This window comes from Bradyrhizobium sp. Leo78 (assembly GCF_059512425.1).
In genome coordinates this window covers 57,672-105,733 of record NZ_JCAMOT010000029.1, presented here as the reverse complement: position 1 = coordinate 105,733, position 48,062 = coordinate 57,672, and the positions used below count along the sequence as shown (strand labels likewise).

General features: G+C 60.8%; 45 protein-coding genes and 4 pseudogenes (1 of these 49 only partly in view). 34 read left to right on the top strand and 15 right to left on the bottom strand.

Features of this window, described 5'->3' with window-relative positions; translation table 11 throughout:
- From AC5ZG1_RS30100 to AC5ZG1_RS30090, 3 genes are all read left to right on the top strand, one after another.
- Positions 1-411, top strand: a 411-nt coding sequence (locus tag AC5ZG1_RS30100; RefSeq protein WP_496134966.1) for an integrase core domain-containing protein, incomplete at its 5' end; no start/stop codon positions are given.
- A gap of 114 nt (positions 412-525) precedes the next feature.
- The gene (locus tag AC5ZG1_RS30095; protein ID WP_080686878.1) at positions 526-726 is read left to right on the top strand and encodes a hypothetical protein; all 201 of its coding nucleotides are present in this window, start codon (positions 526-528) and stop codon (positions 724-726) included.
- 324 nt (positions 727-1,050) lie between these two features.
- Complete coding sequence (locus AC5ZG1_RS30090; protein ID WP_496134965.1) at positions 1,051-1,206, top strand: hypothetical protein; 156 nt, start codon at positions 1,051-1,053, stop codon at positions 1,204-1,206.
- Positions 1,207-1,802: 596 nt separating this feature from the next.
- Here AC5ZG1_RS30090 and repC read toward each other — a convergent pair.
- The 3 genes from repC to repA form a co-directional block, all read right to left on the bottom strand.
- Complete coding sequence (gene repC / locus AC5ZG1_RS30085) at positions 1,803-3,035, bottom strand: plasmid replication protein RepC (RefSeq protein WP_496134964.1); 1,233 nt, start codon at positions 3,033-3,035, stop codon at positions 1,803-1,805.
- 197 nt (positions 3,036-3,232) lie between these two features.
- Positions 3,233-4,252: a plasmid partitioning protein RepB gene (repB, locus tag AC5ZG1_RS30080; protein ID WP_496134963.1), complete on the bottom strand. Its 1,020-nt coding sequence runs from the start codon at positions 4,250-4,252 to the stop codon at positions 3,233-3,235.
- Positions 4,249-5,463, bottom strand: a complete 1,215-nt coding sequence (repA, locus tag AC5ZG1_RS30075; RefSeq protein WP_496134962.1) for a plasmid partitioning protein RepA — start codon at positions 5,461-5,463, stop codon at positions 4,249-4,251. The genes repB and repA overlap by 4 nt, the downstream gene beginning before the upstream one ends.
- Before the next feature lie 1,804 nt (positions 5,464-7,267).
- On the opposite strand from repA, the gene AC5ZG1_RS30070 reads away from it, so the two are divergent.
- The 5 genes from AC5ZG1_RS30070 (at position 7,268) to AC5ZG1_RS30050 (ending at position 10,716) form a co-directional block, all read left to right on the top strand.
- On the top strand, positions 7,268-7,513 hold the full coding sequence (locus AC5ZG1_RS30070) for a type II toxin-antitoxin system VapB family antitoxin (RefSeq protein WP_061880551.1): 246 nt from the start codon (positions 7,268-7,270) through the stop codon (positions 7,511-7,513).
- On the top strand, positions 7,513-7,908 hold the full coding sequence (locus AC5ZG1_RS30065; RefSeq protein ID WP_455997451.1) for a type II toxin-antitoxin system VapC family toxin: 396 nt from the start codon (positions 7,513-7,515) through the stop codon (positions 7,906-7,908). The genes AC5ZG1_RS30070 and AC5ZG1_RS30065 overlap by 1 nt, the downstream gene beginning before the upstream one ends.
- Before the next feature lie 300 nt (positions 7,909-8,208).
- Positions 8,209-9,408 carry an RHE_PE00001 family protein gene (locus AC5ZG1_RS30060; RefSeq protein ID WP_496134961.1) on the top strand — a complete coding sequence of 400 codons (1,200 nt, stop codon included), beginning with the start codon at positions 8,209-8,211 and terminating at the stop codon, positions 9,406-9,408.
- A 443-nt stretch (positions 9,409-9,851) separates the two neighbouring features.
- Positions 9,852-10,349, top strand: coding sequence for an AbiEi antitoxin N-terminal domain-containing protein (locus AC5ZG1_RS30055; protein ID WP_496134960.1), 498 nt, complete (start codon positions 9,852-9,854; stop codon positions 10,347-10,349).
- Positions 10,350-10,395: 46 nt separating this feature from the next.
- Complete coding sequence (locus AC5ZG1_RS30050) at positions 10,396-10,716, top strand: hypothetical protein (RefSeq protein WP_496134959.1); 321 nt, start codon at positions 10,396-10,398, stop codon at positions 10,714-10,716.
- A gap of 18 nt (positions 10,717-10,734) precedes the next feature.
- Here the strand turns inward: AC5ZG1_RS30050 and AC5ZG1_RS30045 are convergent.
- The 3 genes and pseudogenes from AC5ZG1_RS30045 to AC5ZG1_RS30035 form a co-directional block, all read right to left on the bottom strand.
- A pseudogene (locus AC5ZG1_RS30045) lies at positions 10,735-10,975 on the bottom strand (type II toxin-antitoxin system RelE/ParE family toxin).
- A gap of 53 nt (positions 10,976-11,028) precedes the next feature.
- Positions 11,029-11,337, bottom strand: a complete 309-nt coding sequence (locus AC5ZG1_RS30040; protein WP_496134958.1) for a type II toxin-antitoxin system RelB/DinJ family antitoxin — start codon at positions 11,335-11,337, stop codon at positions 11,029-11,031.
- A 134-nt stretch (positions 11,338-11,471) separates the two neighbouring features.
- A pseudogene (locus tag AC5ZG1_RS30035) lies at positions 11,472-11,785 on the bottom strand (DUF736 domain-containing protein).
- Positions 11,786-11,897: 112 nt separating this feature from the next.
- Here AC5ZG1_RS30035 and AC5ZG1_RS30030 point away from each other — a divergent pair.
- From AC5ZG1_RS30030 to AC5ZG1_RS30010, 5 genes are all read left to right on the top strand, one after another.
- Positions 11,898-12,179 (top strand): hypothetical protein, encoded by a 282-nt coding sequence (locus tag AC5ZG1_RS30030; RefSeq protein ID WP_496134957.1) that lies wholly within the window; start codon positions 11,898-11,900, stop codon positions 12,177-12,179.
- 599 nt (positions 12,180-12,778) lie between these two features.
- A complete protein-coding gene (locus tag AC5ZG1_RS30025; RefSeq protein WP_496134956.1) occupies positions 12,779-13,303 on the top strand; it encodes a hypothetical protein in 525 nt (174 codons plus the stop codon).
- Positions 13,304-13,311: 8 nt separating this feature from the next.
- Positions 13,312-14,829: a PD-(D/E)XK nuclease family protein gene (locus AC5ZG1_RS30020; RefSeq protein WP_496134955.1), complete on the top strand. Its 1,518-nt coding sequence runs from the start codon at positions 13,312-13,314 to the stop codon at positions 14,827-14,829.
- Positions 14,711-15,541: a PD-(D/E)XK nuclease family protein gene (locus tag AC5ZG1_RS30015; RefSeq protein ID WP_496134954.1), complete on the top strand. Its 831-nt coding sequence runs from the start codon at positions 14,711-14,713 to the stop codon at positions 15,539-15,541. Before AC5ZG1_RS30020 ends, AC5ZG1_RS30015 begins: the two co-directional genes overlap by 119 nt.
- A complete protein-coding gene (locus AC5ZG1_RS30010) occupies positions 15,538-18,819 on the top strand; it encodes a UvrD-helicase domain-containing protein (protein ID WP_496134953.1) in 3,282 nt (1,093 codons plus the stop codon). The genes AC5ZG1_RS30015 and AC5ZG1_RS30010 overlap by 4 nt, the downstream gene beginning before the upstream one ends.
- Before the next feature lie 7 nt (positions 18,820-18,826).
- Here the strand turns inward: AC5ZG1_RS30010 and AC5ZG1_RS30005 are convergent, their stop codons facing one another.
- On the bottom strand, positions 18,827-20,245 hold the full coding sequence (locus tag AC5ZG1_RS30005; RefSeq protein WP_496134952.1) for a UvrD-helicase domain-containing protein: 1,419 nt from the start codon (positions 20,243-20,245) through the stop codon (positions 18,827-18,829).
- Entirely contained in the window at positions 20,232-21,950 is a 1,719-nt protein-coding gene (locus AC5ZG1_RS30000) for an ATP-dependent nuclease (RefSeq protein ID WP_496134951.1), read from the bottom strand. The genes AC5ZG1_RS30005 and AC5ZG1_RS30000 overlap by 14 nt, the downstream gene beginning before the upstream one ends.
- Positions 21,951-22,111: 161 nt before the next feature.
- Between AC5ZG1_RS30000 and AC5ZG1_RS29995 the strand changes: the two genes are divergently transcribed.
- The 3 genes from AC5ZG1_RS29995 (at position 22,112) to AC5ZG1_RS29985 (ending at position 24,977) form a co-directional block, all read left to right on the top strand.
- Entirely contained in the window at positions 22,112-22,453 is a 342-nt protein-coding gene (locus AC5ZG1_RS29995; RefSeq protein ID WP_496134950.1) for a type II toxin-antitoxin system PrlF family antitoxin, read from the top strand.
- Entirely contained in the window at positions 22,450-22,956 is a 507-nt protein-coding gene (locus AC5ZG1_RS29990; protein ID WP_496134949.1) for a type II toxin-antitoxin system YhaV family toxin, read from the top strand. Before AC5ZG1_RS29995 ends, AC5ZG1_RS29990 begins: the two co-directional genes overlap by 4 nt.
- A 92-nt stretch (positions 22,957-23,048) precedes the next feature.
- Complete coding sequence (locus AC5ZG1_RS29985; RefSeq protein WP_496134948.1) at positions 23,049-24,977, top strand: hypothetical protein; 1,929 nt, start codon at positions 23,049-23,051, stop codon at positions 24,975-24,977.
- Positions 24,978-25,034: 57 nt separating this feature from the next.
- On the opposite strand, the gene AC5ZG1_RS29980 is transcribed toward AC5ZG1_RS29985, so the two are convergent.
- Positions 25,035-26,219 carry a hypothetical protein gene (locus AC5ZG1_RS29980; protein ID WP_496134947.1) on the bottom strand — a complete coding sequence of 395 codons (1,185 nt, stop codon included), beginning with the start codon at positions 26,217-26,219 and terminating at the stop codon, positions 25,035-25,037.
- A gap of 160 nt (positions 26,220-26,379) precedes the next feature.
- Here AC5ZG1_RS29980 and AC5ZG1_RS29975 point away from each other — a divergent pair, with 160 nt between their 5' ends.
- The gene (locus AC5ZG1_RS29975; RefSeq protein ID WP_496134946.1) at positions 26,380-27,426 is read left to right on the top strand and encodes a nuclease-related domain-containing protein; all 1,047 of its coding nucleotides are present in this window, start codon (positions 26,380-26,382) and stop codon (positions 27,424-27,426) included.
- On the opposite strand, the gene AC5ZG1_RS29970 is transcribed toward AC5ZG1_RS29975, so the two are convergent.
- A protein-coding gene (locus AC5ZG1_RS29970) for an IS5 family transposase (protein WP_496134945.1) occupies positions 27,378-28,140 on the bottom strand; the annotation gives its coding sequence in 2 pieces (ribosomal slippage) (positions 27,378-27,803 and positions 27,805-28,140; 762 coding nt in all). The genes AC5ZG1_RS29975 and AC5ZG1_RS29970 overlap by 49 nt on opposite strands.
- Before the next feature lie 155 nt (positions 28,141-28,295).
- Here AC5ZG1_RS29970 and trbG point away from each other — a divergent pair.
- Genes trbG through AC5ZG1_RS29955 form a run of 3 tightly spaced genes read left to right on the top strand, consistent with a single transcriptional unit; the run spans position 28,296 to position 30,763 of the window.
- A complete protein-coding gene (trbG, locus tag AC5ZG1_RS29965; protein WP_496134968.1) occupies positions 28,296-29,306 on the top strand; it encodes a P-type conjugative transfer protein TrbG in 1,011 nt (336 codons plus the stop codon).
- Positions 29,303-30,514: a TraB/TrbI/VirB10 family type IV secretion system protein gene (locus AC5ZG1_RS29960; protein WP_496134944.1), complete on the top strand. Its 1,212-nt coding sequence runs from the start codon at positions 29,303-29,305 to the stop codon at positions 30,512-30,514. Before trbG ends, AC5ZG1_RS29960 begins: the two co-directional genes overlap by 4 nt.
- A 3-nt stretch (positions 30,515-30,517) precedes the next feature.
- The gene (locus AC5ZG1_RS29955) at positions 30,518-30,763 is read left to right on the top strand and encodes a DUF2274 domain-containing protein (protein WP_496134943.1); all 246 of its coding nucleotides are present in this window, start codon (positions 30,518-30,520) and stop codon (positions 30,761-30,763) included.
- On the opposite strand, the gene AC5ZG1_RS29950 is transcribed toward AC5ZG1_RS29955, so the two are convergent.
- From AC5ZG1_RS29950 to AC5ZG1_RS29935, 4 genes are all read right to left on the bottom strand, one after another.
- Entirely contained in the window at positions 30,730-31,689 is a 960-nt protein-coding gene (locus AC5ZG1_RS29950; protein WP_496134942.1) for a LysR family transcriptional regulator, read from the bottom strand. The two genes, AC5ZG1_RS29955 and AC5ZG1_RS29950, sit on opposite strands and share 34 nt — an antisense overlap.
- Before the next feature lie 88 nt (positions 31,690-31,777).
- Complete coding sequence (locus AC5ZG1_RS29945) at positions 31,778-32,410, bottom strand: acyl-homoserine-lactone synthase (RefSeq protein ID WP_282526690.1); 633 nt, start codon at positions 32,408-32,410, stop codon at positions 31,778-31,780.
- Between the two features lie 83 nt (positions 32,411-32,493).
- Entirely contained in the window at positions 32,494-33,222 is a 729-nt protein-coding gene (locus AC5ZG1_RS29940) for a LuxR family transcriptional regulator (protein WP_496134941.1), read from the bottom strand.
- 292 nt (positions 33,223-33,514) lie between these two features.
- The gene (locus AC5ZG1_RS29935) at positions 33,515-34,057 is read right to left on the bottom strand and encodes a TetR/AcrR family transcriptional regulator (RefSeq protein WP_282526692.1); all 543 of its coding nucleotides are present in this window, start codon (positions 34,055-34,057) and stop codon (positions 33,515-33,517) included.
- A 387-nt stretch (positions 34,058-34,444) separates the two neighbouring features.
- Here AC5ZG1_RS29935 and AC5ZG1_RS29930 point away from each other — a divergent pair, with 387 nt between their 5' ends.
- The 6 genes from AC5ZG1_RS29930 (at position 34,445) to AC5ZG1_RS29905 (ending at position 41,958) form a co-directional block, all read left to right on the top strand.
- Positions 34,445-35,659, top strand: a complete 1,215-nt coding sequence (locus AC5ZG1_RS29930; protein ID WP_496134940.1) for an LLM class flavin-dependent oxidoreductase — start codon at positions 34,445-34,447, stop codon at positions 35,657-35,659.
- 51 nt (positions 35,660-35,710) lie between these two features.
- Positions 35,711-38,482 carry an AMP-binding protein gene (locus AC5ZG1_RS29925; RefSeq protein ID WP_496134939.1) on the top strand — a complete coding sequence of 924 codons (2,772 nt, stop codon included), beginning with the start codon at positions 35,711-35,713 and terminating at the stop codon, positions 38,480-38,482.
- A 13-nt stretch (positions 38,483-38,495) separates the two neighbouring features.
- Entirely contained in the window at positions 38,496-39,272 is a 777-nt protein-coding gene (locus AC5ZG1_RS29920) for a creatininase family protein (RefSeq protein ID WP_496134938.1), read from the top strand.
- Between the two features lie 14 nt (positions 39,273-39,286).
- Positions 39,287-39,790, top strand: coding sequence for a flavin reductase family protein (locus tag AC5ZG1_RS29915; protein WP_282526697.1), 504 nt, complete (start codon positions 39,287-39,289; stop codon positions 39,788-39,790).
- A gap of 91 nt (positions 39,791-39,881) precedes the next feature.
- The gene (locus AC5ZG1_RS29910; RefSeq protein ID WP_282526698.1) at positions 39,882-40,661 is read left to right on the top strand and encodes an enoyl-CoA hydratase/isomerase family protein; all 780 of its coding nucleotides are present in this window, start codon (positions 39,882-39,884) and stop codon (positions 40,659-40,661) included.
- 70 nt (positions 40,662-40,731) lie between these two features.
- Positions 40,732-41,958 carry an ABC transporter substrate-binding protein gene (locus AC5ZG1_RS29905; protein ID WP_496134937.1) on the top strand — a complete coding sequence of 409 codons (1,227 nt, stop codon included), beginning with the start codon at positions 40,732-40,734 and terminating at the stop codon, positions 41,956-41,958.
- A gap of 60 nt (positions 41,959-42,018) precedes the next feature.
- Here the strand turns inward: AC5ZG1_RS29905 and AC5ZG1_RS29900 are convergent.
- Positions 42,019-42,183, bottom strand: a pseudogene (locus AC5ZG1_RS29900) (DUF1330 domain-containing protein); the annotation flags it as partial.
- A 234-nt stretch (positions 42,184-42,417) separates the two neighbouring features.
- Between AC5ZG1_RS29900 and AC5ZG1_RS29895 the strand changes: the two are divergent.
- From AC5ZG1_RS29895 to AC5ZG1_RS29860, 8 genes and pseudogenes are all read left to right on the top strand, one after another.
- The gene (locus tag AC5ZG1_RS29895; RefSeq protein WP_496134936.1) at positions 42,418-43,221 is read left to right on the top strand and encodes an ABC transporter transmembrane domain-containing protein; all 804 of its coding nucleotides are present in this window, start codon (positions 42,418-42,420) and stop codon (positions 43,219-43,221) included.
- The gene (locus tag AC5ZG1_RS29890; RefSeq protein WP_496134935.1) at positions 43,221-43,463 is read left to right on the top strand and encodes a hypothetical protein; all 243 of its coding nucleotides are present in this window, start codon (positions 43,221-43,223) and stop codon (positions 43,461-43,463) included. The genes AC5ZG1_RS29895 and AC5ZG1_RS29890 overlap by 1 nt, the downstream gene beginning before the upstream one ends.
- Positions 43,464-43,557: 94 nt before the next feature.
- Positions 43,558-43,917, top strand: a complete 360-nt coding sequence (locus AC5ZG1_RS29885) for a hypothetical protein (protein WP_496134934.1) — start codon at positions 43,558-43,560, stop codon at positions 43,915-43,917.
- A gap of 641 nt (positions 43,918-44,558) precedes the next feature.
- Positions 44,559-45,164 carry a TetR/AcrR family transcriptional regulator gene (locus AC5ZG1_RS29880; RefSeq protein ID WP_496134933.1) on the top strand — a complete coding sequence of 202 codons (606 nt, stop codon included), beginning with the start codon at positions 44,559-44,561 and terminating at the stop codon, positions 45,162-45,164.
- A pseudogene (locus AC5ZG1_RS29875) lies at positions 45,143-45,686 on the top strand (ATP-binding protein); the annotation flags it as partial. The gene AC5ZG1_RS29880 and the pseudogene AC5ZG1_RS29875, both read left to right, overlap by 22 nt.
- Before the next feature lie 355 nt (positions 45,687-46,041).
- Positions 46,042-47,199 (top strand): thiolase family protein, encoded by a 1,158-nt coding sequence (locus AC5ZG1_RS29870; protein ID WP_496134932.1) that lies wholly within the window; start codon positions 46,042-46,044, stop codon positions 47,197-47,199.
- A 2-nt stretch (positions 47,200-47,201) separates the two neighbouring features.
- A complete protein-coding gene (locus AC5ZG1_RS29865; protein ID WP_496134931.1) occupies positions 47,202-47,627 on the top strand; it encodes a Zn-ribbon domain-containing OB-fold protein in 426 nt (141 codons plus the stop codon).
- Between the two features lie 2 nt (positions 47,628-47,629).
- Positions 47,630-48,062, top strand: the 5' end (the start) of a protein-coding gene (locus tag AC5ZG1_RS29860) for a class I adenylate-forming enzyme family protein (protein ID WP_496134930.1). 1,097 nt of this gene lie beyond the right edge of the window; only the first 433 of its 1,530 coding nucleotides appear in the window; the start codon lies at positions 47,630-47,632; its stop codon lies beyond the right edge, outside the window.

Genomic DNA, 48,062 nt, shown 5'->3' with positions numbered 1-48,062 from the left:
AATCCGACGGCGGAATGGGTTGCACGTCAAATCACGGAGGCATTTCCTTGGGATGAGGCTCCGCACTACCTCATCCGTGATCGCGACCGGATCTATGGCAGCGTCGTCACGCGCCGATTGCGCGCCATGGGCGTCCGGGACAAGCCTACCGCACCAGCCTCGCCTTGGCAGAATGGCTTTGCCGAACGGCTGATCGGATCGATCCGGCGTGAGTGTTTGGACCACGTCATTGTTTTGGGCGAGGCGCATCTGCGTCGAGTCCTGCAATTCTACGCCGACTATTACAATAACGTCAGAACGCATCGATCCTTGAACAAGGACGCGCCGATTTCTCGCCCGGTTCAGCGAACCGGTGCGATCAGTTCACGCCCCATCCTGGACGGACTTCATCACCACTACGCCCGAGCTTAAGTTTTCGGTACACACAGGTAAGTGCCGAAATCTGTCCGAATGCGTCCCGCTCGCTTGACGCGCAGGGCGTCAAGATTGAAATTATCCCTTCAGTGAAGTTGCGCGGGTAGCGTCGTGGAAGATTTCTACAGGGGCTTCGCGCAGCGGGCGCGCGATTTGGCCGAAAATGCGGACCCGTTCACCAGGCGGCGGCTGCTCGACCTGGCCCAACGATACGACCTGAAGAGCAGACCAGGATCCGGAGGCGGTCGGTCCATCCCGCCCCCGCGTGCGACGCCGCCCACCGTCCTGTTTTCCGGCTCCGGCGAAGCTTGACCAATCCATCCCGGTAACTTGGTCCGATCGCGGCCCGCGTCGGTTTTCCGTGTCTTCCAGCGACCGAGTCGACTGTTCACCGACTGTCTTAGTCGGTCCAGAGGCCACCTCACCGCCCACGCTTTGCATTCTATTGGGATGCTGATGTGACGCGTCCGGATCCGGGTCGCCGACCTGCCACTCGGCGGCACGAAGGTGGCACAGCGAGCAGGCTTCCGCGCGAATGGTGGCTCGAAAATCGAGCTGGCATTGAGACCCAGTTCACACGGGTCCGCGTCCCGTTCCTCTATGCTTTTGTCTCGCGTTCTTCAAAGGAGACAGATGATGGCCACCTTGGCGGGGGCGCTCTCGCGCGTCACCCGCGCGGAAACCGACGTCGAGGACCTGAAGGCCGTCGCAATCTTCTGCGGCACCGGTCTGCTGCTGTCCCTTGTAGTGGCCATGGCCTTCGGCCTCGCGCTTGGGCCCGAGCTGTTCTGAAGGAAAGCAGCCAGACGGACTTGCGGCCTCCTCGGGCATTCGATGCAGACGCTTCCTCACGCGTCACCCTATGCTTCCGCCAGCGGGCTTCCTGAGCCTGAGCGCATCCAGCACGCGCCATTTCGATCTCCTCCACTTTCTCGTCGTGCTCCCGCTTCGCCTCGAGGGCTACCTCCGCTTACCCTCTGTCGCGACCTGCACGCCTGTTCGTCCGTGAGCCTCCTGACGTCGCTCGGCCTCCCGCCGAGCGTTGTTCCTTCCGGTCGCGCCTTGCCCGCGAGCCTTCTCATCGACCTTGCTCAGCCCGTTCGCAGCGTCAGCCTGACGTTTCTTGAGGCGCCGCAGCCATCTCCGCGAGTCCCGGTCGGTCGGCAGACCGGCGCGCTCGGTAAAACAACCTCGCGATCCGACCCGCCGCCGGCGCATGACCCCGGGTGCGCAATCGCCGCACGGACGATCTCGGGGGCGCCGGTCTCCTGCGCGGCGCCTGATGGGGATTTGACGTCGCAGCGAAGGCCCCATTCGACCTCAACCGCAAGCTCAGACCACGACGCGTCAGTCCGAGCCGGTGGCGCAAAGAGACGCTTACCCATCCGTCAGGCCCTTCGTTTTTCATGGAGCCGGGAGTTAATCTGCGACATCAGGATCGGCCCAAGAGAAAACTCTCCAACTTCCGCTTTCCGCGTCAGCCCGCGCAAGTAGCCGCCGGCTGACCTAATCGCGGTCCCGCGCTGCAGGATACAGGCGACGACGACCGCCGCTTGCATTTCACCCAGGACGGTTTGCGCCTCCTCCCAGGCGCTAGGACTGATCCCAAGCATGGATCGAACGACCGCCGCCGTCGCCAAGAAATCGCGCCAGTTCGAAATCCCACCCTTGGCATAGTCGACGATGTCCGGGCACGCACTCAAGACCATTCCTAACGGATACGCCGCTTCCCCGACTCGCGATGGTTGAGGTTTTGGCTCAGCTCCCGCCGCCCTGCCTTCTGGAAGGCTAGGTTCAAGATCAATAGGTGAGTCTGGATTTGAATTCTGTATGTGGCGCTCAGAATGGGACTCATTGGCGCCCGGATTCCTGGATTTGACATGTGCTTCCAGAAGATTGAGGACGTCGTCAGCTAGTTGCGACAACTCGTCAGCGATCGGCTCGAGCTCTTGGCGGGTCGCAGTGCGCGGAATCTGAGCGACCATTGCGCGGAAGGCGGCATGCACTTCCTGCCAATCGGCCGGCCCCTGCCCTGCCCTTCGCGTTGGAACGCCTTCCTCGATGCCGGTTGCAATCATCTTCGCGATGTCGCGCCGGCACAGCGTGATCCGTTCCCGCACCAGCTTGAGTGCACGGGCCTCGGCTTCGATATCAGCCGCCAGGCTCTCGAATTCTTCCGAGCGCACGACGAGCGGTGACAGATCGAAGCCGAAGGCGAGCTCGATTTCGCCAGCATCGTCCTTCCGCGCATAGCGCTTGCCATTTGGACTGTCGCGCCGAACGATCAGCCCCGCATCGACCAGCACAGCGAGGTGGCGTCGCAGTGTCGATGCCGGCATGCCGTGCGCCCGCCGACTGAGCTGATGGTTCGACGGGAAGACGATCAGATCATCCTCTCCTGTGAGCGCAGTCTCAGGATGGAAGGTCAGGAGCGCGTTCAATACCGAGAGGGAGCGCTCCGACACGCCTAGGCGCGGCCGTGCCGTGCAGATGGCGTGGAAGACCTTCCATTTGTGCACGATCTTTTCGGGACGGCGTTCTGTTGCGACCATTTGGCTTGCCACATGGGCAAGCGTCAACGATCGCCGCCCGAAGGGCGTCGTTGGAGAATGTGACTGCATGTCTTTGCCTCAGCTGGGCAAAGGAAACCTGCTCGCCGAAACGACGATAAAATCGCGTAGAAACTCTTGACTGCGATTCGCGAAAGTGATTCTCTGTCAGTCGCCAAACTTGAAGAGAAGGGCTTCCGGAACTCCGTTTCGGGGGCCTTTTTCTTTTGCCTTGTCTGCTCCTAGTTGGTGTTTACGGGACGAGGCCGTCAAGCCTCGGTAGTTTCCTGACCGCCGCTCGTTTTGGAAAAGGCGTCGAACAGCGCCGGGAGTTGGTCGACAAGAAATGCTGCAAATGTCGCCGAGACATTCTTGTCGAGGGTAAGCTTCAATTCGCGCTCGGCCTGACGCACGTGCGCAATCTTATCGCCGGATGCGGAAAAGACCGGCTTCTCTTCCGAACCCTTCGATGTCCCCGCAGAAGATGGACGGCTTGCCGCTGTGAATGCTGCAAGAAATCGGGCGTCGGTTTCTCGCTCCGCAAATTTCGGTTCAGCGATCGCCGCTCTGACACGTTTGAGCGCCGCGGCATCCTTGATCAATTCAGCGAATGACTGCCACCGGCCGCGGCCAACTTTCGGAGCCTTGCCGATTGCTTGAACAACTTCGGCTGGAACCGATCGAGCGACAGCAAGGAGTTTTGAGGCCTCTGCCCGATCAATCGACAACGCATCCTGCGCGATTGCTCGGCTATGCCCGGCATCTTCGATATGCATCGCGAAGGTGGCGCGCTCAATGAAGCTCAGATCTTCGCGTTGTGCGTTCTCGAGTCCTTGCGCCACGACCAGCGCTTCATCTGACAACGCGCGCAGGATCGCTTTGACCGGAATGCCCAGTTCGCGTGTGGCGCGGACGCGGCGATGACCATACGCACTCTGGTAGCGCCCTTTTGCTTCAGGATGCTCCCGAACGAGAATGGGTACCTCTTGACCACGCTGTGCGATCGACTGCTTAAGTGACTCGAACGAGCTATCATCCTGGTCGCGAAACCGGTCGGCTAGCGGCGACGGATCGATAAGCGAGGGGTCGATTTCAAGGATCACAGCCCCGGATGCAATTTTGTCGCGCAGCTCCTCGTTCTCTTTTTCGACTTCGGAAAAAGAGTCTTTCAACGAGCGGACCGAGCCGGACGAGACCCGCGGCAGGGCACCGGGCATGTTGTCAGCTGACAACGCAGTTGATTGCGGGGCCGTGAAAAGGCTCTTGATAGTGTCAGTACGTTTGCTCATCGCCCCCACACCTTCTTGAGAAGTTGCGCGATTTCGGCATTGACCGCGTCGACCGATTCCAACGCCCGGTCGTAGGCGCCCCGCCCTACGGCACCGCGCTCCAGCTCATAAAGTGACTGCTTGGTGAGACCAGCATTGGCGATCGCGGTCGATTTCCACACCGTGGCCTGGAGCACATCCGATCCAAAAAGGGTCCGGAGGAGCGCCACAATTTGAGCTTCGGGCACGTCATTGGGATCGTGACGCGTGATGACATACCGGATGAAATCGTGATCGAGTCGCCCGCCAGCCTCCTCGATGACCGACATGAGGTCCGACGTCATGAGGAGAAATTGGCTCATGGATGCGACATCGACCATCTGAGGATGGATGGTCACGAGCATCGCGGTCGCCGCGTTTAGCGCGCCCATCGTCAAGTAACCAAGTTGGGGTGGGCAGTCGATGACGACGACGTCATAGTCGTCGGCGACCTGGTCGATGGCGCTGGCGACACGGCGAAAGAAGAGGTCGTGTCCGCGTTCACGCCGCTCGACCATTGCTCGAGGCGTGGTGTGCTCGAACTCCATAAGCTCGAGATTGCCTGGCACGAGACCTATCCCGTCGAAATAGCTCGGCCGAACGACCTCGCGCATTGGCCGCCGGTGTTCGTCATATCGTATGGCGCCGTAGAGGGTTTCGTTCGCCGCGATGTCAAATTCGGGTTGGTAGCCGAACATTGCTGACAGGGAAGCCTGCGGATCGAGGTCAATCGCGAGGACCCGAAAGCCGGCAAGGGCGAGGTATTGCGAAAGATACAAGGCCGTCGTTGTCTTGGCAGAGCCGCCTTTGAAGTTCGCGACGGTGATGATTTGGAGCTTGTCACCAGGGCGGCGGCGCGGGAGAAATTCCAGTGCTTCTCGCGGCCGAGCGGTGGCGAGATACCCGCGCAACTCATGAATCTGGGCCAAGGTATAAGATCGGCGTCCGCCAAGGCCCGTCGCTGGGGTCGGTCCCAGTCCGTCGAGAGAGAGCTGCCGAAGGTACCCATCGGACACACCCGCAATTCGCGCAACCTCCCCTGAGGTGAACGACCGAAGCGATTTGCTTGCTGAAGGCGGGAATAGCGTCGTCGCGAGCGAGCGAAGCTGGCCGGAAAGAATGCCGGCATGCCGAGAGATCCGCGCAGACGCAGTCTCGCTCATCGTAACCGAATCTTCCGCTAGGATCGCCATTTGCCTTCTCAAGACGGTTTCTACGCGTCAGACGCCTAATCTCCGTCTTGAGAGATGGCCACGATTCTATGATTTGAGCAAGAAATAAAGGGTTAACGAGTTCTTAACGCTCGATGGCATGCCCAACAGCGAGCAGCGGCTTTTTGGACGCATCGCGATGTTGTTGTCAGTTGACAACAACAGCCCCAGCCGGTAGAGCCTTTACTATAGCGTGAGTCGGCTGGGCTGCGCGGGTCCCCGAGCGTCATTTTGTACCTCACCACTTGCTTCACCGATCGGTGTTGCTATCGTACGGATGCGCCGACGCCTCCGTCCTGCGCAGCAAAACCCCCTCGTTTCTGGCGTCCAGGTCGGCGCGCACTGCCGTTTGACGAGCGGTTGATCCATGCCGCGCGGGCGTCGCTATTCCCCGTTTCCCAGCAGGTCGTTGCCCCGGAGGATCGCATTCCTCAGAACGTACTGTGGGCTCGCACCCGATGCCGAGGGCCGAAGGCCGCACCAAAAGCGCCCTCCCCGTCTCGTTGAAGCGCCGGAGCTGGATGGCGAACGGCGGGAAGTGTTCGCTAGCTCGAGCGGCACGCTGGGCTATCTATCGCGGTGTGGATCGACGCGCCACTGCGGCCCTAAGCTGGGCCGCCGCTTGCCAAGGCAACAGCGAGCCCACACGGTCGCAGGTCTCCGCCAATAAGCCGAACGAACAAGCGTCGAATAATCGACCGAGTGCATTCCGGGTCATTCGCGCTTGCTGTTGCGCTGCCGGCTATGCCGAGCCCCGAACCACCAGCCGCAAGGCCGACCAACACCTAGCGCTGCGGGGGCCCCTCCTCATCGGCGGCACATGCGATCTGTTTCGGCGAAGGAAGCCAATGCCAAGTCGGGCCACCACCTTAACCGGCACGGCCGTGCGGCGGATCGACCTCGCGCCGGGCCGGATCCAATCTTAACGCCTGGCGTCCGGATACCCCAGATACCATCGCGAGCCTTCGAGTTCGAGGCGCGCACGCCGCATCGGATCCCTTCCTGGACGAGACGTTTCGATCGCAGGGGGACGTCGTCCCATCGGGGACGCCGCACAAATTGTTGTCAGCTGACAACATCCCCCTTAGTCCGGACCCGCCCAACGGGCTGGCGGCGTCGTGGTCGGGCAGGCGGAGGCACCGCCGGATCTTGGATGATCACGGTCGGCATCGGGGGTCGAGCCATGACCGTGGATCGTCGGGAAGAACCAGCCGAAGAGCAGGCTGAGCTCACGCCTCGATCCGGCCTGTCAGGAAGTTGATCCTCAGCATCCAGCGTCGGAACGCCACTCCATCGGCGGGCAGCAAGGCGGATCTACAATCCAATCTCGCGGAGTTGGGTAACGCCGAATGCGGCCGATCGGGAGGCGGAAAGTCGCCTCGCACTCCGGTGCTAGGTAGTAACCTGCCGCTGGAGCCCTGTTGTCAGCTGACAACAAGCGCCTAGGCCTACTATGGAATGGATGTTGTCAGCTGACAACACTCTGTGCCTTCCAGCCGCCGACGCGCGCCCTTCCAATCCTCGTCGACCCACGCCCTGATGAATTCAGGAGCTGGGACCAGGTTGTCCCCGGCCCGAGTCCGGTCGAGGTCATGGCGTGTGGTCTTGATGGGAAACAAGGCCCGAAGGCGAGAAGGTGGCATTCATAGAATGCTAACCATAGAAATCTCCGGCCTCCGTGCGCTTTACGACCTTCTCCATCCGATTTCGCGAGAATACCCGGCCTTCACGCGGTGTATCCGGAATGTTATATAAGGATACACGATACGCGCTAGAGGAGCGCCGCATGGCCTTCCATATCAAGAATCCGGAGACTGACGCGCTGGCCCGCAGGGTCGCGGCGCTGAAGAAAATCGGGCTGACCGAGGCCGTGCACACGGCACTCGCCCATGAACTCGAGCGCGAGCAGGGCAAGCCGTCATTAGTCGACCTGGGCGTCCAGTTTTGTCGCGATTTGAAGGCAAAGGGCAATCCGCAGAGCGGCAAGCCTGCTGACAAGGCGTTCCGCGACAGCCTGTACGAGGATTCCTGATGTTCATCGACGCTTCGGCGCTCACCGCGATGCTGACCGACGAAGACGAGGCGCGCGAGTTGCTGGCGCGCGTGCAGCAAAGCACAACCCGGCTGACCTCGCCGCTGGCTGTGTGGGAGGCGGCGATTGCCATCGCCCGCGTGCTCGATCTGCCGATCGCCGCGGCGGCCGAAGCGGTCGAGAGCTATCTCGCACTGATGGAAATCAAAATGGTGAACGTGGCGCCCGAAACAGCCCGCATCGCGCTCGACGCCTTCGACCGCTTCGGCAAGGGCCGACACCCGGCGCGGCTCAATTTCGGGGACTGTTTCGCCTACGCCTGCGCTCGATATCTTGGGGAACCGTTAATGTTCAAGGGCGCCGATTTTCCGCAGACCGACATCGAGGCGGCCTGACAAGTGCTACTATCGGAGCGAGCCTCAGTGTGGCAGAAGTAATGAACGCCGATTCGCGGCGAAGCCACCGAACCGAGGCGAGGAAGGCAGCCCGATAGCCGTGACGACAGTCGATCTGATCCACGAGGACATCTGAGCGCTGACGGGGCCGACGGCCTCCGGAAGAGGGCAGGGGAGCTGCCAGCGGCGCATCTTCTCGGCGGTTTGGCGCCGACCGGCGGCTAGCCCGGCTTGAGGTCGCCAGAGCTCGTTGATTTGCGAGGCGAATCCAATCCTGGACGGTCCGGAACCGACATCGCTATGACGGAAGCGAAACCCGCGTTAGCTTCCGTTTCGCTGGTTCCCATTAAGGTTATCAGGACCTTGCTGCCCACCTACAAAATCCCCGATCCGCTGCCCTGGGCCCAGCTCGTCGGGCCGCTCGCCGCCGCCGAGGATGCTGTGGCCCGCTTCGACGAGCGGCTGGCCAAAAGCCCAATCCGCGACGGCGCAATCAGCCGGACACACTTCACCGATGCCTGCGCCAGTCTGTGGCTGGACGGCGAACTTGTCCACCTCGATGACCTCGTTCTCCACGACGCCGGCATGGACGTTCGCGCTCCAACCCATGAGCTGACTCGCGCCCACGCCGTGCTGCGCGCCCGTCGGCGCATCGCCGAGGCGAAGCCCGATTGGGCGCTGTCAGCTACCGGACTCGCCAACCTGCGCGGCAGGGGCGAGCGAGAAGAGGAGACAGGCAATCGGAAGGAAGGCGAGGGAAATTTTGAGGTCGGCGACGACGCCGAGCGGGAGGAGGCGGGTCTCGAATTGCCCCTCGGTGTCCATGAGACCGATCCCCATCTGGCCGCCGCTTTCGACGCGGTCGACGCAGCGAACGCCAGGGCGGAGCGCAGGCTTGCCGACCAGACTCGGTTTCGGCCGGATCGGGATTCTCTCATCTACGATCCCGACTGGGATGAGGAGGGACGCCTCGATCACTGGCGCGATGTGGTCAACCAGACTCGCGGCTTGCCGCCGACCCTGGCGGGGGCGATTGCCGCCGACGCCTGGGGTGAGATCGAACCGCTCGAGCACGCGCCTTGGCTCGGCCGCCTGCTCGCCGCGGCATTGTTGAGGGACCGCGGCAAAACGCGCTCGCATCTGCCGTGCCTGCATGCCGGACTGAAAAGCATTCCGCGTGAGCGGCGGCGGCCACGCGACGCCGCGGCGCGTTTGGTCGTGCAACTCGAGGCCATGACTGCCGCCGCCGAGTCTGGCCGCAAGGACCACGACCGCTGGCTGATGACCAGAAATCTGCTCGCCCGAAAACTTGCCGGCCGTCGCGCCACTTCAAAACTGCCGGCTCTCCTCGACTACGTGCTGACGAGGCCGATCGTCTCGGCGGGCATGATCGCGGCGGAACTCGGGATCACTCCCCGAGCTGCCCAAAACCTGGTGGCCGAGCTCGGGCTGCGCGAGGCGACCGGGCGGGGACGCTACCGGGCGTGGGGCGTCCTGTAGAGGCGAAAGTCCGTGCTGTGAACGCTCGGCAGAAAGGCCGTCTCGTCCAGATGAAAAAGGCACCAACAAAAATGCCGCGCGGTTGAAATCCGGCGCAGCGGCCGTTTCCAGCGCCCGAAGGTGTGACGAAAGCTCCGGTCACGCTTGAGACGCTGACCGAGGCCTTTATTCAAGCGGAGTGCGCGCGGGGGACGAAGGCTTAGTTTGATATTACTTATCGTAGCCGACTACGATAGAAGCATCAAACCGAAACCTGCGGGACCTTAGAATAGTCCGTATTATCGTAGCACGGCTACGATACACCGGGATAAGCTGAACAAGCTCTATACCCATCTGGCGCCCGGGACGCCGCTGACCTCCGATGAGTTCGCCGCCCTCGGGATCTCAGCCGACTTGCCGTCCATTATGTCCGTGCCGGCTAATTACAATGGCTGGCCCGCGGCGTGTATTGCCGGCCGAACGATCCGCCCGCCTTGCACCCGAGCCTCGTCCTGCTGCAGCGGAGCTTCGAAGGATTGCATGTCGGCGGCAAGTCCGCGCTCGACTGGCACGGCATACGGCACTACCTGTCCCAACGGCCTGTCCTCCACGTCTATGGCTGGAAAGCGGGACGGCTTCCGGAGTGGTTCACCGAGCATTTCCCAGCCGGGTACCACCGCAAGCGACTCTTCAAGGAAGAGCCCGGAGCGCAGCTTCATGTCGCCCTTCGAGAACCGCAAGGGCGGCCCACTCGTCTCGGCGCCGGAACGCGCATTGCTGGAGGTGCTAAGCGAAGTCGGTGTCCGGCAGCCGCTGCACCAGCGTCAAGACCGTCCGCCTGTGCTCGCAACTCGGCCGCGAACTTGCCCAGCCCTAGGCCAGCAAGCTCGATCCGTCTCAGTTGCCCAAGGGCAGCGACAGTGCCTGGGTGTCACGCTCCGGTGATGGGCTCCTGGTGCTGAAGCCTTGAACCAAGTCTACCTAGACAGCGCACGGTTGCTGACACGCGTGGCGCCGCTGGTGCTCGTCGACGATACGTTCGCACCCAAGGGCAGCACGGCGATCAACCTGTTCGTGCGCGACATGCCGCGGCTGTCGGTCAATCTGGTGTTTCCCTTCCAATGCGCGCGAGACGCTCCAGGCGAATCTCGAAATCCGGATGGCGTCGCTCGAAGACGTGTATGGGCGGCAAGCTGGTCGCAGCGATGGACCGGCAGCATCCCTGCGATCTGTACAACGTCATGCAGCTTCGTGCGCAGAAGGGTTGGGAAGTCGGAAGGCGTTCGGCGCGCTCCGCCGCTCGCAAAAAGGATCCAGCTGGTCGCATGATACAGTACGGAGCCCGCCTCAATCGTCGTTGGTAAGTTCGTCGGGCCACATCTGCGCGCCATGGAGCACGCGCAAGGTGCGAACGGTATCACCATCAACCAGGTACGCCGCAAACATAAGTTGTACGCGGAATGACCAACTTGCGCGTGCCAGCGACACGCCCCGGCCGGCCGCTATCCGGAAAGTCGAGCAGGCGCCCCGCGGCATTGGCAATCTGTTCATCGACATGAACAGCGGCACGAGGATTCTCGGCCTCGATCTAGCTGAAAATGCCGTCGCGATCGGACAACGCGAAGCACGACCAGACGAGTTTCACCGTTCCTGCTCCGGTGCTTTTCGAAGCGCAGCGGCACGGCGTTGTGCGAAATGCGCTTCGACCTCGGAATCATCGATATCGGGCCACGTGTCGGCCAACGCCTGGCGCACCTTCTCACGAAACCAGGTATCGTAAGCTTGGCTGTTGCTCACGAGTTCCAGCGGAAGCATCCCTTCATTGGCCGTGCGCGTCAGCAGGATCCGCACGGCATCGGATACCGTGAGACCCATGTTTTCCAGAACCGCAGTGGCCTTTTCCTTCACGTCCGCATCGATGCGCGTTTGGACCAAGGCATTCGAAGCCATAGCGACCTCCTTATTCACAGCTGAATGTAATACATTTGAATGACATGCACCAGAGACTGCCACGGACCCGTGACCCGCGGCTGTGACAGCGGCCAAACGGCCCCGCCTTTCGGCGGGGCCGTTGCCGCGGGCCCTCAATCCCGATTCGGGCGGGACCAGATGAGCTGGAGGCCGTCCTGGCCCTCCACCTCGATCAGGGTGGCATGATCGGAGCCGGGAAGCTCGGATCGTCCAGCTTGACCGAGAGGTAATCGCGCTCGGTGTCCCTGGCGATCTTCTGCCAAGCCGCTCCCAGCTCTACATTGCCGGCGAAGATGCGGAAGTGCAGTCCCTTGTCGGAGGGGTTCTCGACCCGAACCAGCTTGGCGGTGGCATTGAGAGCGAGGGTGCGAAGCGGATCTTCCTGCCAGGGCCAAACAGCCGCACTGTAATTATTAGCTCCCTTGATCGTCGGCGCAGTGAGCGGCCCAGTGAGGTCCGGCCTGAACGTTTGGTTACTTTGCTAGGCCTCAGGGATCGATTATCAACCGTCGCTCCTCAACAGCGGCGCTGAGATAGAGATGGACTGGCTGGGTTTTCTGGGTTTTCTGAAGCTTGTGCTGTCAGTCGGTACGGTAGTTTGCACCTGTTTGGCTGGGATCAATTGGGCCAGATCGGCGTCAGTGAAAATCCCCAACCTGACTGCAGGCACGAACTGGGACGGCAGCGGACCGTACCCGGAGGCGCTCAAGCAGCAGGGTCGACTCAATGCTCGAGCAGCCTTCTGGGCGTGCTTCGCAGCAGCCTTCCAGGCCGCCGTGTTCATCTGGGAAACTGTGGCCGGTCTTCTATCGCCCCACTGATGCAATCACGAGGAGCGCTGCTAGAGAAGATCGCATAGGCAACCATGCCTGGTCGTTTCTGGTGCGAAACGTGCAGTAACGCCTGCTCACGCAGACGAGCCGGGCTTGACATCCGTACGGTCTCCATCGCGGGACTCTCCTCACGATGATCATCAAGCGGATCGACTTTACCCTCTCAAGGCTGAAACAGGGGTTCGATTGACGTACGGCAGCATCGGATTCACTGACCCAGCTGACCACGCTGGCTTGGTAGACAGCGTCCGCATATGTGGGCCTCAAAGGCGCCGGACGCCACTTGGCTGCCATGCTGTGATCGGCCGTATGAACGTAACGTCCGGCCAGAAGTTCGATCATCCGACTTCCATCAAAATAGACGTAGTCCTTTGCGAGAATCCTGGTTAGTGCGCGGCGCGGTCCAATCTGGATTGTTCGCTTTCATGCTGGGGAATTCGACATTGCCACTTGGCTATGGCCGGCCATTTGTCCGGCAACTGTGACCGGGCAAATCGCGTGGCTTTTCACGGTCGGAACGCGGGGACTTCTGGAGCGATACTTATTGCACGTTTAGTTTACAATGATCCGGTCATTGGAGGCGAGCAATGGATTTCGGTGGGGGCGCCAAGAGAGATATTGCCGTCCATGAGGCCGGCCATGCCGTTGCCCGCGTTCTGTCGATAGGTCGCGTAGGCATCACCAATGAAAACGCGATCCGGTGGATCGAAATGGAGGAGGGCACTCCACACTGCTCCGTGTTCGAGCTGCCCCTTAATATGCCCGGGCTTAAGGAGTTCGGGGAGCGCGAAGGCATCAGGGAAGGCACCCGGCGGACGGTGGAGCAATGGCGCAAGCTATTTTCGTATATGGGCATCGATCCACTGGAATGGGCGAGCGTGCGAGTTTTTGAGCTTACCGCCGGGGCGGCGGCACAAGCAAAATTTATAGACGCTTCCTTTCATTTGGTTTGGCATGATTACGGGTGCAGCGATGACCGTCAGAACGTCATCGAGACTTGTCAAAGGATCGGCTTGAACGGATCAGAGGCAACAAGGCTCTTCGCAGAGCAAGCTGAACAAGCATGCATCGCAATGGATAACACCGACGTGTGGCGCGCGGTGCTAGCTTAGCGCTGCGAATGCGGCGCCTCGATGCGGCTCGCGAAGGAGCCACGGGTCGGCAGGTCCTGACGCTGCCGCTTCTCGCCGCACGCCTTGCCGGTGGCTTCGTTTCGCCAGCCTCGCACGAGGTCTTGTACCTGGCTATCAGGCAGGCGCTCGAGGCGGGCGGATACGAGGACATTGGCAAGGTTTCCGAACTGCCGGGGATGCCCGCGGCTGCGCTATCGGCGCTCCGGGACTGGTGGGACATGGAGGCCCCGGCTTCTTTGCCCGACAATGCCCGCCTTAGGGACTTTGTGTTGCTCGAACGCCGCGTCCGAGAGGAACTGCCGTCTGGAATGCTGACGCCTCCCGATTTGGTCAAAGCTGCCTTGGCGCGACTTCGTTTCGCTCCCAAGGTACTCGGCGCCGTCACTATTCAAGACGTCGCCAATATCCAGGCCGTTTGGTATCCGCTCATCCAAGCGCTCTGCGATGTCGTGCCGGTGCGATGGATTGCATCGCAGCACAGCCGGCGCGACTGGTTCTCTGGGGACACCCAAACGCGTCCTTCCGGCACAGCATTGCTTGGCTCCGCAGATCTCTGTGCCGATCCGCGAAACGAAGTGCGGGAATCATTGCGTTGGGCGCGCGCGCTTGTGGCAGACGGAAAAGCCGCGCCCCACGAGGTCGCCATTTCGGCTGCCTCGCCGTCGGCTTGGGACGATGCGTTTCTGGTTCTCTCGTGCGAGGCAGGGATGCCCGTCCATTTCACGCACGGCATTCCGGCGCTGGCGACCCGTGAAGGGCAGGCCTGCGCTGCACTCGCGGACATCCTTCTACGCGGGCTGTCTCAGGAACGCGTGAGGCTCCTATTTGCCCGGCTGCCGCGCGGCCCAGCCAAGGATAACTTGCCCAGCGACTGGGCTAAAGGCTTGCGACGAAGCGCGGCGCTGACCAGTCCGACGCTTTGGCGGCATGCTCTGGAGCAAACTCGAGACGAACGGGCAAATGGTGACCTTGCGGAACGGATCTTGTTGCCGATTCTCGAAGACTTGGCCGGCGGGATTGCGTTGGCAGAGGGAGTAGGTCGCCGTCTTTTGAAGGGGCAGGCGCTGAGCCTGTGGCGGGATGCTTTGCGCATGGCGCCCCCGCAGGCAATCGAGCTCTCCTTGCAGGCTCTTCGCGTTGCCGACGGACGCGAGCCGGGAAATTCTATCGCGTGGGGACCCGCCCGTCACGTGGCCGCGGCCCCGCGCGCACATGTTCGCCTCGTCGGGCTGGATGCGAACGCGTGGCCCAGACGGTCGAACGAGAACCCGTTGCTACCGCAACACCTGCTTGGGCAATTGCGACTTCCGTCCGCCGAAGCAGCAGAAACGGACCGGATGATGCATGACATCATCGTCGGCCAATCGACCAACTACTCGCTGTCACGTGCCTATAGGAGTGCGACTGGACCCTCAGCCCCTCGCTCTCAACCATCGCGCTTTCGGCGAGCTCGTTCACGCTCTTATTGCGGGCGTGTTGCGGAATGGCGCGCCAAAAAATACTGATGAGATTGAGATCGCCCTAGATCGAGAGGCGGCCCGTCTTACCGAAAGCTGGCTAATCACCAGAGCCGTTCCACCGGGCCTTCTCTGGCGTCATACAATGGAGATGGCACGCGAGAGAGCGCTGCGAGGACTCAAAGATGCAATCGATGAACCGCGAGGTAGGAGCTGGACCGAGCTTTCGTTTGGCGAACCCGATAACGGACCTCATCCGTGGACCACACTCTCGCCGGTCCAGATCGGAAAGACCGGAATTGTCTTCCGTGGACGAATTGATCGCCTTGACGAAGACGCGGCACGCGGCGCGGCAGTCGTCACGGACTATAAAGTTGGGACGGCGCCCGAGCGGAAGAAGCCAGTCGTGTTCGATCGTGGCGCAGAACTCCAGCGTGTCTTTTACGGCCTCGCCGTGCGGTCTCTCCTTGCTGATGTTCGGAGCGTGAGCTCGCAGCTGACTTATCTAAAGCACGACCCGGCGCGGACGTTAAGCCTTACGAACGAGGAACTTGAGAAGGCGATTGACCAGGCGGTCGCATTCACGGCCTCAGGCGTTCAGATGCAACGCAATGGCCAAATTGCGCCAGGACCTGCGCCTGTCTTCTTTGATCCGCTTGCTATCGCCCTGCCAGCCGAGCTCGATTTTTACCGTCGCGTAAAGCGTCGTCTATTTGCTGGAGCGAACAGCGCGCTAGACAAGCTTTGGAGTAGCCCGTGAGCGTGCCTGACCTCGATGCCCGCAGACGCGCGCTCACTGATTTTGAGACCAACATGCTGGTCGAGGCTGCGGCTGGCACTGGCAAGACGTCATTGATGGCCGCGCGCGTCGCGATGATGATCGCAAGCGGGATTGATCCTTCAAAGATTGCAGCGATCACCTTCACTGAACCGGCGGCGAGCGAGCTGGAGGCGCGGATACGCTGGACGGTCGAGGAGCTTCGCCACGGAAGGACGCCGCCCGCACTCGCCGGAATTATCTCACTGCCGTTAGACTCAGCAGAGCGCGCGCATCTTGATGAGGCAGCACCACGCATCGGAGAAATCACTGCCACGACCATCCACGGGTTTTGCCAAGGAATTCTTCGTTCGCACGGGATAGACGTGGGCCTCGATCCTGGTTCGCGTGTTGTGGACGCGATCATTGCCAATGCACTCTTTGACGAAGTGCTCGCGAATTGGCTGAAGGAGAGGCTGGTCCCTGACGAAACAGACGGCGGTCCCATCGGTGTCCTCGCCAAGGATGACCCGTTGGGGGTGGTCGAGCGGGTCCGCGAACTTGCCATCCTCCGGCGAGAGCATCGCAGCGCGACCGTGCCGGCGCCGGATTTCTCAACTCGCCCGGACAAAACTTTCGCGGAAGCCGTCTCTGCATTTGCCCGCTGGCATGTCGCGGGACCAGGAGATCCGTGGACGGCAGGTCTCATCGTGGATCTTGAACGCCTTTCTTCGTTCTTCGCAGGCGATCACGCCACCGCGGGCTTTTCCGCGTTGTGGCGCCTGACCCAGCCGCCCCGTATCGGCATGATGCGGCAAAGAAGCATCGACTTGCTGGCTTATGACAGGATGCGCGCTTGGAAGCAGAGTCTTGGCGAGACGGATGGACTGCGTCGCGCTAATGAGGCGGTCGAACACTTCGAGACGGTTCGCGCCGCGTATCGAACGTTGATTGGCTGCATTGCGCAAGGTCTGGCGCATGAACTGGCTGCGCATCTGACAGGGGTGATCGAGGCCTACGACCGGCGCAAGCGAGAGGCGGCCGTTCTCGATTTCGATGACTTGCTACGTCAGGCGCGGGCGCTTGTCTGCGAGAACCCCGATATTCGCGCTTGGCTCGCTGGCCGGTATGCCTACCTGCTGGTCGATGAATTCCAGGATACTGATCCCGTGCAGGCGGAGATCGTTTTCTGCCTCGCTGCGCGCTCGCAGCCAGCGACTTGGAGCAGCGCAAGCTTGCGCCCTGGAGCGCTCTTTTTGGTAGGAGACCCCAAACAGGCGATCTATCGATTTCGCGGTGCTGACATTGAGTCTTACGCTCTCGCGAAGTCCGTACTTGGAAAGGCCGGCAACGGCTGCGTGCTTTCTATCACCGCGAATTTCAGATCCCGGCCGGACGTCATCACGCACGTCAACCACGTCTTCAGCGACGTTCTTGGAAAGGCGGGACAACCGGGTTTCGTCCCGCTCGCACCGACCCTTACGCTGCCGCCACTGCCTATCAGTGCGGCGGCGAAGCTGACGATCGATGTGCCGCGTGATGCCAATGCGGAGGAACAGCGCGAAGCGGAGGCGGAAGCTGTTGCCAGGCTGTGCGCGCGCCTGATCGGCGCCCTGAAAATCCATCATCCGGATGGAACTGAGCGATACTTGCGCGCAGGCGACATAGCGTTGCTTGCCCCTACACACACCGATCTCTGGCGTTACGAACGGGCCCTCGAAGCGCAACGCATCGCGGTCGCCTCCCAGGCAGGTCACGCGCTCTTCCGGCGCCAGGAGCTTCAGGACATGCTCGTCCTGGTTCGTGCGCTGTCGGACCCGCTCGACACTCTGGCTTTCGGCGCGCTCATGCGAGGTCCCGTTGTCGGACTCACCGATGAAGACCTGCTTGATATTACGGCGGCTCTCTCGCCCGACCAAGATGGGCGCCGGCGCTTCCAGTTGCGGACCTCAGCGGACGAAATAGTCAACCCCCTCGCAAAGGATGTTCTGTTGAAGCTCCAGGCGCTGCATCGCCTTGCCGCCGAACTCACGCCGATGCAGCTCGTCGCTTTCGCAATCGAGCGCCTGAACCTGAGAGTGATCATGGCGGCTCGGCATGGCCAGCGCAACGCGCGCGCGCTCGCGAACCTCGATGCCATCGTCGAGCTCGCCAGACCCTACAATGTTGCCGGGTTGCGCGCCTTCGCGCTCGATCTCCAGCGCGGATGGCAGAGCAAGCGCCGGCATCCGGAAGGGAGAGTCGACGCGTCCGAGGACTCGGTGGAGATCGTCACCATGCACAGCGCCAAGGGGCTGGAATGGCCCGTGGTGATCACCGTGAACTCGTCGACGCAGTTCAAGCCCCAGGATCAGTTCGTCTATAGGCAGTCAGACGATACAATTCACTGGATCGTCGGAGGGATCGAGCCGCCCGAACTGGCTACCGCCCGTGAAGAGGAGGAATTTCGCGAAGCGCGGCAGCGCGAGCGGCTCTGGTATGTCGCAACTACGCGTGCCCGAGATCTCTTGGTGATCCCTGATCTGCCCGGCGCTCCCTCGCGATCGTGGTCGCGGGTGATGGATCTGGGGCAGAAGCGACTTTTCGAGATCCGAGCTGACGCGTTGCCCGAGCCTGTTATGAGCGCTTCGCAACCCATGGCCAACGATCAGACAGTGGCGGTATTTGCGGCAGAAAGCCAGCGACTGGCCGCCGCTTCGCCGCCGATCGTATGGGACCGTCCGAGCGACCGCGATGCTGATCGTAGCGCCGACCTTGTTGATGCATTCGTAGTCGATCCGGCGACTGACGTGACGGCGCGGATTGTAGGAGCGGGCGCCCTCCGAGGTACGATCCTGCACAAGCTTATGGAAGAGCTACTCACGGGGGAACTTGAGCAATTTCGTGAAGAGGCGACCCTTCGCGCGACCGAGCTGCTTGCTCAACTGCAATCCGATGATGCGACGGATGCCGCAAGTCCCGACGCTATCGAGATGGCCGAGACGGCGCTGAGCACATTGGCCCTGCCGGAACTCGCGCCCTTCATCGCGAAACTGGTGCCCGAAGTCCCGCTCTGGACAGCAAATCCGCCGCGTTTTCTTGCGGGTCGTGCGGATGCAGCCGCAATCGAGGGAGAGCGCATCACACTCGTCGTCGACTGGAAGTCAGACGTGAATCCCGCGGCGACGACACACAGTGCGCATGTCGCGCAACTGCGCGACTATCTGCGTGTCACGGGTGCCGAGCGGGGCGCCATCGTCTACATGTCGGCGGCGCAAGTGTCTTGGGTCGAACCGCTGTAGCCCCGATTTACCAGGGCGGGTTGAGGATTGGCGACGGCGAGCATACCAAGACCCGGCGCGATCCACGGGTCATCGCGACGTAGAGATTGCGCGCGTTGAGAGCGCCGGCATTGAGCACGACCGAGATGTCGGCTTCGAGGCCTTTCAAGAGCAGGGTGCTTCCGACCGAACGCTTCGCAGGCGGCCGTCCGATGAGCCGCGAGTACTCTCGGATCGTCACAGTCGCTTCTCGAAACGATGGTCCCTCCGGAGAGGTTGCAAGTTGAAGAGCGCGCTGTGCGGCTGCCAGAACTGCGGGACGGTAGCAGCGGACTCCGCCGGCGCGGTTGATGGTGGTGAGTAGATCCGCGACATCTGCAAGCGACCGCGAATTGTCAAATCTTACGGCCACTTGCTCGATGGCCGTGAGAGCCCGCCCGAGTTTACCGGCGTGTGCGGCTGCAACAGACTTGACCAGGTCGCTTGCTGAAAAAGAGCTCATCAAATTTTCTGCAAAGCCGGCCACGACCGAGAGCGCGTCTGGTCTGGCAAGGTCGAGGGCACTGCCAAACTCCGTGAGATCGCGCAGGTCCACAGCCTCGACGGTGACGGCTCCTTCGACTTGCCGCGCGAAACGACGTTGCCCCCTGGGGTCCGTACTGTCGCCGATAATCAAAACCTTCGTGTCGCCCGGTGCGGCGACCGAAGCCGCGGCCAGCCGCAAGGCATCGTCCTGGCGGCCATCGAGTTGAACCCACTGCACACTGCCCGGTGCGGTCCGAAGATCGATAGGTTTTCCTGCTGCAAGGTCGGGTCTTATCGATAGCAGCCACTGACCCAGATCGTGCGCGCCTGCGTTGTTCCACCTCCACGGCGTGGTAAGTTCTCCCGCTTTCGGGAAGAACGCTAGTACGTCCTTCTGCCAATCCGCCAACTCGTCGGCGCCGAATCCAAAAATGGCCTGAAAAGAATCCCCGACAATGGCGGTGGCTAGACTCTGAGCTAACCACGTAACCAGGGCGTGCTGGCGGATCGAACAGTCCTGATACTCATCTACATATAGTTGCGCGAAACTGGCGGCGAGAATGTCATTGAGGTGGCCGGCGGCCACGAGGCGCGTTGCCGTGTCACGGATTGCCTCATAGTTCGGCCGGGCGCCGGTGACGATGCGCGGATCATGCCCCGCTCGCTGAGGAAAGGTCGAAATAAGCCTGATGGCAAAGCCGTCCAGTGTTGCTGCGCGGTAGGCGCTCGGCTTTACGCTCGCCTTTTCAAGTCGGCCGCGAAGTGCGGCAACGCCAGCGTTGGTGTGAGTCAGCACCAGGATGGGCTTTGACCCGTCATGTCTCGCAAGAGCATCCGTGATCAGCTGGGTCTTGCCGCAGCCGGCTGGCGCTATCACCAGTCCACGCCCAATCGTGCGCAGGTCGATGTCAGCGGCCGCCATCTTCGACCCAGTCCAGAACACCGTCCATCACGTCGGTGAGACTGTCATCAGTCTCGCTATAGGCGGGGCCGACGATAGTCCGGCCCGCCGTTTCCATCGTGCTGATGGTCTTTAGCCATCCAAAGCGCGCCGCTGCATTTCCGAGAAGCGTTCGCGTATCGAGGCCAAGGCCATCTATCAATGCCTCGCTTTCCACATCCTTCAGGCTCGCCGCGTTGTTCGAAATCGTTTGGATATGCGCTTCAATCAACGCGCGTTCCTTCACCTCGATGGTGAGATCCAGAAGATCAGCAGCGGAGCCGTCCGGAAGTGCGGCGAACAATTCCTGTTCCAGTGCTCGCCCGCCGCCCCATGCAAACACGCTGCCGCCCCTAGCAATGAATGTAGCTTCCTGCTCCGCTGGGGCAGGCTTGTCGCTGTCTCGCAGGATAGCCGTCCGGTAACCCAGAGACTGCAGAGCGATCGCGCGGCTGAAGGTTTCGTCGCCGTTGCCGTTGACCAGGGCTGCGCCGTTTGCTGCGAGCGATTTTTCGCCAAGGCTAGTGAAATGCTGATCTAGGCCGCGCAACAGGCCGATTTCGCTTCCGCCCTCGCATACCACGATGGATGAGGCAAGCAATGCATGGGCGTGGGCCCGGATCGTGCCCTGTACGTCCCCGGCATCGCTCGCGCGGCGGACCGTATGCTGCTCGTCATTCTTGCGGACGATATGAAGCTGGTGTGCACTCAGCTCGGTGACGGCAATTGGTGAATGGCTCGTTGCAAAGACCTGCAGGGGCGGCACCTCTTCCTTGGCTCCCAGTGCGCCGAGCAAGCGGATGATCCGGTGCGGCTCAAGTCCATATTCCAGCTCGTCGATCAGAAACGTCGTCGCCTTTTCGGCCGCCTTCCGCTGCAGGGCAGCAATCAGCAGCCGCGAAGAACCAAGTCCGAGAGCGCGCAACGGCACTCCATCACCGTCATGCAGCGAGATCGTGCCGCCGGTGAACGTGACAGAACCGGCATCGATCAGCGCCTGCACAGCCTTTCCGACCGGTACGCCCATATTACTTGCAGCGACCGTAACGATCTTGAGCGGTTCCGCCAGCTCTTCGAGCTCTTTCTTGTCGAAGGCGTCGCGCATCTCGCGGGCTGCCCGTGTCAGCTCCTTTGATGCGTTGGCCTTGCCGTCGCTGAGCTTTGTCAGTACGGATCCTCGCCGCCAAGTCAGATGTGTGTCCCCGGTGACGCCAAGCCTCGCCGGAGCGATGCGCGTGCGGTCGGCCCAGTTGAGATTACGTGTCCGACCTGCAGCCTGGGCACGCGGCGAGACGAGCGTCCATTCTGGTTCGAGGTCGTCCTGCACTGTGAGCTGGAGCGTCAGGGCGGTTTCGAGCCCGGCGCCGGGCTCCGGCTCCACGAGCCCGGTGTCCGCATCGAAGCCCACGAGGAAGTCACCATAGGCATCGATGTTCTTCAGAGGGTCATCGAGGTCACCAAGAGTCAGCGCGATGCGGATCGGTCGGTCGAAATCAATGGCGTGGAAATCCGCGTCAGTGAACGACAGCGATCGGCGCGCGCCGAGGCAAAGATCGATTGCATCAAGGATCGTCGACTTGCCGCTGTCGCCCGGTCCGACCAGGCAATTGATGCCCGGACCAGGCAGCCAGCGAAGGGCTTTCACCGCCCGAAAGTTCTCAATTTCAACCACACGGATAAGAGCCATGCTGCGTTCTCCTTCCGATCGTGCGTCGCCGGAAGCATCCACCGAACGGGGAGAATTCCGCAGCTCTTGGTCAATTCAGCGCCAGCCCTACGACCTGGCTGGACTTGACTTACAATGCAAATGCATTACATCGGAAGGTGTGATGATGCAAGGAGTCAGTTATGGCCAAAACGGCTGAAATCCTCGAAATCCCCGCCACCATCACCGAGCGCGGCCAGACGACTGTGCCGGCCGCTATCCGTAAGATGCTGGCGCTCGGCAAGCGTGACAAGGTCGTGTTCCGTGGTCTCGCCGACGGCACTGTCGTCATCGCGAAGAAGCCGAGGCGTGAAACTGACGCTGACCCTGTGATCGGCACGTTCCTCGAATTCCTGGCACGTGACATGGCTCACGAGCCAGCACGAATTCGATCGGTGCCGAAGTCGCTGGTTACGCGCGGCAAGGGGTTGGTCCGGGGTGTCAAGGTCGATCTCGACGCAGCGCTCCCGGATGACGAAGGGTGAGCGACGACACCATCGAAATCAATGGTTGGAAAATCTATGCGCACCCGCTGTTCCTCGATCAACTCGAGGCGATGATCGAAAAGGTCGAGCAAGCGCGCAAAAAGGATCCGAAAAGCTATAAAAAGAAGCGCGCCGCAAAGCTCCTTGCGGCGGTGCTGAAGGTCGCTTTCGAGGATATTCCCAGCGATCCGACTCGGGACACCTACCGTCAGGGTTCGACGTTGGGCGGTGAATACAAGCGCTGGTTCCGTGCAAAGTTTTTGCAGCAGTTCCGCCTGTTTTTTCGGTACCAACAATCAGCCGGTGGCAACGTCATCATCCTGGCCTGGGTCAACGATGACTCAACGTTGCGCGCCTACGAGAGCGCCAACGACGCCTACGCCGTATTTCGGAAGATGCTGAAGCGCGGCAACCCTCCGGACGACTGGACGAAACTTAGCGAAACCGCTCGATCACCTGACGCAATGCGACGTGTTCGGAACGCAGCAGAGTCGAAGAAATAGTAGCTTCGGATTCTCAACTTTCACGCAAGCGACGAAGCCAGTGAACGATAAGTCGCGTAAAAGGATGCCTCACTGCAATTGATGGCGACGTCATGGATCCGTTGGCTGTATTGTCGAAAATTGGCCACGCCTTCTTCGCCCGCGATGGCGTTAGGCTTGCATTTGGCAAGCGCTGGGATGGACAGATCATCCACATTTCGCAGGCGTCGCGCGGCTCGGCATGTGGCTGTCAGTGTCCGGCCAGAAATTGCGGCCGAAAGCTCGTCGCGCGAAAACCTGACAGTGACATCGCTCACCACTTCGCGCATGCGCCACTCACAGCGGCGGAGCGGGCTTCAGGTATCGCCCCGAGCTGCAAACACGGCAATATGACGGCGCTTCACCATTACGCAGAGCAACTGCTCAATAGCCGAAAAAGCCTCGTTCTTCCTCCCGTGCAGGCCACGTATGGCGCACGCACAAGGACAATTCGCCAAGCAAAACCCTTCGTCTTTGACTCAGCTATGCTGGAGACCATGGATGGCGAAACCATCCCGGACGTAATCCTGCAAAAAGGCGATGATCGAATGCAGGTAGAGGTCTACGTGACGCATCGCTGTGGCCCGGAGAAACGGGCCAAGATCGCGGGTGCGGGCATCTCGGCAGTCGAAATTGATCTGTCCGCGCTGTCACGAGACACGACGATAGCCGGCCTCGATGAGGCAATTCTAACATCGGCTCCGCGCGAATGGATCTACAATCGCAGGGTCGCTCTCGTTAGAAATGAACTGGAGCGAATAGCGAGACAGGAAGCAGCTGCCGCAGAGGAGAGGCGTCGAAACCAGATCGAAAAGGTCAAAGCAGCCTACGCTTCCGCGCGGCAAAGGGCATTAGGGTCTGACTGGCAGGACTCATCCCAGGTACGAGCTGTTGCTGCGGAGGGAGATGCCGAGCTCCTCGACGGACCTTCCGTGGGAGATGGATATTTCACGGTTCAGCCCAGGGTTTGGAAGGCGGGCATCCTCTGTGACATGGTACCGCGTTTCCTTGGCGTCACCCCACTCTCCGTGATCGGAGAATTCCGTACGCGCGGTTGGATAAATGAACAGTTCGCTAGCCGCAGCCAGAACGAGGAATCGCTTCTGGTAGACGCTAACCTTCCCAAGGGCGGTGCCGAACAGGCCGTGGTCAGATTCCTGCGGTCTCTTGCTGTCAAGGGAGTTGTCGAAGATACGGGCTGGGCGTGGAAGCAGACGCAGGGGCGATCCGCTGAATTGCATCAGCGCCGCATTGAGCAGGATCGTGCCGATCGAGAGGCTGCACAGCTGGCGGCGCGGCTAGCATCTCTGAAAGGTTTCGGTGAAAGCATAGCCCTCCTTGGATCCGATGTTGAGCGACAGGGCTTCGAAGTCGCATCCTGGATGGAGTATGCGCCGGATGGCCAGCAATCCTTGAAGCAAATCGCCATCAAGGGCGATGCCGCTTGGCAGGCATTGAAAGGAGCTCTCGCGACCACGCTTGCAGTTCTCAAAGACGAATCTGAGCAGGAGGCCGACGATCTTGGGCTTCCGGTTCGCGGCGCGCTTAAGACGATGCGTTCGATCCACGAAAGCCGGGCCGCTCAGCGCAAGGCCGAAGAGGAGGAAGCCGAGCGACTGCAGCGTTTGGAGCGGCTGAAGACAATTACGGCTCTTTCAATCTCGTGGATCGGCGATGCCCATTCGAATTGGCTAGAGGCACCACACTCGAACCTCGACGGGATGTCGCCGCGCGAAGCCGGCGCACTGTCTGGAGGGTATCTCGAAATTGCAACCCGTCTGCTGCGCAGCTTTCAAGCGGAGTTGATCAAGAAAGCGAAATGGGTAGATGAACTCGAGCGAGAAGCATCCAAACTGCTTCCGCGGCCCGACATGCTTCGCCTCTACATGACCGCCGGCGATCCAGAGCTGCCTGGCCTGGTCTCACCAACAGTTTACACAAAGGACGAGCAAACGATGCGGCAGTGTTTGGCGCTCTTGAGGCGTCGTTACGGCAAGCGGTAGTGTCAGTATACGCCTCGGCAAAGTCGGGTTGGGGTAGCGCATCGCGATCTTCAACGTCTATTCGTGTTCGATTGGCGTTGGTTTGATGTCATCCATCGAAGCCGTTGACCTCGGCTTCGACAACCTTCCGACGCAAACTTCCAGGTCATCCAGGCCTCGAACATTGAAGGTCATCTGCGGCACCCAATCGTGGCTCGCGTGCTGCACCCAGGAGAATTGCGACGTGTCGACAACTTGCCCCCAATCCGAAAGCGACGGCCATTCGGGCGTGCGATATCTACCCATCAAGACATATTCGATGCCCCCTCTCGCAAGCCGGTACTGGCTGCTTGTTAGGTTGGATGCGTGCGACAAGACGCAGATCCCGTGATGCAGATAGTGCATCGCGGCGGTGAGGCCGCGCTGAGGCCTTTCGCCGAGATCATTCTCGTCGACCAGGCCGTGCGTCAGGTCATTGCGCAGCCTGTTGAGCAGCTTCCAGTCTGTTTTGCGGTTCGGGTCGGCTTTCTCAGTGTCGACGGCGCCGTGCACAAACGCGCGCACTCCGACCAAGGTCGTCCGGTTGCGTACATACTCGTGTCCGCACTTCTCGCACGATCCCTTGATCTGCTCGGTCCCGTGCTTTTCGAAGCCGCCCATCGACGCGAGCGGTTTCTCGAGAACCTCGAGGCCAATGTAGGCCTCCTGGAAAGCGTCAATGTCGTCGACGTTCCCCGCGGCCGAGCGGTACCGCCGTGCAGCGCGGCGAAGGCGATGTCCGGATTCGAGCCCGTCCCAGTGCGCCAGAAGACCTCGCACGGCGTTCAGCTTTTCCCCCGAGATCTCCTCGTACCAATGCTTTAACGGCAACGGCATGAAAATCATGAACTCGCAGTTCTGCCCATCGCTTTCGTCAAATCGTGCGACCTGCAGCAACTCGCTGGGACCGAACGTCGTGCTGGAGACGACCGTGATCGCCGACAGAAAGTCCTCGATTAGTTCGAAGCCGGCACGGGCGGCTTCGAAGAGATCGAGATCGGGATCCGACAGGAACTCGATCGCGAGCGTAGTGCCTCCGAGCTCCTTGCGCTTGGCCAGATCCGAATGGGCGGGTTTGACCGCGATCCGGCAGGAGACGCCCTGGATGTCGAGTTCGTGGATGCCACCGCTGCCGATGTCGAGCGAAAGTGGCTGTCTCGCCAGTACACGGAATGTGGACACACGTTCTTCCGACTGGGCCTCGCTCGACTCTTCGTCTGCCATAGGATCTCCTGCTGAGCGATCTTGGAACGCCAACTCTTGACGAATTGGCGATCTCCGGAGTGATTCGCCTAAACGGTGCTGCGAGGTCCATCCACAATTCAAATACCTTGCCGCGATCGAATCCTATAGGACAAAGGAACTAATCTCGAGGTTGGTTCGTATGGACATCAGAAACCAGGGGCAAGGCGTCCACGCGCGCGAGATTCACGGTCTCGGACAGCTGAGGCATCTGCCCGACCGATGGTACGCTTATACAAACCTGGAGGTGTCCGTCGGGCCGGGACAGTACCGCGAGATAGATGCCGTCATCGTCACCGATGACCGGGTACTCCTTGTTGACCTGAAGGATTGGAAGCAGCGGATCACTTGCGGTGACGGGCGATGGTACCACGGCAACCTTGACATGGGTTCGCCAGTATCGAAAATTCGGTTTGCCGCACACAAGGTCGTAGAAGCGTTCAGGGCCCATTTGCGCGAGCATAACGAACAGCACGGCACGGGTAGCGCGAAATTGCGCGCGCCCCTGATCCAGGGCATCGTCGTTCAATGTGGCCCGGCGACACTGGATGAGATCGTCAGCAATGAAAAGTCCAGCGCATTTATGCTCGACGACTTCATGCGTTTCGTCGTCGCTGCCGACACGCGAGCGGCGTTTCTCGGATCGCCACAGCATGTCGATCAACGAAACCCGCTGACGGCAGCGGGAAGCCCATGGCGGTCATTCTTCGCTTCCTTCTTCAACGCTTCGGACGGGCCCTTCAGACCCGGCAAGCGGCGCTACGGTCCGTATCGGGCGCTTTCCGACAAGCCGACGTTCAAACACCAGGCATATCGGGAGTTCGACGTCGAGGATGAGAACGTCAGCGCTGCCACCGGACTGTTAAGACGCTGGGACTTCTCGCAGCTCGACACGCGCTTCCAGACGGAAACCGGCCGAAACGAAATCGCCGGCCGCGAACGCAAGGTGATCGCCTACCTCAACGACCGCAACCCAAATATCGGGGCGATGATACTCCAGCCGAAGGTCGACGACGGCGAACGCAGCGTCGGCTATTGGGAAGTCTTCGAGACTCGCAGACGATTGAAGCGGCTAACAGAATTCACCACCACAGAAGCACGGCATCTTGCCAAGCTCGAACGGCTAGGTCGTGTGGACACTTACCTAAGCCATAAGATGATAGCGGCGAGAGTGACGACGGCGCGGTAGTTTCGAGCGGTCTTTTCGAAGCGGGTTGCGACGCGGCGGAACTGCTTGAGCTTTGAGAAGCAGCATTCGACGAGATGGCGCTGGGCATAGAGATGCTTGTCGAGCGGATATTTGAGCGCGCGTGACGGGTTGTTGGGGATGACGGCGAGCGCGCCCTTGGCGGCGATGGCCTGGCGCAGGTGATCGGCGTCATAGGCGGTATCGGCCATGACGACCTCGGCGGGTAATCCCTCGATCAAGGCCGCGGCTTGCGGTGCATCCCCCTTCTGTCCTGCTGTGAGCGAAAACCGCACAGGACATCCCAAGCCTCGGACGGCCAGATGGATCTTGGTGCTCAGGCCACCGCGCGAGCGGCCGAGCGCTTGATCTTCAGACCCCCTTTTTGGCGCCGGCAGCGTGCTGGTGGGCTCGGACGATGGTGGAATCGACAATCAGATATTCGAAGTCCAGGTCATCGGACATCGCCTCAAAGATGCGCCACCAAACACCCTTGATGCTCCATCGACTGAAGCGCCGGAATACGCTGTTCCAATCCCCAAACGCTTCCGGGAGATCGCGCCAGGGAGAACCCGTACGCACGATCCACAATACGCCCTCCACAAACATCCGGTTGTCGCGCCCGGTCGACCCCTTCTGGTCAGGCCGGCCTATGATCAGCGGCGCCATCCGCTCCCACGCCGCGTCGCTCAAAGCCAAACGATCCATCACACCCAAGGCCGCCTCCCAAAAAGCAGCCTTGAATCTGATTTGCTCCTAAAAGGGAATCCTTAGAGTCCACACGACCTAGAGCTCGTTCGCCAGTTCCTGGCGAAAGTGAAAGCCATCCACGACCAGGACACGGCGCATTTGGACCTCAGATCCCACAGCGTCTGGATCGAACCTCCGACGCTGGTGAGACTGTCTCACCTGCTGGCCGCCCGCATCGACGACGTCGACTCGCTCGGAGAGCGCCGCTACACGTTCTTGTCTTCGGCCAAAGTGCCTGCGCGACGTACATTCCGCCGGAGATCAGCTATGACGCGGAAGTCCCACCACTGCCGGCGGTTCCAGCGGTTCTGGACGACAAGTCGCGGCCGCTTCACATTCCGCCGCTCTGGAAACCGGCTCTCGGCGGCAGGTCTGCCGGGAAGGAAGAGCCTGAACCCGTGAGCCGGGTTGAGACGGCAAACAGCGCAGCCCGGGTCGAACCGCGGAAGCGGGGGTATTTCAACGCGGCGCAAATCTACGCCTACAGTCCCGGGGCGCTTTATCAGATTTACGCAGCACCAGGGCAGATCACGGATGTCGCGCTTGAGGAGGGAGAACAGTTGACGGGATCAGGGCCGATCGCGGCTGGAGATACCGTACGCTGGATCGTGGGCGACACCGAGAGCGGGAGCGGCGACACACGGCGCGTCCATATCTTGGTCAAGCCGACCCGAGCTTCGATCGAGACCAACCTGGTCGTCAACACCGATCGGCGAACGTACCTGATCGAGCTCCGCTCCCGCGAGCGGCCATACATGCCGTCTGTTGCCTGGTACTATCCGGAAACAGCGCGCGAACGATCCCGTTCAGTCGCTCTGAAACCCGTTCTTCCCGATCCGGCGCAGCGTATCTCCCGCTATGCCATCGAAGGCGACAACCCGCCTTGGCGGCCGCTCGCCGCATATGACGACGGCCGCAAGGTCTATGTCGAATTCCCGCAAGGCATCGTGCAGGGTGAGATGCCTCCACTTTTCGTCATCGGCCCGGACGGCAAGACCGAACTCGTCAACTATCGCGCCTACGGCAACGTGCTGATCGTCGATCGGCTGTTTGCAGCCGCCGAACTCCGGCTCGGCGGTGAGCACCAGCAGAAGGTCAGGATTGTCAGGACCGACGGGAGGCCGTCGTCATGAACGCCAGGAATGGAAACGATCACGAGCAAGCAGTTCCGCCTGAGACACAAGAGGAACAGTCCAGGAGCTTCCGCTTGAGAGCAGAGCATCCGCGCGTGACACGATTGTCGCGGAAGGTCCTGGCTGGCGGGAGCGCAGTTGCCCTGCTTGTCATCGGCGGAGCGGTGCTGTGGTCGCTGCAGAACAATCGCTCCCGTCATCAGGCGACCGATGAGCTTTACAGTACCGACCATCACAATGTTGCCGACGGAATTACGACGCTGCCGAAGGACTATGCTGGCGTTCCGCAGCAGCCAATCCCGCAACTCGGTCCGCCACTCCCCGGGGACCTTGGTCGACCGATCCTTGCCGCTCAAGGCCAGTTGCCGACCAACGGCGCTGATGCGGACCAGCAGCGCCGAGATCAAGAGACCGAAGCAGCCCGCATCAGTCATTTGTTCGCTTCAACCAATGGACGAGAATTGCGTCCGTCCGCTGCTGCGGCTGCTGGTAGCGAGCGCGCTGTACCGCCGGGCGCAACAAGCGCCGGCGACGATGGATCCGCGCAAAACGGTCAGGACCGCAAGCTTGCCTTTGTGAATGCCTCCGTGGACCGTCGCACAGTCAGCCCTGATCGCGTCACCAAGCCAGCCTCACTATACATCGTGCAGGCTGGGACGGTCATTCCGGGAGCCCTGATCACCGGAATCCGGTCGGACCTGCCAGGCCAAATTACGGCGCAGGTAACCGAGAATGTCTATGACACGCCGACTGGACGCTTTCTGCTTGTGCCTCAGGGAGCGCGTCTGATCGGGATCTACGATAGTCAGGTCACTTTCGGTCAGTCCCGTGTTCTGCTCGTTTGGACCCGGCTGATTATGCCGAATGGACGTTCTATCGTTCTCGAGCGGCAGCCTGGTGCCGACGCGGCGGGGTATGCAGGCCTCGAAGACCAGGTCGACAATCACTGGGGTGAGCTCTTCAAGGCTGCGGCGCTATCGACGTTTCTGGCTGTCGGGACCGAACTGGGTGCCGGCTCGGACACCAACAGCAACGACAGCGCAATCATCCAAGCGTTGCGACACGGCGCCTCGGACTCACTAAACCAAACCGGACAGCAGGTGGTTCGGCGCAGTCTCAACATCCAGCCGACGCTGACCGTGCGACCTGGTTTCCCGGTTCGCGTCCTCGTCAATCGCGACCTCATACTTGCGCCGTACGGAGGATAAGGAATGCCCAAGCTTAGAATAGGAGCGCTGCCCGACGACAAGCCGGTCAAGGTCACCACTGAACTTCCGGCATTAGTGCATCGGGATCTTGTCGCCTATGCAGAGGCGATGGCACGCGAAAATGGGCAGCGCATCGATCCGACAAAGCTGATCGCGCCCATGCTGGCGCGCTTTATGGCCACGGACCGCGGTTTTGCAAAGGCGAGACAAGCCGGTCACACCCCGAGAGCTGGCGGAGGTGAGGGATAGCGTTCTGCCAACAGATTGAGGAAACGCTTCAGAGCCGGGTTTTCATTGTCGTCGCGCCAATGCGCGTAAAAGTCCACCCGGCTTGGCCCCCTTTCATCGTGCAACTCCCGGTACACCAGACCAGCGAAACTTGCGCCGATATCGGATTCCATCACCAGACTGACCCCCAGGCCCATACTCGTCAGATTTTTGACAATGCCGCGGCTTACGTCATGGCGCTCTACCGCGGGCCGGTCATGAGGTAACACGAGCTTCGAAATCAAGAGTTCCTCGAGCTCTCGTCCAGGATCAATCTTGCTTAGAAGAATCTTTTCGCTACGCAAATCGGCCCAAGAGATGATCTCGCGTGCCGCCAGGCAGTGATCCTGAGGCAGCGAGATCAAGATGCGTTCGCTCCACAGCAGTCGTGATTTGACGTCCATTGAAGCCAGACGTCCGGGGCTAACGACGACATCGACGGTCCCGTTACGCAGCGCGGTCATCAAATGAAACCGAGAGCGTTCCATCGTTGCCAATTCGATCTGCGGGAGCCGCTTCTTAAACTCACCTATCGTCGCTCGCAAATTTCCGGTGGATACGGACGTGTAGAAACCAATAGCAAGATGGCCAGTATCGCCGCGACCACCGGACCTCCCGGTGTCAACGAGTATGTCGACCTGTTCCAGGATCAGCCGTGCAATTCGCAAAACCGCTTGGCCAGCGACAGTGGGCTTGATTCCCCCGCTGGAGCGCTTGAATAGTGAAGTGCCAACCAGATGTTCAAGCTGGCCGATGGATCGGCTCAGGACAGTGTGCTTGATCGAAAGCACTTCAGCGGCTCGTCGAAAGCTTCCGTAGTCACAGGCAACCACGGCGAATCGAAGCTGTTGCAGGTCAATGGCGCTCGCTGCGTTACGTCGATTCTTTCTAATCTCAATTTCCGTCATGTTGATAGCCGGTGGACAAACCGCAAGACACAGCGTCCCCCCGCTTAAGGCGGGGACGCGCGCATGTTGCTTGTTGGCATGGATCGTTCTAGGCGGCCGCGGAGACTACTGGCGTCCAAAGGACCGGTGCCGAGAGACCGCCGGCCTCACGAAGGCTGGCCAGAGTATCGCGAGAAATCTCGAGGTAACCCGCCACGGCTAAGGTGTTGCCAAGTGTGGAAGGATTGCCAATACGTCGCAGGGGCCAGCCAGTTCGTCGGAGGATCCTCTCCATTCGGACATCCGTGACGGTAACGATATCAGTCAGCTGTCGTGAAAGCCCGAACTCGACCATTCCTGCAAACAACTCATAAGCGGCACGCGTGATACCATGATCTCCTTTCGGAGCGTCGGCAGGAACGTCGATCGCAAATCTGCTACTTTCCCAAACCTGAGGGGCTGACGGTGCAGGTTGACCTTCAAGAAGCACGGGAAAAGTGTCCCGAAGCATGGTTGGACCAAGCGTGGGAAGCAGGCGAACCGAACCTTGCACTTGGCCGTTTTCATCTACCTGGATTAAGTAGTCGGGGTGCAGCGCATCGAAATCGTCGATCTCCATGTCGCCACTGGACTGGACCTCCCATGCCATGCGCAGCTTGAAGACCCGGTGCCGCAACCGATGCATCTCAACGAGTGTGTTGGAAAGCTCTCCATACACAGGGGGTGTGATCAACTGAATCATAATGCCTCCAAAAGTGTTCTACCTCTTTTGAAGCGCGATTATCGACGCAAATCATCACCTGTAGTTGTAGGGGGAAGAGCACCCTAAATTTGCTTTTTTCTATTTGCAGCTGCCAAGCGCGTCACTGCCTGTGCCATCGTGCGAACGCCCAGCTTTTCCTTCGCATTCTCTAAGTAATACGCAACTGTGTTGCGCGAGATACCGAGAATGCAGCCGATTTCCCAAGAGCTCTTTCCTTGAGCCGCCCACTCCAAACATTCCACTTCGCGGCGCGACAGTCGAATTCCGTCGAGACCATATTCGTTCCCGAGCTTGCGGCGAACGTGAGCATGAAAATACAATGCCATGAGCTGAAGAACACGCGCGTACGAATCAATGCACCTCTCGAACTGTGGCCGGCTCTCGTCGGTGGCGAAAGTCAATGCAGAGATTGGACCATGGCCATCGTGAATGGGAACCGTGAAGCCAAACCGGATTCCGAATTGTGCGGCCTCGTCGAATAGTTGCCGCTGCGCCATCGAACTGGTTTGGGATCGAAAATCGATTCCCCATCGAAAGGGCTCTGGGTTCTGCAGCGCTTCTCTGATGACGGGGTCGATAGTGTGATATTTCTTGTTTAGATAATGAGCCGTCCACCGCGATGGATATGTCGAGATGAGTCGGGGCTTCCTGTTTTCTTCGCTCTTGAGAGCGAGATAAGCGAAACATGATAGGTCCAAAGCGGATGCTGCTTTCGCCAACGCGTTGGAGAAGCCTTCGGCATCTTCGGCGCCGACTATTGCATCAATGAATTCTCGGAAAACCCGATGCATATGCTTCCCCCCAGACCAGTATGCGCGGAAACCTTGTGGGCGACCTACCGCAGGGTCGTTGCGATGCTGCGCTTGAGGACGCCTTGTCCGTCGGGCTGACGGAAATCCTGCTAACGTCCAGCACCGTCCGCCTCCGCAGCTAGAGCCGAAGGGACTTCATCAAAACCTGGCTCGCACGGGAGCGCGCCAATCACATCTCGATCTCTCATGTACAGCCATGGCCGTTCGCAAGATTCTACGGCTGCGAGGGCCGTCTGGTTGATGGGGTTTGCGCCGGCAGGGCAGGTGTCGGTCAGGGGTCGCCGCGGCCGAGCAGCGCGTGCAGCGCGGCCTGCCGCATGATGGAGGAGATCGATTCCTCGTTCAGGCCCTTCTTGAGCGTCGCAGCTGTGTTGAGCATGGAGAACACGGCCTGGGTCAGCAGTCGTGCCTCGGGTTCGGACAGGTCGGGCCGCAGCGGGATCAGGACGGAGACCCACTCCTCGGCGTACAGCGCCATTTCGCGCCGAATCCGTCTGCGGTCGTGTTCGGGAAGGGCGTGCTCGTTCTTTGTAAAGATGAGCGTGCTCGGCGGTCCTTTCAAAATCAAGCGCATGTGAGACTCGACCATCGCCATGATGGCTGCCTTGGGTTCGGTCGTCGTCTCCGCAATTCGTTTTGCGAACTCGTGCACGATCTGCGTCGGTTCCTCCAGAACCGCGATCAGGAGTGCCTGCTTGTTCTGGAAGTGGCGATAAAGTCCGGGACCCGTGATGCCGGCGCGCGCAGCGATCATCTCAATAGTGACCGCGTCGTACGAATGCTGCAGGAAGAGTTCAGCGGCGACCGCGATCAATTCCCTGCGCCGCCCGCTGCTGTATGGCCGCTTAAGCGGTAGTGGCTGGATGCTCATCGGGACGAACCGTACCCCGCGGCGTGCGCGAGGCAACCCGCTATCCCTCGCCCCAGCGTGAGCCGTCCGGGCCTCAGCGAATGATTCATGTAACGCTCTCTTTCCACCATCATGTGAATCAATACTAACATTTGTCATCGTCAGATCGCGAGTCCGACTGCAGGCGCCTTGTACTACGCATCTGTCCTCACCGCTAGCAGCACTATACGGCTGGCCATCTGGCGACGAGCGCGTCGTGGGGACCCGGCTGGCTAAAGGCCGTTGACAAAACCAGGAACCGAGTTCAATGTAAATACAGATTAACATTTGGGATCACGGGAGGCGCGGCGCATGCGGTTCATCTTTTTCAGCGAGGGAGAGACCCAGCCGGGACATACTCACGCGCATCGCTATCGCGAGCTCATCGACGAGGTGATTCTGGCGGAAAAAGTCGGCTTCGATGCGTTCGGGTGCTCCGAACAACATTTCGCGATCGGCACGGCCTCGACCTCCGCTCCCGAGGTGATCTATCCGTACATGATGGCGCTAACCAGCAGGATCCAGTTCATCCACCTGATCACGCCGCTGCCCAAAAAGATCAACCACGCGCTGCGCGTCGCGGAGCGGCTGGCAACCGAGGACATCTTGTCGAACGGCCGCGTCGGGCTCGCCGTCGGCCGCGGCAACACCACCCTTGCGCTGCGCGCCTTCGAGGTCGACCCCGAGGAGACCAAGGCGCAGCAGATGGAGGGCATCGAGGTCATCCGCCGGGCCCTGTCGAACGACATCTTCTCTTTCGTCGGCGAGCATTACAAGATTCCGCCGCGCAGCCTGACGCCCAAGCACGTGACGCTGCCCTATCCGCCAATCATGATGGCGACCTCGAGCCCGCAATCGATCACCGCCGCCGCGCACATGGGCATCGGCGCCATGATGGGCGGCGGCTATAGCGGGTTCGCCTCCGTGCAGAGGTCGGCCGAGCTCTATGACAAGGAGCTGGCGAGCGCCGAGCACGTATACCCCATGCAGGCGCAGAAGGTGGCGGTGATATCCGGCGGAATGCATTGCGCCGATACAAACGAGGAGGCGGAGCGGTGGGCGGCCACGCTGGCCCATAGTGTCGCCTTGTCCATCGACGCCTATGAGCGGCTGTCGAAGCTGTCCGCTGACTACGGATCGCTCGGCAAGATCAAGAACGTCGACTTCAAGAACGAGCGCTATTTGTTCGACGAGTCTGGGAGTTTCATCGTCGGCGACGTTGAGACCTGCACCAAGCAGGTCCAGCGGTTCGTCGACATGGGCATCGACGCGCTCGCGCTGCGCATCGACGGCATGCCGCACAAGGAGCTGATGAAGTCGATCGCGCTGTTCGGGAAGTACGTCATCCCCAGGTTCAAAAACCCCCGGTCGGTCGTGCGCACCTCCGACGCGATCCTTGCCGACATCCGCGCCGCCCGCCCCGCCCACTATGCCGAACGAGAGGCCTTCGAGAACGCCAAGGCGGCCGCCGGTACGGCCACCGAGACGGTCGATGGCGTCGTTCGTAGTCCCGCGGCTTCGGCCTGACGCGATGGCGACTCCGCCACCCGCCTGGCGATCACCTGCGAGGGACATCTGATGACGGCTTCATCCACGCGGCACGACAGCGAGGCGGCTTCCGGACTGCGGACGGCCGACCACAACGGCGTCATGGTCGCTACGCTCGACAGGCCGCCGGCCAATGCCTTGAACCGTACGCTGCTGCGCGCCATGACGGCGCTGTTCCGGGATCGTAGCGAGAGCGATGCGCCGCCGGTGGTGATCACCGGCGCCGGGGGACGGTTCTTCTGCGCCGGCGGCGACATCAAAGAGGCCGATGGGCCCGCCGCCGACCCGATCGCAGACCGGATGCGAGGGTTCCACAACCTGCTCGTTGCGATGGAGCGATACCCTGCTCCGGTCATCGCCGCGGTCAACGGCGACTGCGTCGGTGGCGGCGTAGAGTACGCGCTCTTCGCGGATGCGGTGCTCGCGGCGCCTCATGCCCGGTTCGGATTTCCGGAGATCAGGCATGGCCTTCTGCCTGCGGATAAGGGCATCCAGCGCCTCGTCCGGCTGATCGGGGCGCGGGCCGCGCGTGACCTGCTACTAAGCGGTGAACTCATCGGTGCTGATCAAGCGGCGCGATTGGGTCTTGTTGACGCCATCGTCACGCCGGACCGATTGCTGGCGGAGGCGCTGGACCGGGCCCGCGAGGCCGGCAGACGAGCGCCTGTCCTCTATGCGGCGCTCAAGCATGCCGTCAACGATTACGACGACATCGAGGACCAACGGCGGGCTGAAATGACGCTCGCCAAGGCGGCCTCCTGGTTCAATGACCCCGTGGCCCGAAGCCTCCGTGAAGAGTGGAGACGGGGCCGGACGTTGTCGCGCCCCCGACCGAAGGCCGCCGGCACTGAACACCACACTACACGCAGGCCGGGTGGGCCTGCTTCACGAACCGGAGCGATGAGCATGATCACAAGTTCCGCCCCCGCAGCCGCGGCTCGCCCACAGCACGTGCCCGTACTGAGCGGCGTCGTCGACGGCGGCGTTGCCAACTTCGAGGCCATCGAGCGAACCTTCGCCCAGATGGTGCAGGATCGAGCCGAGGTCGAACCCGACGAGGTCGCGTTCTGTCAATGGGATGGTACGCGCGCGATACCGACGACGTGGGCGCAATACGCATCGGCCGTGCGCGAGGTCGCGCTCGGCCTGGCGGCGCTGGGCGTCGCGCGCGGGGACAGGGTCGCCATCATGGCGCCGGGCCGGGGCGAGTGGGTCGTAACGGCGCTAGGCATCCTCTCAGCCGGGGCGATCCCGGTGGGCGTGTACCCGACGAGCTCCGCTGCAGAGGTGAAGCAGCTGGTCGGGCACAGCAACGCCGTCGCCATGGTGGTCGGGGATGCCGCCGACATCGCAAAGATTGCCGCAGTCGCCCCGGAGCTTCCCGCGCTACGGGCGGTGATCAGCTTCGATGGTGCCCCGGCGGGGCTACCCGAAACGGTCGTCAGCAAGAGATGGGCCGACCTGCGCGAGATCGGTCGAGTTCAAGATGCTGCCAACCCATCACTGTTCGACGATCTCCTCGACGATGGGGACATCGACCAACCGGCAGCCTTGTTCTACACCTCCGGCTCCACCGGCACCGCCAAGGGGGTCATCCACACCCACCGCACGCTGCAGTACTCTGTCCTCGGCTCCGCCGTTCTCAACCCGGAGTTGACCGCCACACGCCGAGACTCGCTTAGCTTCCTGGGCCTGTCCCATGTCTCTCCGGCCCTGTCCGGCGTCTTCACGCCGATCATGACACGGGCGGTCGTGACCTTCTGCCGCATGGACCAACTCTCCGAGTCCCTTCGCGGCGTACGTCCTACGGGGATCGTCTGGCCGCCGCGCTTGCACGAGAAGCTGCTCAGCGTGGCGCTGGCCGCGATTAAGGAGTCGCCGGCATCGTTCCAGAAGTCCTACGAGGACGCGATGGAGGTGGCCCGAGAGGTCGCCGCCGCGCGCCGGCACGGCGACGTCGTATCCGCCGAGCTGCAAGCTCACTACGACCGGGCCCTCGAGCAGGTGTTCCTGCCCCTGCGCGCGAAGTTGGGTCTCGATCGGGTCAACGTCGCTTGGACAGCGTCGGGAGCGATGACCCCCGAGGTGCATGCCCTGTGGCAGATGTGGGGGCTGGATTTGCGCGAGCTCTACGGCACCACCGAGACCTGCGGCTGGGTCCTCGCGCACTGGGACCGCTCCTTCCCGCCCCCCGGGACCGTGGGCAAGGCCATGCCCGACCCGCGATTCGCAATCAAAACCAACAGCGAGGGCGAGTTGCTGGTGAAGGCGCCGCTGTTATTCCGCGGCTACTGGAACAACCCGGAGGCGACCGCGGAAGTGATGGACGGGGAGTGGTATCACACGGGTGACCTCGTCGAGATCGACGCCTCCGGCGAGGTCAAGCTCATCGGTCGGACCAAGGACATCATCGTCACCAGCGGTGGCAAGACCATCAGCCCGCAGCCCATCGAGGTGCGCCTCAAGGCCAGTCCCCTCATCGAGGAGGCCGTGGTCGTCGGCGATGGCCGCAAGTACCTCACCGTCCTCATCTGGCCGACCGAAAAGGGCGGCGGGCTCGACAAGGATGTGCTGCAGGAGGGGCTGCGAGCCTGGATCGAGGACCTCAACACTGGGCTCGCGCGTCCCCTTCAGCTCAAGGACTTCCGTATCGCGCCACGTGCGCTCGCCGCGGGTGAGCTCACTTCCAAGGGCACGATCCGTCGGGCTGCGGTGCTCACTTCGTTCAGCGCACTCGTGGATGAGATGTACAGCGCCGCGGAGCACAACGAGTTCGCAGGCCAGGTGCGGCTTCAGGGCTGAGGAGGAACGTGAGATGAAGCATCCCGGGCGACCGCGGGAGCTGCGGATCGAGCATCTGACCAGCGCCGAGATCGCTGAAGCGATCGCTGCCGGTGCCCGCACGGCGATCCTTCCTCTGGGCGCGATAGAGCAGCACGGACCACATCTGCCGTTGTCGATGGACAGCGATCACGCCGACGCGCTCGCGCTCCGTATCGCCCACAAGCTTGGCACTGCACTGGTCCTACCCACGGTCAGGGTCGGGTACTCGCCTCACCACCTTGGCTTTTCCGGCACCCTCTCGGTGCGTCCCTCCACCTTGGAAGCGATCTGTATCGACTACTGCAGCAGCCTGGCTGCGCACGGGTTCACCCGCGTCGTCCTCTTCTCCGGCCATATCGGCAACTACCCGATCATGCGCGAGTTCGAGCCGCGGCTGGCTGCGGCCCTCGCTCCGGCGCTTCAGGTCATCGTCTATAGAGACAGCGCCGCGATTCTGGACGCGTGGCGGAAGTCCGCACAGTCGATCGCCGGTCTGGGAAGCCACGTCGGTGGTCACGCAGACGTGGCGGAGACCTCGGTGATGCTCGTCCTGCACCCCGAGAGCGTTCGGGCCGATCGGGCGGCGGCCGGATACCTGGGCATGGTCGATGAGGAATTCCTGCACCGGGCGTTCATCGATGGCATCGACTCGGTCTCGCCCAACGGTGTCCTCGGCAATCCCACCGGAAGTTCGAAGGCGATCGGCCACGCCGCGTTGGACGCCGTGACCGATCTCGTCGTCGCGTACGCCACCGCGCACGGAGCCTGAGTCGCATGTCATCTATGAGCGAGCAGATGGACAGCAGGATGCTGCGCGACGCTTTCGGCGCGTTCCCGACGGGCGTGGTGGCCGTGGCGGCGCAGGTCGACGGGAGGCTGGTGGGTCTCGCGGCCTCCTCGTTCACCTCGGTCTCTCTCGAACCCCCGCTGGTGTCATTCTGTGTCGCGAAAGGCTCGACCACGTGGCCCGAGTTGCGCAGAGCCGGGCACCTCGGCGTCACCGTGCTCGCCGAAGACCACGGCGCATTGTGCCGCCAGCTCGCCGGCCCGGCCCAGCATCGGTTCAGCGGCGTCGCCTTCGAGATCACCGACAGCGGCGCGGTGATGCTCACCGAGGGGATCGCCCAGTATGACTGCACTATCCGCGAGGAGTTGGAGGCGGGCGATCACGTCATCGTGCTGCTCCAACTCCATGCCGTCGTCGTCCATAACCGCGGGCAGCCCCTCATCTTCCACCGTAGCGACTTCGGAAGGCTCGCGAAGCTTACGGAGCCAGAGCACATATGACGACTTCGATGCAGTCGATGTCTATCGCCACCCAAATTCGAGTTATGCGGCTGAAGAAGTAAATCGACAAGGAAACAAAAGGAAAAGATCAATGACACAGCGTAGCTACAAGTATCTGATCATCGAGAAGCGGGCCAGCGGCGTCGCCGTTGTGACGATGAACCGGCCGGAAATTCTGAACGCGATCAACTGGGAAATGCACGAGGAGCTGGAGCAGGTCTTTGTAGATCTCGACAAGGACGAGTCCGTCCGTGCGATCGTTCTGACAGGTGCGGGACGCGGCTTCTGCTCGGGTGGAGATCAGAAGTCACTCGACAAGGGCAAGGGTCCGGCGCCAACGAGGGGCGGACGCCACCTCATCCGCAACATGCTTGAGGTCGAGGTGCCGATAATCGGCGCCGTCAACGGCGTTGCTGTCGGTCTAGGTGCAACACTTGCATTGTTCTGCGACGTCATCTTCGCAAGCCCGACCGCGCGATTTGCCGATACCCATGTGACGGCCGGCGTGGTCGCCGGAGATGGCGGTGCGGTGATCTGGCCGCTGCTGATGGGACCGGTGCGAGCGAAACACTATCTCATGACGGGCGAGTTCATTTCCGCGGAGAAGGCGGCGTCGCTGGGGATGATCAACGAAGTCATTTCTGACCGGGACGTCAAGGATGCGGCGATCGAGTACGCCGAGATGCTCGCCGGGGGCCCGCAGAAGTCAATCGTCTGGACGAAATACAGCGTCAACAAGATTATCAAGCAGTACGCGCACCTACTGCTCGATACTTCACTTGCGCTGGAGGCACTAACGTTCACGTCGCCAGAGCGACGCGAAGCTGTAGCCGCATTTGCAGAGAAGCGGAAACGCTTCGCAGAGCGATAGGATGAATGTCGAATCCTGTGATGCACTGAGGAGACATTACATGAAGGATTGCGTCGGGAGAGAAATGGGAATGAGGAACGGGCTTTTGCGCCTGGCCATCGCAACGGTGCTGACGATTGCGCTGTCGGTTTCAGCGGCGAAAGCCCGGAAGAAATACGACCCCGGCGCCAGCGATACGGAAATCAAGGTCGGTCAGACTATGCCATTCTCGGGACCGGCATCGGCCTATGCCTCGATCGGCAAGACAGAGGCCGCCTATTTCAGGATGATCAACGACCAAGGCGGCATCAAGGGCCGTAAGATCAACCTGATCCAGTATGACGACACCTATTCGCCACCGAAAGCGGTGGAGCAGGTGCGCAAGCTCGTCGAGAGCGACGAGGTGCTCCTGACCTTTCAGCTGGTCGGTACGCCTTCAAACGCCGCCGTGCAGAAATATCTCAATGCCAAGAAGGTGCCGCAGCTGTTCGCGGCCGCCAGCGCCTTAAGGTTCACCGATCCAAAGAACTTTCCATGGACCTTGGGCTATGATCCAAACAACTTCGTTGAAGGGCGCATCTACGGTCAATACATCCTGAAGGAGCATCAGGACGCCAAGATTGGAGTGCTCTATCAGAATGACGATTTCGGCAAGGACTATCTGAACGGCATCAAGGCGGGGCTTGGAGATAAGGCCACCAAGATGATAGTCGCAGAAACTGCTTACGAAGTGACCGATCCGACGGTCGATTCGCAAGTGCTCAGGATCAAGGATGCTGGGGCCGACCTGTTCTTCATCGCCGCCACGCCGAAGCAGGCGGCGCAGGCGATCAAGAGGACCGCCGAGATCGGCTGGCATCCAGTGCAGATCGTCAGTTTGAAGGCTACCTCGGTTGGCAGCGTCCTGAAACCGGCCGGGCTTGAAAACGCCAAGGGTCTTATCAGCACTAATTATGGCAAGGAGGCGCTCGATCCGCAATGGAAGGACGATCCAGGCGTAAAACGCTATCTTGCCTTCATGGAGAAGTATTATCCGGACGGAGACAAGGGCTCGAATTTCAACGCCTATGCCTACGGCGTCGCGCAGCTTCTGACCCACGTACTGCAGCAGTGCGGCGACGACCTTACTCGCGAAAACGTTATGAAGCAGGCGGCCTCGCTCAAGGATTTCATAGGCGACCTCGCGCTGCCTGGGATCACGATCAACACCTCGCCGACCGACTACCGCCTGTTCAAACGGTTGCAGATGATGCGGTTCAACGGCGAACACTGGGAACTGTTCGGCCCAATCCTGGAGGTTGCGGGGCCTGCGGGTTAGTTGCTGAGTTCTGAGATCCAATCGGCGGCCTGTGGGCCGCCGATTTGTTTCCGGAATCGTCTACGTTGGGATCTTCCCAAAAGTCTTGCCGACCGACAGCACCGCGTGTCGGATCAGGCGCGAATCCTTGACCGCGGTTTGACGATGCTTCGCCGCCTCGCGATAGACGGGATCGCGGATCACCTCGACGAAGACGGAGACGCTTGGATATTGGGCGATGAAGCAGGGCCGAGAGCTCCGAAGTGATCGGGCTCGCTTTCCGCCGCTGGCGGCGGCACGCCCCGCAGCAGCTTATCTAATCGGCGCCGACGCCCCAAGGTCTTGACTGTCCCATATGCCATTGACTTGCCCCGAGCGGGCGGACTTTTCGAGCTCCTCTAAATGCATGATTCAACGCGAATATTGAATAATGACTGATAGTCAGTCAGAAGTGCGACAAATGTTGAGGGAAGAAATCGCGTGAACGCGCAGATGCTGCAATTGGTCGGCCCCGTGCGCTGGCGGATCGCCTCGAGCGTCGGCATCGGTCTCTTGGTGACGATCTGTTACGTGTTGCAAGGAATCTTTCTCGCGTTCGCGCTTGCAGCCTTGTTCGTGGGTTCACCCGTAAGCGAGGTCATCTGGTGGATCGTCGGCTTCGCCATTGTTGTTGTCGTGCGGGGCGCTCTGGTCTGGTCCGCGGAGATGGCAGCGCAAGCCACTGCGCAGAGCACGAAGGAATATCTGCGCGCGCGTCTCCTGTCGCGTCTGATCGATCTTGGCCCTGGAATGGTGTTGCGCCGGCAAACGGGCGACCTGCAGACGACGATCGTCGCTGGCGTCGAGGCGCTCGAAACCTATTACAGTCGTTATTTGCCGTCGATCTTCGTCGCGATCGTCGGATGCATCGGGGTCGTGCTCTATCTCGCCTGGGTCGACTTTAAATCGGCGGTGCTGCTGGGCGCTTTCGTCATTGCGTCTCCGCTTATTGACCGGCTCTGGCTGCGCTGGCACATGCCAAAGTCATACGGCCTCTTCGCCGCCATGGGCGCCTTCGGTGCCCATCTGCTCGACAGTTTGCAGGGTGCCGTGACGCTGAAAGCGTTTAACGCCGCCGCCGCACGCAGGACAAACCTCGCGCAACGTGCTGCAGACCTTCGTCGGGAGGCGATGACCACGCTGTCTGTGTCGCTGATGCGCGCGGGAGTCACCGGCTTCATCACTCTCAGTGGCGTCGCCTTGCCATCGCCCGGGCCCTGCTTGTCGAAGCGCCAATCCTGGTGATGGATGAAGCATCATCGAGCCTCGATACCGAGAACGAGCGAGCCCTGCAGGCCGCCCTGAACGCGATTCGGCGCGACCGCGCTGTGCTCATCATTGCGCATCGGCTTTCGACCATTCGCAGCGCGGACCGCATCGTCCTGCTCGATCGAGGCCGCGTGGTCGAGGAGGGCCGCCACGACGACCTCGTGGCCCGCGGCGGTGTCTATGCCGGCCTTGTGTCCTCGCCAGGAGCCTTGGAATGATGCGCCACGATCTCACGCAATGGCCGCTGGTCGTCACCATCGCAGAAGGTGCTCTTACGCGTGAGGATTATGCCGCGGACGCGCTGGCTCGGTGATGTTGCGTGGAAATAATATTGCGCTGATTGCCGTTAGCGGTTCCAGCGCCGCTTCCAGTACAGACCTGACCGTGATGAGCACGAATGACAAGACTGAGACAGAGGCGATGTCTGCACAGTATGAGCGACGAGAATTAGTCTCCATAATCATCGCTGGCATTGTTGCTGTGGTTGGCCTGCTTTGCCTCGGGTACGATCTTTCCGATGACTCACTCGGCCACGGCGATGGGACGATCACGTCGGCGGTTATTTCTAAGGCAGGCGTCATCGTTACGCCGTCCGAACGATCGGGCTATCTCTCGGCGCCGCAGACGGCACCCGCCTCCAAACAAGCGACGGTTGGACGAGTCATGCACTGAACCCAACTCATCGTGTGGACTTGGTCAGAGACGGATTTTCCGCGACGGTTCCCATGTTCGCCGATGAGGATGCGTTAGCACATCCGTCCCGGGAGCCAGGCTCTAGTTCTAGTCTATTGCCGAGCGGCTGGCGCGGTCGAGGAACTCGGACGGCACGATGGTCGCCATGACGCCTGCGGACCATCACGATCTGCTTAAGCGTCCGAATTCGTGGCCTTGATCGCGTCTTGCCCTTCGCCTTATTGTGGGATCCTCGTATCAGCCGATGGCACTAGCCAGCCCGCAGCCGCTCCGCGATGCCCTAGTATTTGGTTTGAGGACAACGCCGATCGGCTTTCCACCCCGCTTCTAGGTGTCGCCACTACGGTTCCAGACGCGAGTTAACGGGTGGCCACGACATTCTCTGGCCGAGTTGCGTGCCTACGCGTATGTTCACGAAGGCAGATTCGCGCTCGCGCGGTTCGTGCACTAAATTCTCGCGCGCCAGCCGGATTGACCTCCAGCACGTGACAAAGACGATCCGAGATGTCTCGTCATTCTCTCCGACGCACCTCGAAATGAGCTAACGCACCATGACTACTGTCGCGATACTTAGACGACGTCCCCGCACCAAGCCCGCTGAAGTCTGGCGTGAGGAACTCATGGATGCGGCGCAAGCATTGTTTCTTGCGAAGGGTTTCGATGCCGCAAGCGTGGACGAAATCGTCAAAGCGGCTGACGTCGCCAAGGGTACCTTCTATTTCTACTTCAAAACAAAGGAAGACGTGCTGCAGGCGCTTCGTGCGCGCTTCGTCGAGGACATCCATACCCGGCTAATGGAAGCGGTCGATTCCAAGGCGCCGGATGATTGGGTGGGGAGGCTGGATGCATGGGTCGGCGCCGGCGTGAACGGTTATCTCGACGAGTTTGAGCTGCACGATCTTGTTTTTCACGAATTCCGCCCGTCAAATCGACAGAGGAAGCACGACAATCCCATCATCGCACATCTGACGACGTTGATCGCAAGCGGGGAAAAAGCAGGCGCCTGGAAAGTTCGCGATGCGCGTTTGACCGCCGTGATGCTCTCCAACGCTCTTCGCGGCGGGTCGATGATGAAATCGTCGCGCCCGTTAAGTCGAGCCGCACGCGCTTGGTTGCCGAAGTCCGCGCATTTTGCCGCCTGGCGTTACGGCTCCCAGCGAAATAGCAAAAGCGTGGTGCCCGCCGAATCCAAATCTTCGATCTTATGGGTGAGTTCTATGGTATGAAGGTTGCTTTCGACGAGATCGTGGCGACCGCCGTGAAGCACCAGGGACCGGCTCAACGCCGAGATCAACGAGAAGCAGGTCCGGTCGATCAAGTACCAATTCCCTATCGCCAAGTTACCGCTTGCCAATGATCTCGCCGGTGCCGGCTTCATCGCTCAGCCGAAGCTGCATTCGATCTGTGCCGTGGCCGCTTCTTCAATGTGGCGACCTCGTCAACCGCTTCGAGACCGAGACCCGCAACGGATGGCAAGGATGGCTCGCCGAGCATCTGACCCGCACGGGCTTTATTGTCCTGGACGAACTCGAGTAATTACCCTTTGCTCCGTCCCGCGCCTGCTTCTCTTCCATCTCGTCAGCCGGCTCTGCGAGCGTGCCTCCGTTATCCTCACCACCAATCTCTCCGTCGGCGAATGGCCGAGCGTGTTTGGCAATGCCAAAATGACCACGGCGCAGCTCGACCGGCTAATCCATCACTGCGACATCGTCGAGACCGGCGACGACAGTTGGCGGTTCAAAAGCCGCAATGACGTCCAAGCAACTCGCTCGTCTCGCTCCGCAACCCCAGCCAGTTCCGAACCGAGCGCTGCCGTCAAACCCCGCCGCGAAGTCAAAATTGGGCGCCATGAGGGGCAAATTTGAACGCCGATTAACAGATTGGGCGTCGCGAGGGACTGAAAGTATCGCATAACAGGAATGGCTCTGTGGGAACAACAGGACCGAAAGCTCCCAATTAAATCGACCCAAATTTCCAAAGCGGACCACAGCCGTCGCCCGAACCTGCTAACTCGAAATCGGAGAAAGAAAAACCTGTACAACCGTACGAATCGTCGTACATTTGTACGGTACGGCCATCAAGCGAAGCCGGATGGGGCTCTCAATGAAAGATGTCGCAATTGCGGGTTATGCGGAGACGAAGATCGACGTGCGGGGAGGCCGAACATCGTATGAGTTGGCAGGAGACGCACTCGACCAGACTTTGCGTCAGACCAATGTGGACAAGTCCGAAATAGATGGCCTGCTGGTGTCCGAAACTATGAGCGAGAGCGCTAACCCGTTCTGGGCGCAGTATATGGCCGACGTTCTGGGCATGACCCCGACTTGGCTTGAACTGCTAGGGCTCGGAGGCGTCTCCAGCATTGGCGGCGTCGCGCGTGCGGCCATGGCAATTCGAAATAAAGCCTGCTCCATCGCCCTTGTGCTCGCTGCAGACGCGCAGTCCAGCGGCCAAACGCCCGAGCAGGGCGCGCAACGGTTCGAGTTTCAGTATCCCACCGGATTACGCGGTCCTGTCGGTGCATTCGGGATGATCATGCGGCGGTATGACCATCTTTACGGCTTAAACAGGCAAGCCCTCGCTCGGCTCGCCGTGACCCAGCGCAGCCATGCTCTCCTGAATGACAATGCATGCCCGCGCCTGCGAAAGGCGATGACAGAGGAAGATTATCTAAACTCAAAGCTGGTTTCAGACCCGCTGCGCGTCCTCGATAGCGTCATGGTCTGCGATGGCGCGAATGCTGTTCTGATGATGTCCAGCGATGAGGCGAAGCGACGGGGTCTGAAGGCGGTCTATCCGACCGGTTACGCAGAGTTGACGCACTACAAGGTCACTGAACCGCTTACGGAGATCACGGAATCGGGATTTCTGGAGGTGGGTCCGCGTGCGCTGAAGCAGGCCGGATTGCAAGCGAGGGACGTGCAATCCTTCCATCCGTATGATGACTTCATCATCGCGATCATGTTGCAGCTCGAGCAGATTGGCTTCTGCGACGTTGGGAAAAGCGCTGATTTCATCCTCAGCAAGGATATGACGTTCAAGGGGGACCTCCCGCTTAACACTGGTGGCGGACAGATTTCCGCCGGACAGCCGGGGCTTGCCGGGGGAGGGCTTAACCTGGTCGAAGCCGTTCGGCAGATGTTCGGCGATGGCGGACCGCGGCAAATCAAGAGAACTCAGAATGCAATGGTCACCGGCATCGGTGGCATCCCCTATGCTCGTAACTGGTGCACCTCAGCAGTCATGATCCTGGAGCAATAGAAATGAACGAGAACGTGAGAGCGCTCCGGCCTCTTCCCAAAACTGGATCATACATCGACACGAAGGAGTTTTGGGACGGAGCAAAGCGCGGCAAGTTGATGTTGCAGTTCTGCAGCGAGGCCAAACGTTTTCAGCATTTCCCAAGGCCGGTAAGCCTGTTCACCGGGCGAAAGACCGTCGAGTGGCGGGAAGCGTCGGGCTACGGAACTGTGTATTCGTGGACTGTCACTCGTTCGCCGTGGCCAGGTCACGAACAGCGGGTCCCGTACATCTGCGCCTATGTCGAGCTCGACGAGGGCGTTCGCTTCTTGTGTAATCTGGTCGATTGCGATGAGAATGAAGTCGAGATTGGCATGCCGGTCGAGGTGCGATGGGACCGGCTCACTGAAGAGATCGCATTCCCCGACTTTGCGCCACGACGGAGTTAGCTGTGAAGCTGCCCGCCTACCTTGCTGCTCAAGCACAGCTTCTGCCGAATAAGGCAGCTCTCGTCTGTGGCGAAAACCGCGTCACATTTCGGCAGCTTCACGAGGACAGCAGCCGTATTGCGACCTATCTGCGCAATTCCGGCATCAATGTTGGGGATCGCATCGCGATCTGCCTACCAAATTGCTGCGAGTTCGTGACCATCTTCTTTGCAATCGTGCAGTGTGGCGCGATAGCGATGCCGATCAATATGCGCCTCTCGTCAAGCGAGATTTCGGCGATCATAAAGGATGCTGAGCCGGCTGCTCTATTCTTCAGCGATTCCGAGCGTGAAGCCGTCGCCAAGCTCGACCCTGCAGGCTTTCAGCGTTTCTTTGTCGGAGAGACCTCAATCGACGGCGAAACCTCCCTTGCAACTCTCCTTGGGACTCAGATCG

Coding starts and splice junctions, on each gene's coding strand:
- AC5ZG1_RS30090 (WP_496134965.1), top strand. CDS start 1,051: ATGGCCACCTTGGCGGGGGCGCTCTCGCGCGTCACCCGCGCGGAAACC.
- repC (WP_496134964.1), bottom strand. CDS start 3,035: ATGCAGTCACATTCTCCAACGACGCCCTTCGGGCGGCGATCGTTGACG.
- repB (WP_496134963.1), bottom strand. CDS start 4,252: ATGAGCAAACGTACTGACACTATCAAGAGCCTTTTCACGGCCCCGCAA.
- repA (WP_496134962.1), bottom strand. CDS start 5,463: ATGGCGATCCTAGCGGAAGATTCGGTTACGATGAGCGAGACTGCGTCT.
- AC5ZG1_RS30070 (WP_061880551.1), top strand. CDS start 7,268: ATGGCCTTCCATATCAAGAATCCGGAGACTGACGCGCTGGCCCGCAGG.
- AC5ZG1_RS30065 (WP_455997451.1), top strand. CDS start 7,513: ATGTTCATCGACGCTTCGGCGCTCACCGCGATGCTGACCGACGAAGAC.
- AC5ZG1_RS30060 (WP_496134961.1), top strand. CDS start 8,209: ATGACGGAAGCGAAACCCGCGTTAGCTTCCGTTTCGCTGGTTCCCATT.
- AC5ZG1_RS30040 (WP_496134958.1), bottom strand. CDS start 11,337: ATGGCTTCGAATGCCTTGGTCCAAACGCGCATCGATGCGGACGTGAAG.
- AC5ZG1_RS30030 (WP_496134957.1), top strand. CDS start 11,898: ATGGACTGGCTGGGTTTTCTGGGTTTTCTGAAGCTTGTGCTGTCAGTC.
- AC5ZG1_RS30025 (WP_496134956.1), top strand. CDS start 12,779: ATGGATTTCGGTGGGGGCGCCAAGAGAGATATTGCCGTCCATGAGGCC.
- AC5ZG1_RS30020 (WP_496134955.1), top strand. CDS start 13,312: ATGCGGCGCCTCGATGCGGCTCGCGAAGGAGCCACGGGTCGGCAGGTC.
- AC5ZG1_RS30005 (WP_496134952.1), bottom strand. CDS start 20,245: ATGGCGGCCGCTGACATCGACCTGCGCACGATTGGGCGTGGACTGGTG.
- AC5ZG1_RS30000 (WP_496134951.1), bottom strand. CDS start 21,950: ATGGCTCTTATCCGTGTGGTTGAAATTGAGAACTTTCGGGCGGTGAAA.
- AC5ZG1_RS29995 (WP_496134950.1), top strand. CDS start 22,112: ATGGCCAAAACGGCTGAAATCCTCGAAATCCCCGCCACCATCACCGAG.
- AC5ZG1_RS29985 (WP_496134948.1), top strand. CDS start 23,049: ATGGATCCGTTGGCTGTATTGTCGAAAATTGGCCACGCCTTCTTCGCC.
- AC5ZG1_RS29980 (WP_496134947.1), bottom strand. CDS start 26,219: ATGGCAGACGAAGAGTCGAGCGAGGCCCAGTCGGAAGAACGTGTGTCC.
- AC5ZG1_RS29975 (WP_496134946.1), top strand. CDS start 26,380: ATGGACATCAGAAACCAGGGGCAAGGCGTCCACGCGCGCGAGATTCAC.
- AC5ZG1_RS29960 (WP_496134944.1), top strand. CDS start 29,303: ATGAACGCCAGGAATGGAAACGATCACGAGCAAGCAGTTCCGCCTGAG.
- AC5ZG1_RS29955 (WP_496134943.1), top strand. CDS start 30,518: ATGCCCAAGCTTAGAATAGGAGCGCTGCCCGACGACAAGCCGGTCAAG.
- AC5ZG1_RS29950 (WP_496134942.1), bottom strand. CDS start 31,689: ATGACGGAAATTGAGATTAGAAAGAATCGACGTAACGCAGCGAGCGCC.
- AC5ZG1_RS29945 (WP_282526690.1), bottom strand. CDS start 32,410: ATGATTCAGTTGATCACACCCCCTGTGTATGGAGAGCTTTCCAACACA.
- AC5ZG1_RS29940 (WP_496134941.1), bottom strand. CDS start 33,222: ATGCATCGGGTTTTCCGAGAATTCATTGATGCAATAGTCGGCGCCGAA.
- AC5ZG1_RS29930 (WP_496134940.1), top strand. CDS start 34,445: ATGCGGTTCATCTTTTTCAGCGAGGGAGAGACCCAGCCGGGACATACT.
- AC5ZG1_RS29925 (WP_496134939.1), top strand. CDS start 35,711: ATGACGGCTTCATCCACGCGGCACGACAGCGAGGCGGCTTCCGGACTG.
- AC5ZG1_RS29920 (WP_496134938.1), top strand. CDS start 38,496: ATGAAGCATCCCGGGCGACCGCGGGAGCTGCGGATCGAGCATCTGACC.
- AC5ZG1_RS29915 (WP_282526697.1), top strand. CDS start 39,287: ATGAGCGAGCAGATGGACAGCAGGATGCTGCGCGACGCTTTCGGCGCG.
- AC5ZG1_RS29910 (WP_282526698.1), top strand. CDS start 39,882: ATGACACAGCGTAGCTACAAGTATCTGATCATCGAGAAGCGGGCCAGC.
- AC5ZG1_RS29905 (WP_496134937.1), top strand. CDS start 40,732: ATGAGGAACGGGCTTTTGCGCCTGGCCATCGCAACGGTGCTGACGATT.
- AC5ZG1_RS29890 (WP_496134935.1), top strand. CDS start 43,221: ATGGATGAAGCATCATCGAGCCTCGATACCGAGAACGAGCGAGCCCTG.
- AC5ZG1_RS29885 (WP_496134934.1), top strand. CDS start 43,558: ATGTTGCGTGGAAATAATATTGCGCTGATTGCCGTTAGCGGTTCCAGC.
- AC5ZG1_RS29880 (WP_496134933.1), top strand. CDS start 44,559: ATGGATGCGGCGCAAGCATTGTTTCTTGCGAAGGGTTTCGATGCCGCA.
- AC5ZG1_RS29870 (WP_496134932.1), top strand. CDS start 46,042: ATGAAAGATGTCGCAATTGCGGGTTATGCGGAGACGAAGATCGACGTG.
- AC5ZG1_RS29865 (WP_496134931.1), top strand. CDS start 47,202: ATGAACGAGAACGTGAGAGCGCTCCGGCCTCTTCCCAAAACTGGATCA.